The organism is Streptomyces verrucosisporus, assembly GCF_017114865.1.
GTDB lineage: Bacteria > Actinomycetota > Actinomycetes > Streptomycetales > Streptomycetaceae > Streptomyces > Streptomyces fenghuangensis.
This window is the reverse complement of the sequence record NZ_JADEYH010000016.1, coordinates 1-57380: the sequence shown is the minus strand read 5'-3', so window position 1 is coordinate 57380 and position 57380 is coordinate 1. Positions and strand designations below refer to the sequence as shown.

The following is a 57380-nucleotide window of genomic DNA, read 5'->3' as shown; positions in this document are numbered from 1 at the left end:
GAGCCGATGGCCCAGGGGCTGCCGACGTCGTGGGGGCCGGCGGTCAGGGAGTTGTTGGGCCCCTTGCGGAACGATTCGCCGATGGGGTGGACCGGGGGCAGGTAGACCACGTCGAAGCCCATGTCCGCGATCGCGGGCAGCCGCTCGGCGGCCGTGCGCAGGGTTCCGGGGACGGGCGGCTCGCCCTCCCCCACCACCGCGCCCTCGGAGCGGGGGAAGAACTCGTACCAGGAACCGAACAGCGCCCTCCTGCGCTCCACCAGCAGCGGCAGTGGCCGGGTGGCGGTGACCGGTTCGCGCAGCGGGTGGCGTTCCAGCGCGGAGACCACCTCGGGCGCCAGCGCGGCGGCCAGTCGCGCGGCGACCGGGCGGGAGGTGTCGCGCAGGGCCTCCACCGCCTCCAGTACGGCCGCGCGGCCGTCGTCCCCGGGCACCCCCGCGGCGGCCCGCTCGTGCAGCAGCGCGCCCTCGGTGAGGGTCAGCTCGGCGTCGATCCCCGCCGGGATCTTGATCCTCGCGTTGTGCCGCCAGGTGCCGACCGGATCGCCCCACGCCTCGACGGTGTAGGACCAGCGCCCCTCCGAGCCGGGGGTGACGTCGGCGCCCCAGCGGTCGGTGCCCGGCGCCAGTTCCCGCATCGGCGTCCACGGACCCGGGCTTCCGCTCGGGTCCCGCAGGACGACGTTCGCGCCGACCGCGTCGTGGCCTTCGCGGAAGACCGTGGCCGAGACCCGGAAGGTCTCGCCGGCCACGGCCTTCGCCGGGCGGCGCCCGCAGTCGACGAGCGGATGGACGTCCAGTACGGGAATGCGACCGATCATTGGATCACCTGGTGGCGTTACGGATGGTTTTGTTCTTTCTATCTGTTCCACAGACCGCTGACGGGCCGGGGGCATGGCCGCTCCTGTCCGCTTTCACTCGGCTGGCGTGACGGTTGTTCCGGGATGACCCGGGAAGGGCGGTAGGAGGAGAGACTGCCCGCCCGGACGGGACGGGCATCCGCCTCAATGTGAACTGCCGGTAAGCAAAAGTGCCCAATCCGACCGTTCCCGCCACGAGCCGGGAAACTCCTTCCCTCTTCGCGCCGGTGGCGGCACCGGATGCCAGGCGGAGGGCCGGCGGAAGGCGGACCAGGCGCCGCACGCGGGCGCACGACGAGTGCTCGCATATGCGCCTATGGGGCCGTTGGTGATGTGATGACGGGTTACCGGGCGAAATGAGGAGCGGATCCGGCTACCGTCGAAGTGTGAAGGCCATTCGTCGATTCTCTGTACGTCCCGTCCTTCCGGAGCCCCTACGACCGCTCAGCGACCTGGCGCACAACCTGCGCTGGTCCTGGCACCCCGAGACCAGAGAGCTCTTCCGCCGCGCCGACCCCGACGGCTGGCGGGCCTCCGGCGGCGACCCGGTGCGGACACTGGGCACCGTCTCCGCCCGGAGGCTGGAGGAGCTGGCCCACGACCGCGACTTCCTGGAGCGGCTGTCCGCCGCCGCGGGGGATCTGCGCGAGTACCTGACCGAGCCGCGCTGGTACCAGCGCGCGGAGGGCGAACCACCCGCCGCCATCGCCTACTTCTCCCCCGAGTTCGGCATCACCGCCGCCCTGCCCCAGTACTCCGGCGGGCTCGGCATCCTCGCCGGGGACCACCTCAAGGCCGCCAGCGACCTCGGCGTCCCGCTGATCGGGGTGGGCCTGCTCTACCGCCACGGCTACTTCCGCCAGAGCCTGTCGCGCGACGGCTGGCAGCAGGAGCACTACCCCGTCCTGGACCCCAACGAGCTGCCGCTGGAGGTGCTGCGCGAGCCGGGCGGCGCCCCGGTCCGCGTGGACCTGCGGCTGCCCGGCGCGCGCACCCTGCGCGCCCACGTCTGGCAGGCCCGCGTCGGCCGCGTCCCGCTGCTGCTGCTCGACTCCGACGTGGAGGACAACGCCCCGCGCGAACGCGACGTCACCGACCGGCTCTACGGCGGCGGCAGTGAACACCGGCTGCTCCAGGAGATGCTGCTGGGCATCGGCGGAGTGCGGGCGGTGCGCGCGTACTGCCGTGTCACCGGCCACCCGGAACCCGAGGTGTTCCACACCAACGAGGGGCACGCCGGCTTCCTCGGACTGGAGCGCATCCGGGAGATGAGCGGGGAGGGAGTGCCCTTCGACACCGCGCTGGAGGCCGTGCGCGCCGGGACGGTGTTCACCACCCACACCCCCGTCCCCGCCGGCATCGACCGCTTCGACCGCGAGCTGGTCGCCCGCCACCTCGGTGACGACGGCGAGCTGCCCGGGGTGGACGTGGAGCAGGTGCTGCGGCTGGGCACCGAGACCTATCCCGGCGGCGACCCGGGGCTGTTCAACATGGCCGTGATGGGGCTCAGGCTCGCCCGGCTCGCCAACGGCGTCTCCACACTGCACGGCGCGGTCAGCCGGGAGATGTTCGCCGGACTGTGGCCGGGCTTCGACGCCGCCGAGGTGCCCATCACCTCCATCACCAACGGCGTCCACGCCCCCACCTGGACCGCCGGCGAGATGCGGGCGCTGCCCGCCGACTCCGGCGGCGCCGGGCTGTGGGAGGCCCGCCGCACCCTGCGCGAGCACCTCGTGCACGAGGTGCGCCGGCGGCTGCGCGCCTCCTGGCGGCAGCGCGGTGCCTCGGACGCCGAACTCGGCTGGATCGACGGGGTCCTGGATCCGGAGGTGCTCACCATCGGCTTCGCCCGCCGCGTCCCGTCCTACAAGCGGCTGACGCTGATGCTGCGCGACCGCGAGCGGCTCACCGAGCTGCTGCTGCACCCCACCCGGCCCGTCCAGCTCGTGGTCGCGGGCAAGGCCCACCCGGCCGACGACGGCGGCAAGCGGCTTATCCAGGAACTGGTGCGGTTCGCCGACGACCCGCGGGTCCGCCACCGGATCGTCTTCCTGCCCGACTACGGCATGGCCATGGCGCAGGGGCTCTACACCGGCTGCGACGTCTGGCTGAACAACCCGCTGCGCCCGCTGGAGGCGTGCGGGACCTCCGGGATGAAGGCGGCGCTCAACGGCTGCCTCAACCTCTCGGTGCGGGACGGCTGGTGGGAGGAGTGGTACGAGCCGGACTTCGGCTGGGCCATCCCGACCGCCGACGGCGGCGGGCCCGGCGCGGCGCACGAGAGCGCGCAGGACCGCCAGCGGCGCGACGACATAGAGGCCGCGGCGCTCTACGAACTGCTCCGCGAGCATGTGGCGCCGTGCTTCTACGACCGCGGGCCGGGCGGCGACGGGCTGCCCGAGCGGTGGATCGAGATGGTCCGCCAGACCAGGCAGAGGCTCGGGCCGAAGGTGCTCGCCGACCGGATGGTGCGCGAGTACACCGAGCGGCTGTACGCCCCGGCCGCCCGTGCCCACCGGGCCCTGGACGCCGGCGCCGCCGGGCGGCTGGCGGCCTGGAAGGCGCGGGTGCGCGCGGGCTGGCCGCGGGTGGCGATCGACCATGTGGAGTCGGTCTGCGAGTCCGTGGAGCTGGGCGGTTCGCTGTCGCTGCGGGTGCGGGTCGCCCTGGGCGGCCTGGATCCGGACGACGTGGAGGTGCAGGCGGTCGCCGGGCGGGTGGACGAGTCGGACTCCATCGCGGGCGAGGAGGCGGTGCGCGTACCGCTCAAGCCCTCCGGCGGGCCGGATGAGGACGGGAGCCGGCTGTACGAGGGGCCGCTGGCGCTGGACCGCACCGGGCCGTTCGGCTACACCGTCCGCGTCCTGCCCTCCCATCCGCTGCTGGCGGACCCGGCCGAGATGGGGCTGGTGGCCCTGCCGCCGGACGGCCTCGGTGCCCGGGAGGCCGCCGGGGTGCTGCTGCGCTGAGGGGCGGGGACACGGAGCCGGGGGACGGAGGGAGGGGGCCGCGCCACCGGCGCGGCCCCCTCCCTTCCCTCATGCCGTTCCCGTCGTTCCGCGTTCACCGGCCGGTGAACGCGGGCCGGGACGCGGAGCGCGGCGTGGATCAGAACGTCAGCTTCCAGCTGTCGATGTAGCCGGAGTCGGTGCGGTAGACGTCCCTCACACGCAGCTTCCAGGTGCCGGAGGCTGCCTCGGAGGAGGCGTTGACCGTGTAGGACGCCCGGACGTCGTCGCCCGAGTCCCAGGAGCTGTTCTTGAGGCGGTAGGTGCTCCCGTCCGGTGCCACCAGGTCGATGACCAGGTCGCCGCGGTAGGTGTGGACGATGTCCACGTCCACCTTCAGCGTGCTGGGCGCGTTGCCGGACCTGTCCACCGTGATCGGCGACTCCACGGTGCCCGGGTCCGGGATGGCGTGGTCGTCGGTGTTCTCGAAGACGTTGTCGCCGGGCTCCCCGCCGCCGTCGTCGGGCCTGGAGCCGACGTTGACCGCGGCCCAGGCGTGGGCCACCGCCTTGTGCTGGACGCTGTCGGTGCCGAACAGGTCGGCCGCGGCGGAGAGGGTGGCGGTGCGGGCGCCCGCGTAAGTGGTCGTCGACGTCATCTTCTCGGTGAGCGCCTTGAACCAGATCTTCTCGGCGGCCGCGATGCCGATACCGGTCACCGGCTTGCCGTCGGAGGTCGGCGAGTCGTAGGAGACGCCGTTGATGGTCTTGGCGCCGCTGCCCTCGCTGAGCAGGTAGAAGAAGTGGTTGGCCGGGCCCGAGGAGTAGTGGACGTCGATGCCGCCGATGCCGGAGTACCAGTAGTCCTTGGAGCTGCCGTCCCGGCTGGGCTTGTCCATGTAGCGCAGCGGGGTGCCGTTGCCGCGGATGTCGATCTTCTCGCCGATGAGGTAGTCGCCGACGTCCGAGCTGTTGTTCGCCCTGAACTCCACGGCGGCGGCGAGGATGTCGGAGGTCGCCTCGTTCAGGCCGCCGGACTCGCCGCTGTAGCGCAGCCCCGCGGTGTTGGAGGTCAGACCGTGGGTCATCTCGTGGGCGGCGACGTCGATGGAGGTGAGCGGCTTGGAGTTGTTCGCGCCGTCGCCGTAGGTCATGCAGAAGCAGGAGTCGGACCAGAAGGCGTTGACGTAGGCGTTGCCGTAGTGCACCCGGCTGTAGGGGGCCTTCCCGTCATTGCGGATGCCGTTGCGACCGTGGACGTTCTTGTAGTAGTCCCAGGTCAGGGCCGCGCCGTAGTGGGCGTCCACGCCGGCGGTCTGACGGTTGGACGGCGAGCCGTTTCCCCAGAGGTCGTCGGCGTCGGAGAACAGGGTGCCGGTGCCGGAGGAGCCGCCGTTGAGGTCGTAGGTCCTGTGGTTGCCGCGGTTCACGTCGGTCATCGTGTAGGAGCCGCTGGACCCGCTGGTGCCCAGGGAGACCCGGCCGCTGTACATGCTCTCGCCGGTGCCGGTGTGCACGCCCTCCCACTCGGCCAGCTTCTCGCCGGTGGCCGCGTCGGTGACGATGTGCAGCTCGCTGGGGGTGCCGTCCTCCTGGGTGCCGCCGACCACGCGCTCCCAGGCGAGTACGGGCTCCCCGTCGGCGGCCCAGACCACCTTGCGGGGTGCGGTGCTGCCCTCGGCAGCGGCCCTGGAGGGCTTCTTCGAGGCCGGGGCGGCGGTGGAGGGGACGGCGATCTTCGCCGTGGTGGCCTTGGCGACCTCGGCCACCGCACCGCCGGGCGACTCCTCGACGACCAGGTCGCCGCCGAGCACGGGCAGCCCGTCGTAGGTGCGCTCGTAGCGGGTGTGGACGGTGCCGTCGGCGTTCTTGATCACATCGCGGACGACGAGCTTCTCCTTGGCGCCGAGGCCGAGGGCCCTGGCGGTGGCGGAGCTGCCGGCCTCCGCGTCGCGGAGCAGCTTGGCCTGCTGGGAGGGGGAGAGCTTGACGGAGAGGGCGCCGGGGTCGGGCTTCGCCTGGGGCGCGGCGGTGGAGACCTGCGACTGGAGGCCGACGGCCAGCAGCGCCGAGGCGGCGACGAGGGCGCCGGTGGCGGTGGCACGTCTGCGGGGGGTGGATCTGCCTATCACGCTGAACTCCTCGCTGGAGAGCGGTGTGGAGACGGAGATGGTGCGCCTGAGGGTGTGGGGGCCCATGGGGGGGGGAACGGCTGTGCACAGCGTGGAGAGAGTGGCACCGAAACGGCGAGGATGACAGGGTCAGGTCAAGGAAATGGCCGGAATCTGTCCGCTGTCGGAAAATCGCTGTCCGCTGACCGAACGCGATGGAAACGACGGAGAAACCGGGCCGTCACGGGCGTCCGTCAGGCTCGGGGGACCGGGTGCGGGAGTCCCGCCCGGCGGGGGCGGCCCGCCGGGCGGGACACCGGACGGAATTCCCTCCGGCGTCCCGCCCGGCCCGTGCGTCCGCTCGATGTGCTGGGCCTGTGCGCTGGGCCTGTGCGCCCGGTCAGGCCAGGCTGTCGCGCCAGGCGCGGTGGAGTCCGGCGAAACGGCCGTCGCCCGCGACGAGTTCGGTCGGCGAGCCGTCCTCGACGATGCGCCCCGCCTCCATGACCAGCACCCGGTCGGCGATCTCCACCGTCGACAGCCGGTGGGCGATCACCACGGCGGTGCGCCCGTGCAGCACCGTGTCCATGGCCCGCTGGACCGCGCGCTCACCGGGGATGTCCAGGGAGGAGGTCGCCTCGTCCAGGATGAGCACGGCCGGATCGGCCAGCAGCGCCCGGGCGAAGGCGACCAACTGGCGCTGCCCGGCGGAGATCCGGCCGCCGCGCTTGCGCACGTCGGTGTCGTACCCCTCGGGGAGGGCGGTGATGAAGTCGTGGGCGCCGATCGCCCGCGCCGCCCGCTCGATCTCCTCCCGGCTCGCCTCCGGGCGGCCGATCGCGATGTTGTCGGCGACCGTCCCGGAGAACAGGAACGCCTCCTGGGTCACCATGACCACCCCGCGCCGCAGCTCGGAGGTGGCCAGCTCCCGCAGGTCGGCGCCGTCCAGCAGCACCCGGCCCGCCGTGGGGTCGTAGAAGCGCGCCAGCAGCTTGGCGAGCGTGGACTTGCCCGCGCCGGTGGAGCCGACCACCGCGACCGTCTGCCCGGCCGGGACCTCCAGATCGAAGCGGGGCAGCACCTCGCCGCCCGTGCGGTACGCGAAGCGCACCCCCTCGAAGACCACCGTGCGGCCCGGCTGCCCGCCGGCCGGCGGCGGCAGCCGTCGGGGGTGCTCCGGCTCGGGGACACCGGGCGCCTGGGCGAGCAGCCCGGCGATCTTCTCCAGCGAGGCCGCCGCGCCCTGGTAGGAGTTGAGGAACATCCCCAGCCGGTCGATCGGGTCGTACAGCCGCCGCAGGTACATCGCAGCCGCCGCCAGCACACCCAGCTCCAGCGAGCCGGACGCCACCCGGTAGGCGCCCCACAGCACGATGGCGGCCAGCGCCGTGTTGGCCACCAGCCGGGAGGAGACCACATAGCGGGCCATCTCCAGGATGGCGTCCCCGTTGTACCGCAGGTGGCGGTCGTTGAGACGGCCGAACTCCGCCTCGCCCGCCCGCTCGCGGCGGAACGCCTGCACCGGGCGGATGCCGTTCATCGTCTCCACGAACTTCACGATCATCGCCGCGGTGGCCGTGGACTTCCTGCGGTAGACCCGCAACGAGCGGCGCTGGAAGTTCCGCACGATCAGCAGGAGCGGAACGAAGGAGAGCAGCGCCGCGCCGCCCAGACCCGGGTCGAGCCAGAGCAGCACCGAGCAGATGTAGACCACCGACAGGATCACGCCCAGCAGCTCCTGCAGACCCTCGTCGAGCAGTTCGCGCAGCGCCTCGACGTCGGTGGTGGCGCGGGAGATCAGCCGTCCGGAGGTGTAGCGGTCGTGGAAGTCCACACTGAGCACCTGGGCGTGCCGGTAGATCCGGCCGCGCAGCTCAAGCAGCACGCTCTGGTTGACCCGGGCGGCGGCGCGGACGAAGGCGTACTGCAGGCCGCCCGAGGACAGCGCGCACACCGCGTATCCCGCCGCGACGGCGGCCAGCGGGCCGCCGTCACCGCCGCGCAGCGCGGGCACCGCCCGGTCGATGGCGTACGCGACCAGCAGCGGACCGGCCTGTACCGCGGCCTGCTGGAGCAGCAGCAGGAGGGCGGCCGCCGCCACCCGCGGCCGCAGCGGGCGCAGCAGCGAGCCGAGCAGCCGGAGCGAGGCGCCCTTCGGCGCGGGCAGCACATCGCGGTCGAAGGCGTCGGGGGCCCGGTCCGGCCCGTCCGGCCCGTCCGGGCCGGACGGGCCGGGGGACGCGGCCGGTCCCGCGCCCGGTGCGGCCTTCGCACCCGGTGAGTCCCGCGCGTCCCCGTCCCCGGAGGACGGTTCGGTGACGGTGGCGGTCATAGCTCCTCCTCGTACTGCCCGTGCCGCTCGCCGGACATCAGATGGCGGTACTCCGCGCTGGAGCGCAGCAGCTCGGCGTGGGTGCCGACGGCGGCGATACGGCCCCGCGACAGCAGCGCGACCCGGTCGGCCAGCAGCACCGTGGAGGGCCGGTGCGCCACCACCAGGGCGGTGGTGCCGGCCAGCACCTCGCGCAGGGCGGCCTCCACCAGAGCCTCGGTGCGGACGTCGAGAGCGGAGAGCGGATCGTCCAGCACCAGGAAGCGGGGACGGCCCACGACGGCGCGCGCCAGCGCCAGCCGCTGGCGCTGCCCGCCGGACAGACTCAGTCCCTGCTCGCCGACCTGGGTGTCCAGCCCCTGCGGCAGCGCCGCGGTGAACTCCTCGGCCCGGGCCACCCGCAGGGCGCGCGCCAGTTCCCCCTGAGCCGAGCTCCCCGCCGAGTCCTCCGCCATGCTCTCCACCGTGCCCATCAGCACGTTCTCGCGCACGGAGGCGGAGAAGAGCGTGGCCTCCTCGAAGGCCACGGCGACCAGCGAGCGCAGCTCCCCGCGGGACATCGCGGCGATGTCCCGGCCGTCGAGGGTGATCCGGCCGGATGTCACCTCGTGCAGCCGGGGGACCAGGGCGGTGAGCGTGGTCTTGCCGCTGCCGGTGGCGCCGACCAGGGCCATGGTCTCGCCGGAGCGTATGTGCAGATCGACGCCGTCCAGGACGGGTGGGGAGTCCGGCGGGGTGTCGGGGTGGCGGAAGACCACACCCTCGAAGCGCAGGCCGTCCCGGACGGTCCTGGTCTCCCCGGCCTTCCCGCGCGGGGCGGGGGAGGGGCGCTCGGCGGCGAGGGTGTCCGGCGGCACCGGCTCGTCCAGCACCTCGAAGTAGCGGTCGGCCGCCGTCGCCGCCTCGTTGCTCATGGCGATCAGGAAGCCGATCGACTCCACCGGCCAGCGCAGTGCCAGGGCCGTGGTGAGGAAGGCGACCAGGGTGCCCGCCGACAGCTCGCCGTCGGCCACCTGGACCGTGCCCCACACCAGAGCGGCGCCGATGGCCAGTTCCGGCAGCGCCGTGATGACCGCCCAGATACCCGCCAGCAGCCGTGCCTTGCGCAGTTCGGTGCCCAGCAGCCGCCGCGAGAGCTCGCGGAAGGCGCGGGCCTGGCTGCGGTGGCGGCCGAAGCCCTTGATGATCCGGATGCCGAGGACGGCCTCCTCGACGACCGTGGTCAGATCGCCGATCTGGTCCTGGGCGCGGCGGGCCTGGAGGGAGAACCTCGTCTCGAAGAGGGAGCAGAACACCACCAGCGGCGCCACCGGGGCCAGCAGCACCAGCCCCAGCGTCCACTCCTGGGACAGCAGCACGGCGAAGCCGACGACGATGGTGGTGCCGTTCACCAGCAGGAAGGTGAGCGGGAACGCCAGGAAGATACGGACCAGGTGCAGGTCACCCGTGGCGCGCGACAGCAGCTGCCCGCTCGCCCAGCGGTCGTGGAAGGCGACCGGCAGCCGCTGCAGGTGCCGGAACAGGGCGGCGCGCATCGACGCCTCCACCCCGGCCAGCGGGCGGGCCACCAGCCAGCGCCGCAGCCCGAACAGCGCGGCCTCCAGCACACCGACGGCCAGCAGCAGCGCGCCGCCCAGCCACACCCCGCCCGTGTCGCGTCCGGCGATCGGCCCGTCGACGATCCACTTCAGGACCAGAGGGATGACCAGGCCCAGGCAGGAGGCGAGGATCGCGACGAAGGCCGCTGTGAACAGCCGGGCCCGCACCGGGCGGACGAAGGGCCACAGCCGCAGCAGCGAGCGCACGGCGGAACGGCCTCGCCGCCCGGCGGACGCGGCTGCTGGGCCCGGCCCCGGCCCCGGCCCGCCGGGGCCGCCGGGGCCGCCGGGTTCGTGGTGCGGGGGATCGGGACGCGGTGGGCTGGCGGCGGTGGCAGACATCACGAGCGAGACTACGTTTCATCACTGACAGGACACACTCGGTTTTCCGCCGTAGGACTGACGGCCGGGACCGTCCGGCCGAAGCCCCGCGCGGCCGGGCCCCGTGCCGCCCGCGCCGACGGGCCGCGGGCGGTGTGTCGGTGCGGGCACCTACGCTGCCCGGTATGAGTCAGGCAGAACTGAGAGAGCTGCGGGCCGCGCTGCACACCGCGTCCGACATCGTCTTCACCCTGGACGGCGAGCCCTCGGCGGAGCAGGCGGAGCAGCTGACCGACGCGCTGCGCCGGGCGCTGGACGCGGCCCGGTCGCTGGGCGAGGACCGCGGTGGCACGGGCTGCCGGGAGCATCCCCGCGGGGCGGTCGATCCGCTGTACGGGGACAAGGACGATCCGCTTCCGCCGGGCTGGGGGCGGTGCCTGCTGTGCAACGACCGGAGGCGCCGGGCGGGCGCGCGGCGGTACGCCGCACGCTGAGGTGTGCGGGAACCGAGGGGGGCGGGTGCGGACGCGGACGGTGGTCCGGCGCCGGTCAGGGCTCATCGTCCCGCAGTTCGAACCAGGTCGTCTTGCCCAGCGGCAGCAGGTCCACGCCCCAGCGGTCGGAGAGGTGGTCCACCAGGAACAGTCCGCGTCCGCTGATGTCGAACTCGTGGACGGGCAGCAGGCAGGGCAGTCCGCGCGAGGGATCGCGCACCTCCACGCGGATCCGGCCGCGCTGCCGCCGCAGCCGCAGCCCCAGGGACTGGGCCCCGGTGTGCCGTACGGCGTTGCCGACCAGTTCGGAGATGAGCAGCACGGTGTCCTCGGCCAGGGCCTCGGGCAGTCCCCAGCGGTTCAGCAGGACGGACTGGACCAGCCGGCGCGCGGTGCGCGCGGACTCGGGGCGGTTGGGCAGCCGCACCTCCGCGGTGGCCGGGTCGCCGAACTCGGCCGTCTCGGCGGGCTCGGCCTGATCGTCGAACGGGTCGGCCCCGGTGAACGGTCCGGCCCCGCCCGGCTCGTCGTCGGGGACCGCGAGAGGCGGTTCCTCCCCCGGTGCCGATGCCATGTGTGCCGTGTTCGCTCCCGCCATGGGCCAATCATGGCCGCGAAACGGCCGCCGTGCGGCCGTACAGCGTGAATTCCCGGCTGACGGCAGGCCGTTCGGGTCGCGTCGTGCCGTACGCGCACCGGCTGTGCGCGCCGGGGTGGAGCGCGGAACGGCTCGTGCGCCGTTCCGCGCCCCCTGCGCTCCGGCCGCTTCCGGCGGCCGGTCCGCCCGCCCACAGGTCCGCCCGCCCACCGGTCCGTCGACCGGCCGGCTCGAAGGCCGGGCGTCAGCGGAACTTCGCCTTGCCCGGCCCCTCCTCGACGAAGCTGCGCATGCCGGTCTCGCGGTCCTCGGTCGCGAACAGCCCGGCGAACCAGGTGCGCTCGATCGCCAGCCCGGTGTCGATGTCCGCCTCCAGCCCGGCGTCGACGCATTCCTTGGCGGCTCGCAGGGCGATCGCCGGACCGGCTGCCAGCCTCACCGCCCAGGCGTGCGCCTGCTCGTAGACCTCGGCCGCGGGCACGACCTTGTCCACCAGGCCGATGGTCAGGGCCTCGTCCGCCTTCACCTGGCGCCCGGTGAAGATCAGGTCCTTGGCCCTGGAGGGGCCGACCAGCCGGGACAGCCGCTGGGTCCCGCCGGCGCCGGGGATCAGCCCCAGCAGGATCTCGGGCTGCCCCAGCTTGGCGTTGTCGGCGGCGATCCGGATGTCGGCGCACAGCGCCAGCTCGCAGCCGCCGCCCAGCGCGTAGCCCGTCACCGCGGCCACCACCGGCTTGGGGATGCGGGCCACGGCGGTGAAGGAGTCCTGCAGACCGCGGGACCTGGCGACCATGGCCGCGTGGTCCATCTCGCGCATCTCCTTGATGTCCGCGCCCGCCGCGAACACCTTCTCCCCGCCGTAGATCACCACGGCCCGTACGTCGTCGCGGTGCGTCGCCTCCTCGGCCAGCTCGCGCAGCCGGTCCTGGGTGGCGATGTCCAGCGCGTTCATGGGGGGACGGTTCAGTCGGATGGTGCCGACGCCCTCGGCGACCTCAAGAGTCACAGTCATGGGGGCAGGTTAGCCCCCGTTAACGCCGCGCGGTCCGCCGCCTCCCGGCCGTACGGGCCCCGCTCGGTCCCGGCCCGGCTCTCACCCGGCCGGAGCAGCGAGGTGGAAAGAAGACGATCACAAGGGTGAGGCGGGCGGCCCGAGCGGGAACACTCCTGCCAGACCCGGGCACCGGACCCGTGCGGCAGGCGCGCCGCGCGGGCCCCGAACCCGCCCCCGCCGCGAGCCGCCGGAGGCCACAACGTGTCGGACGTGTCGAGCGCACCCGAACAGCACACGCGCCGGGAGCCCCGGTACGCAGGGGCCCCCGCGACCCCCGCGGCCGCCCCCACCGTCCGGCCCGGCAGCCCCCAGCCGCTGGGAGCCCGCCACCACATCGGCCCGGGCGGGGTGGCGGGCACCAACTTCGCCCTGTGGTCGGCCGGCGCCGAGGCCGTCGAGGTCTGCCTCTTCGACGACGACGGCAACGAGACCCGCTGCCCGCTGACGGAGCACACCCAGGAGATCTGGCACGGCTTCGTCCCCGGAGTCGGTCCCGGGCAGCTCTACGGCTACCGGGTGCACGGCCGCTGGGACCCGTGGACGGGCGCCCGCTGGAACCCGGCCAAGCTGCTGCTGGATCCGTACGCCCGCGCGGTGGACGGCGAGTACGCCCTGCCGCCGGAGGCCTACGGCCACGTCCGCGACTGGCCGCAGCGGCATCTGGCCGACACCGTTCGCGACGAGAGGGACTCGGCGCCGTACGTGCCCAAGGGCGTCGTCGTCGACTCGGCCCTCGGAGCCGGGCCGGGAGGCGGGGACGAGTGGGCCGACGACCGCCGCCCCAAGACCCCCTGGGCCGATTCGGTCATCTACGAGCTGCACGTGCGCGGCTTCACCATGCGCCACCCCGGCGTCCCGCCCGAACTGCGCGGCACCTACGCCGGACTGGCGCACCCGGCCGCGATCGAGCACCTGGTGGAGCTGGGCGTGACGGCGGTGGAACTGCTGCCGGTGCACCAGTTCGCGCACGAGGACCACCTGCTCCGCCGCGGCCTGCGCAACCACTGGGGCTACAACTCCATCGGCTACTTCGCGCCGCACGCCGCGTACGCCGCCGGTGGCACGCGCGGCCGGCAGGTGGGGGAGTTCCGGGAGATGGTCCGGGCGCTGCACGCCGCCGGGATCGAGGTCATCCTCGACGTGGTCTACAACCACACCGCCGAGGGCAGCGAGCTGGGGCCGACCCTCTCCCTGCGCGGTATCGACAACCGCGGCTACTACCGGCTGGCCGACGACCCGCGCCACTACGCCGACTACACCGGCTGCGGCAACACCTTGCACGTCGTCCAGCCCCAGGTGCTGCGGCTGATCACCGACTCGCTGCGCTACTGGGTGCAGGAGATGGGCGTGGACGGCTTCCGCTTCGACCTGGCCGCCGCGCTGGCCCGCTCCATGCATGACGTGGACATGCTCTCTCCCTTCCTCGCGGTCATCGCCCAGGATCCGGTGCTGCGCCGGGTGAAGCTGATCGCCGAGCCCTGGGACGTGGGCGCGGGCGGCTATCAGGTGGGCGCCTTCCCACCGCTGTGGACGGAGTGGAACGACCGCTACCGCGACACCGTCCGCGACTTCTGGCGCGGCGCCCTGCCGGACGTGCGGGACCTGGGCTACCGGCTGTCGGGCTCCAGCGACCTGTACGCCTGGGGCGGGCGGCGGCCGTACGCCTCGGTCAACTTCGTTACCGCCCACGACGGCTTCACCCTGCGCGACCTGGTGAGCTACGAGCGCAAGCACAACGAGGCCAATGGCGAGGACAACCGCGACGGCACCGACGACAACCGCTCCTGGAACTGCGGCACGGAGGGCGAGACCGGCGACGAGGCGGTCCTCGCCCTGCGGCGGCGCCAGCTGCGCAACCTGCTGTCCACCCTGCTGCTGTCCACCGGAGTGCCGATGCTGGTGGCGGGCGACGAGATGGGCCGCACCCAGGGCGGCAACAACAACGCCTACTGCCAGGACAACGAGACCGGCTGGGTGGACTGGTCGCTGCTGGCCGAGCCCGCCTGGCGCGAGCTGTACGCCCTGGCCTCGCGGCTGATCGCGCTGCGCCGCTCCCATCCGGTGCTGCGGCGCAAGGCCTTCTTCTCCGGGCGCGCGCACGGCCCGGAGGGGTTGCGTGACCTGGCCTGGTTCACCGGGAGCGGCCGGGAGATGACCGAGCCCGACTGGTACGCGCCCGGCGCCACGCTGGGCATGTACCTGTCCGGCCGGGACATTCCGCAGCGCGACGAGCGGGGCGGCCCGGTCGTCGACGACAGCTTCCTGGCCGTCCTCCACGCCGGGCACGAGGAGGGGCGCTTCAGGCTGCCGGGGCCGCCGTGGGGGCAGGGCTACGAACTGCTGGTGGACACCGCGCGGGAGGAGCAGCGGGAGGAGCCGGGCACGGTCCACCCGGCGGGCGAGGCGGTCGCGCTTCCGGCGCGCTCGGTGCTGGTGTGGCGTGTGCTGCCCTGAGATATGCCCGTTGTCACAGATGCGTGGGTGGCTCGTGTGGCGCGGGTGATGGCCCGTTAGGGTGTGCGCGTCACGACCGCACGAGGGAGGGGACGACAGGCGATGGCCGACATGGAGACCGCGCGCGAGGCGTTCGACCGCTTCGACCTGGACGGGGACGGACTGGTCACCGCGGCGGAGTTCCGCAAGGTGCTGGGCGAGCTGGGGGACTACACCCTCACCGTGGACATGGCCCAGACGCTGATCAACCAGCACGACGGCGACGGCGACGGACTGCTGTCCTTCGAGGAGTTCTGGCAGGCCCGCCAGAAGGCCGCCACCCGGTCGGCGTAGGGCGCGGCGCGGTCCTCGCGGTACGGCGGGGGCGCAACACGGCACGGCGGGGCGGCCACCACAGGGAGCAACCCAGGGTGACCGCCCCGCTTTTCTGTGTCATAAGTGGCTTTTGTCGGTTGACGTACCCGATGCGGCACCGTCGGTGCCGCGGCACCACCGCGCCCACCGCGCCCACCGCGCCCACCGAGCCCGCCGTGCCCCCGTTCCCCGGCCGGGGCCGGGCGCGCGGCACGACACGGAAGGACCACGATGCGCACCAGACGCCCAGCCCGCCACCGCTTCGCGCCCCGGATCCCCCGCACCACCCGTACCGCGCTGCCGGCCGTAGCCCTGCTCTGCCTCGGTCTCGGCCTCGCGCCGCCGGCCGCCCCGGCCCCCGCTCCCGCCGCGCGCGCGGCGCCCGGCCCCGTCCAGACCTGGGCGGCCGACCTGTCCCGGGTGGACGCCGACGACAGCGGCGTCCGCCACACCGGCGGGGAACTGCGCACGACCGGCGACTACGGTGTCCAGGTCCTGGACCCGCACCGGCTCGACCGGCAGGCCAACCGCGTCCGGGTCAGGCCCGACGCGCAGGTGCCCGGCGACGCGGGAATCGCCTTCGACGTCCGCGGCCGCACCGGGAGCGGCCCGTGGACCGAATGGCGCGAGGCGGGCGACGCCGACGGCGGCACCGCCGTCCTCCCGCGCGCCGTCACCACCGTCCAGGTCCGGCTGGCGATGTGGGACCCCGAGGGCGCGATCCGGCTGCGCGGCCTGGAGGTGAGCGCCGACACCGACCCGGACGCCCGGCAGGAGCCGCAGGCGGCCGCCGCCTACGGCTCCCGGGTCTTCGCCACCCGGATCGGCCTGGTCGGCCGCACCACCGCCAACGGGCACGTCATCCGGGAGAACGACCGCTTCGTGGCCCTGCCCTCCCGCCGGGGCCTGTCGCGCAAGGGCGGCAGGGAGTACTCGGTGCGGGTCTGCGGCCCGGCCCGCTGCGTGACCGCCCCCGTGTGGGACGTCGGGCCCTGGAACATCCGCGACGACTACTGGAACCCGTCCTCGGTGCGCCAGACCTTCCGCGACCTGCCGCGGGGGGTGCCCGAGGCGGAGGCCGCGTACTACACGGGCTACAACGGCGGACGCGACGGGAAGGGCCGCCGGGTACTCAACCCCGCCGGCATCGACCTGGCCGACGGCACCTTCCGCGACGTCGGGCTGCGCGACAACGGCTGGGTGACCGTCACCTACCTGTGGACGGGCCGCTGACCACCGCGTGTCCCACCGCCGGCCGCCCGGGTCAGCGCACGATGCCACTCTCCCGGGCGGCCCGCAGCCAGTCGGGGAACTCGCCGGTCAGCCGGTCGTACAGCTCCGCGTCGGGTATGGCGCGCGGGTCGGGGCCGGCGGCGAGGAACCCGGCGTTGTCCACCGCCCGCTTCCCCGGCACGGGCAGGTCGTCCAGCTTCCGCAGGAAGCGGAACTCGTCCTCCCCGAACCCGACGAACTGCCAGAACAGCGGCAGGCGCGAGGCCTCGCACAGCACGCGCTCGGCGGCGGCCTTCGAGGTGGGACCGCCGTCGGTCTGGAAGATGACCAGCGCCGGATCGGTGGAACCGCTCGCCCGGTAGTGCTCGATCACCGCCTCCATCGCGAGGTGGTAGTTGGTGCGGCCCATGTGCCCCAGGGAGGAGTGGAGGGCCTCCACACGCCCGGCGTAGTCCTCCAGAGCCACCTCGGCGGTCCCGTCCACACCGGTGCTGAAGAAGACCACCGGCACCCGCCCGTCGTCGTCCAGGTGCGCGGCCAGCCCGAGGACCTGCTCGGCCAGGTGCTGGACGGTGCCGTCGCGGTAGTACGGCCGCATCGATCCGGAGCGGTCCAGCACCAGGTAGACCGCGGCCCGCTGCCCCGACAGCCGGTGCTTGTCCAGGCTGACCGCGGCCTGCTTGTACAGGCTCACCAGCCCGGGAGCGGCGGCCTCCACCTTCTCCAGACTGATCGCCGCTTTGGATCCGGACCCGGACCCCGGCCTCTTCACGTGCTCGACGGCCATGACGCCCCCTTCGTGCTCGGTGCTGCGGACGCCGAGGTTAACCGAGGCGCGGGCGGCGGCAGGACCCCTGTGGACAACCGTCCGCCGTCGGTGGTTTTCCTCCCGTTCTGTCGGGGACTCGCCCGTAACGGCCCATACGGACGCAAGGGAGGAGGTCCCATGTCGGGCAAGAAGATGGAAGGCGACGAGGACCAGAAGCGGGCCGCGGCCCGCGAGGCCGAGCGGGCCGGACAGCAGCCCGGCGAGCGGAGCGGGACCACCGGCGCCTCCAAGCAGCGCACCCACCTCGCCGGCCGGTCCTCGATCACGCACGAGGAGCGGCTGGAGACCCGGGACCAGGGCAAGCAGGGCCGGCGCACCGCGGAAACCGGCTCACCTCCGACGGGGCAGGCCGGCCGCACGTTCACCGGCCGCGGTGAACCGCCGTACGGGGAGGAGCACGAGAAGGTCTTCCGCGCCCTCGCGGCCGAGGAGGGCAGGCGCCCCGGCGAGCCCGTCCACCTCCAGGACGTGTCCCGGGCCGCGGAACTGCCCGAGGAGCGGACCCGGGTGCTGCTGCACGACCTGGTGGCCGTCCACAAGCTGGCCACCGAGGTCCAGGAGGAGGCGGGCCCAGGCATCGGCCCCCGCTACGAGACCAAGCCCCGCCGCTGAGGGGGCCGGGAAGAGGCCGCTCCAGAGCCCGGGCGGCCGTCTCGTGAGCGCCGTTGCGCGGCGGCCGGGTGCCGCCGCGCAACGGGTGAGGTGCTCAGGCTTTCCGGAGGGCTAACCGGCGCTACAGGACACCGTTGGCCAGGTCCAGTTGCCGTTGTGCTTGATGGTGACCCCGAAGTTGTTGCCGTTGCCGTTGGGCCTGGCGGTCATCACCTGACTGCTTGGCCAGGAGGCGGTGGTGTTCCAGGTCGACAGGATCGTTGCCGGGGAGGGGACGTTCATCGTCACGGTCCAGTTGCTGGAGCCGGACACCGAGACGTTGAGGTTGTAGCGGTCGTCCCACCTCTCGCCGGCGGACAGGGTGGCGGTGCAGCCACCGCCACCACCGCCGCCACCGCCACCGCCGCCGGAGGTGCCGCCCACGGTGATGTTGGAGCTGCCGCTGCTCTGGTAGCCCTCGGTCGCCATGATCATGTAGTCGTGGCTGCCCAGCCGCATGCCGGCCCGGGCCCAGGCGTCGAAGTGGTTGCCGGTGGTGATGGTGCCGCCGGTCCGCTTCTGCTGCCGGACGCTCCAGTACTGGTCGAAGGTCCTGGTGCCCTCGATGGAGGGGGCGTTGTACCGGGTCGTCTTGTAGATGTCGTACGTGCCGCCGTCGGTGGTGACCGTGCCCATGAAGGTCCCGGTGGGCCGGTAGGTGCCCCAGTTGTCGACGATGTAGTACTCCACCAGCGGGTTCCTGGACCACCCGTAGAGCGTCAGGTAGGCGTTGCCGGACGGGTTGAAGCTGCCGGAGTAGGTCACGGTCCGGCGGCCGCCGGTGCTCCAGCCCTTGCCGATGACGAAGTTGCCGGTGTTGCGCCACGAGGTGCTGTAGTTGCCACCGTTCCCCATGGTGGCGGAGACCGTGCCCGGGGCGTCGGTCCAGAACGAGTAGAAGTACCCGCCGTGGTTGCCCGTCTGGTTCGAGGTGACGGTCTGGGCGTGGGCGGCGCCGGGCGGGAGCGCCAGGGTCGCGAGCAGTGCGGCGCAGGCACTGGCGATGAGCAGCTTCAGCCGGGCGAACCGGCTGCTCCTCGGCAGCAGTCCGGTGCGGCCGGGTCTGCGTCTCATCCGCTGTGCGGGTGCGTCGTGCATGTGCGTGCCTCCTCGTAGGGGTTGGCGGCGATGCCGGGCGCGCGTACGGACCTGCGGGCTCTGCGGCGGTCTGCTCCGGTCGGGGCCGGCCGCCGTGCTCCGGTGCCGTACGACGACGACGGCGGGGGTCGATCGGTCGGCCGCCGTACGGCGGCCGACCGAGGGGCCGGGCCACGGCAGGCGTGGCCCGGGTCGACAACGGTCGGGGCCTGTCGACGCCGACAGTGTTGATTCGCCCTGATGGGTTGTCAACAGTTTCCGCAAGTATTACGGAAGTAATCTGACACCCTGAAGCCTTCCAAGATTGCTAATAGCCTGTTCAGAGGCCACTGAAGATGGAAGATCCCCAGGAGCTTTCACTGGGCGTCTCGATTGTGCGGGTGGGATGCAGGTGGTTGTCGGCGTATATTCCGGATCTTTTCCGGAAGGAATGCCGTCCGATGCGAGGGGGTGACTTGAGGCCGTCCGTGCCGGACGGGCCCAAGTGGTCGAGCCGGGCTTCTGTCATGCGCGGTGCTTCCGGCCTGACCTGCGCAGCGGTTCGGGAACACCTGCTCCACTCGGATCAACCCGTCGAGCCACTCGGTGCGGCTCGATATGGCATAACGGGGCATGTGGTGGTATTTGCCATCGGTTTCGTTCATCGGTGATCTCGGGGTCGCGAAGGCTGAGGCAGGCCGCCTGCGCGGCTGGACGTCCGGCGACGGACGTCACCCGGGGTCAGGGTCTGTGCCGTCAGGCCGGCGGTGTGAGGCCGGCGGCCGAAGGGGCATGCCGATCGCGGCGAAGCCCTGGCGATGGCGGGTGACCCCGGCGGTGACGTCCACGGCAGACGGCACCCCGGCGCGGGCCGACCACGATGTGGAAGGAGATTCCTCGTCATGAGAACCACCGCGAAACGTGTCGACCCGGGAGGATTCCCTCCCACGCGCAGCCACCGGCCCCGGCGCTCCACGGTGGTGCGGTCCGCGTTCGCGGCCCTGTCAGCGGTTCTCGTCGCACTGATACTCACGCCCACCGCGGCGGCCTCTCCGCCGACGGTGACGGTTTCGCAGGGCCGTCTCGAGGGCGTCCAGCGGCAAGGAGTGGCCGAGTTCCACGGCATCCGCTACGCGGCCCCGCCGACCGGTCCACTGCGATGGCGGCCCCCGCAGCCCGCTTCACCGTGGTCGGGCACGCTGCGTGCCACGACGCCCGGCCCACGGTGCCCCGAGATCCCGCAGCCCGTCTCGGTTCCCGGCTCTCCGCCCGGTTCCACGGACGAGGACTGCCTGTTCCTCAACGTCTACACACCCACGGTCCGCGCGGCGGACCTGCCGGTGATGGTGTGGATCCACGGTGGCTACTTCATCGCCGGCTCGGGCGAGGACTACGACGCCGAAGTACTGGCCGGGAAGGCGACGTCGTCGTGGTGACGATCAACTACCGCCTCGGCGCACCGGGCTCCCTGGCCCTGCCGTCCCTGTCGGAGGAAGCGCCCGACCACGCCTCCGGTGCGTACGGCCTGATGGACCAGCAGGCCGCACTGCGGTGGGTGCGCGCCAACATCGCCCCCTTCCCCGCCGATTCTTTCGCCCTCGACCACAAGTGCCGCTTCTGGCTGCCCCTGCTCCACGCCGGTTCGGTGAGATTGCGCTTCTAGGCCCTGGTCCCGGTCCTCTGAAGCGGTCCGCACCGGGGCCGGGCAGGCGGGGAACCCGGGTCTCGCACCGGGAGGCTCGGGCTGCCGTACGGCCGTCTGCGGGGGCTTCGGAGCCGGTCGGGCGCTGTGCGGGTGCTCGGCTCAGCCCCTTCCCAGCCCCTTCCCAGAAACTTCCCGCCGTGTGGACGAGAGAGGGGCCGACGGCTCCGAAAGGACAGGAACCGCAGGTCAGGGCGGCCTTCTCAGCACTCGATGACGTTGACCGCGAGCCCGCCGCGGGCGGTCTCCTTGTACTTGACCTTCATATCCGCGCCCGTCTCCTTCATCGTCTTGATGGCCTTGTCCAGGGAGACGTGGTGGCGGCCGTCGCCGCGCAGGGACATCCGGGCCGCGGTGACCGCCTTGACCGCGGCCATGCCGTTGCGCTCGATGCAGGGGATCTGGACCAGGCCGCCCACCGGGTCGCAGGTCAGGCCCAGGTTGTGCTCGATGCCGATCTCGGCGGCGTTCTCGACCTGCTCGGGCGAGCCGCCCAGGACCTCGGCGAGGCCGCCGGCGGCCATGGAGCAGGCCGAGCCCACCTCTCCCTGGCAGCCGACCTCGGCACCGGAGATGGAGGCGTTCTCCTTGAACAGCAGGCCGATGGCGCCCGCGGTCAGCAGGAAGCGCACGACGGTGTCGTCGTCCGCTCCGGGCACGAACTCCATCGCGTAGTGCAGCACGGCCGGGATGATGCCCGCCGCGCCGTTGGTGGGAGCGGTGACGACGCGCCCGCCGGCGGCGTTCTCCTCGTTGACCGCCATCGCGTAGAGCGTCAGCCACTCCATGGCACGTGCCGCGGCGTCCCCCTCGGCGCGCAGTCGCCGTGCCGAGGCGGCCGCGCGCCGGCGGACCTTCAGGCCGCCGGGCAGGATGCCCTCCCGCGACAGGCCGCGGGCCACGCACTCGCGCATCACCCGCCAGATCTCCAGCAGGCCCGCGCGGATCTCCTCCTCGCTGCGCCAGGCCCGCTCGTTCTCCATCATCAGAGCCGAGACGGACAGGCCCGTCTCGCGGGTGGTGCGCAGCAGTTCGTCGCCGGTGCGGAAGGGGTACTTCAGCACCGTGTCGTCGAGTTTGATGCGGCCGGCTCCGGCCGCCTCCTCGTCCACCACGAAGCCGCCGCCCACCGAGTAGTAGGTCTTCTCCAGCAGCGGCGCGCCGTCGGCGTCGTACGCGGCCAGGGTCATGCCGTTGGCGTGGTACGGCAGCGAGCGGCGGCGGTGCAGCACCAGGTCGCGGTCGACGTCGAAGGCGATCTCACGGCCGCCGTGGTCCTCAAGGGCCCCACGGTCCCCGGAGCCGCCCTCGCCGCCGTCCTCCCCGCCGGCGGCGAGCAGGCCCAGCCGGCCCGACTGCCGCACCCGCTCGACCTCCGCCTCCGCGGACTCGACGTCGACGGTGCGCGGCGAGTGGCCCGCCAGGCCCAGCAGCACGGCCTTGGGCGTGCCGTGGCCGTGGCCGGTGGCGCCCAGGGAGCCGAACAGCTCGGCCCGCAGTGAGGCGGTGCGGGGCAGCACGCCCTCCTTCCGGAGGCGGCGTGCGAACATCCCGGCCGCCCGCATGGGTCCGACGGTGTGGGAGCTGGAGGGGCCGATGCCGATGGAGAAGAGGTCGAAGACGGAGATGGCCACGGTGGCGGACTCCCTTGTCTGCTCGTGGTTCGCGGCCCGCCGGGTGCGGCGGGCGTGGGGCCCTGCGGGTGTGCGGGGCGGGGGACACGGTGTCGGTGGGCCGGTGGGCCGGGCGGCCGGGCGGTCGGGACGGGCTGGGCGGACCGGGTGCGCCGCCGGTGAAGGCGGCGCACCCGGTGCCGTGCCCGGGGCCTTACAGGCCCGGGTACAGCGGGTGCCTGTCGGCCAGCGCGGACACGCGGCCGGCCAGCTCCTTGGCCTTCGCCTCGTCGAACGAGGGCTTCAGCGCCTCGGCGATGACGTCCGCGACCTCGCGGAAGTCGTCGGCGGTGAAACCGCGCGTGGCCAGCGCCGGGGTGCCGATGCGCAGGCCGGAGGTGACCATCGGCGGACGCGGGTCGTTCGGGATGGCGTTGCGGTTGACGGTGATGCCGATCGCGTGCAGGCGGTCCTCGGCCTGCCGGCCGTCCAGCTCGCTGTCGCGCAGGTCGACCAGGACCAGGTGGACGTCGGTGCCGCCCGACAGCACGGCGACGCCCGCCTCGGCCGCGTCCGGCCGCGTCAGCCGCTCGGCCAGCAGCTTCGCGCCCTCCAGGGTACGGCGCTGGCGGTCCTTGAACTCCTCCGTCGCCGCGATCTTGAAGGAGACTGCCTTCGCCGCGATGACGTGCTCCAGCGGGCCGCCCTGCTGGCCGGGGAAGACCGCGGAGTTGATCTTCTTGGCGTGCTCCTGCTTCGACAGGATCACCCCGCCGCGCGGACCGCCCAGCGTCTTGTGGGTCGTGGTGGTGACCACGTCCGCGTAGGGCACCGGGTTGGGGTGGAGGCCCGCGGCCACCAGGCCGGCGAAGTGCGCCATGTCCACCATCAGCAGTGCGCCGACCTCGTCGGCGATGCGGCGGAAGGCGGCGAAGTCGAGCTGCCTGGGGTACGCCGACCAGCCGGCGATGACCAGCTTCGGGCGGCGCTCCCGCGCCAGCCGCTCGACCTCCTCCATGTCGACCAGGCCGGTATCGGCGTCGACGTGGTAGGCGACCACGTCGTACAGCTTGCCGGAGAAGTTGATCTTCATGCCGTGGGTCAGGTGGCCGCCGTGCGCCAGGTCCAGACCCAGGATGGTGTCTCCCGGCTGCAGCAGGGCGAACATCGCCGCGGCGTTGGCCGAGGCGCCCGAGTGCGGCTGGACGTTGGCGGCCTCGGCGCCGAAGAGGGCCTTCACCCGCTCGCGGGCGATGTCCTCGATCACGTCGACGTGCTCGCAGCCGCCGTAGTAGCGGCGGCCTGGGTAGCCCTCGGCGTACTTGTTGGTGAGGACCGAGCCCTGGGCCTGGAGGGCTGCGACCGGAGCGAAGTTCTCCGAGGCGATCATCTCCAGGGTGCTCTGCTGGCGGCGCAGCTCGGCGTCGACGGCTGCGGCGACGTCGGGATCTACCTCGTGCAGGGAACTGTTCAGAAGCGACATCCGGGTCTTTCCGATCGTGGTGGGATGGCGGCGGACGGCGGATCCGGGCGCGGAAGGGGCGGGCGGGCCGCCGCTCACTGGCCGGTGAAGGCGGCGTACTCGTCGGCGGACAGCAGGTCCGCCGGCTCGTCCGTCACCCGGACCTTGAACAGCCAACCGCCCTCGTAGGGGGCGGAGTTCACCAGCGCCGGATCGTCCACCACGTCCTGGTTGACCTCGGTGACCTCACCGGTGACCGGCGCGTACAGGTCGCTGACCGACTTGGTCGACTCCAGCTCGCCGCAGGTCTCGCCCGCGGCGACCGTGTCGCCGACCTCCGGGAGCTGCACGAAGACGACGTCGCCGAGGGCGTTCGCCGCGTGCTCGGTGATGCCGATCGTCGAGACGCCGTCCTCGGCGGCCGACAGCCACTCGTGCTCCTTGCTGTAGCGCAGCTGCTGGGGGTTGCTCATGGCGTGATTCTCCTGATCAGGGGTGTGGTGTGAGAAACGGGTCTTGCCAGGTGGGACGGTGTCCCGGACCGGTGGTGCGGCAAGCGGTCGGTCGGGCGGTACGGCTGGCGGTACGGAGCGGCCGGGGCCGTCAGCGCTCGCGCCGGTAGAACGGCAGCGCGACGACCTCGTAGGGCTCATGCGTACCGCGGATGTCCACCGCCACACCCCCGGTGCCCGGGGCGGCGTGGGCGGCGTCCACGTACGCCATGGCGACCGGCCTGCCCAGCGTGGGGGAGGGGGCGCCGGAGGTGACCTCGCCGATCACCGAGCCGTCCGCGCCGACCACCGCGTACCCGGCGCGCGGTACCCGGCGGCCGGCGGCGACCAGGCCGACCAGCTTGCGCGGCGGGTTCTCGGAGGCCCGCGCGGCGGCGGCCTCCAGCGCGGCGCGGCCGGTGAAGTCGCAGGGCTTGTCGAACTTCACCACGCGGCCGAACCCGGCGTCGAAGGGGGTGGTGGAGCGGCTCAGCTCGTGCCCGTACAGCGGCATGCCCGCCTCCAGCCGCAGCGTGTCGCGGCAGGACAGCCCGCACGGCACCAGGCCCTCGTCCGCGCCGGCCCCGGTCAGCGCCCGCCACAGGGTCTCGGCGTCGCCGGGGGCGACGAACAGCTCGAAGCCGTCCTCGCCGGTGTAGCCGGTGCGGGCGATCAGAGCCTCCACGCCCGCCACCGTGCCGGGCAGCCCGGCGTAGTACTTCAGGCCGTCGAGGTCGGCGTCGGTGGCCTTCGCCAGGACGGCGGCCGCCCGCGGGCCCTGGACGGCCAGGAGGGCGTAGGCGTCGCGGTCGTCGCGCACGGCGGCGCCGGTGAGACCGGAGGCGGCGAGCCGCTCGGTTAGGGCGTCCAGCACCACCTGGGCGTTGGAGGCGTTGGCGACGACCAGGTACTCCTCGGTGCCCAGCCGGTAGACGATCAGGTCGTCGAGGATGCCGCCGGACTCGTCGCAGATCATGGTGTAGCGCGCCCGGCCCACGGCGACGGCGGACAGGTGGCCGACCAGGGCGCGGTCCAGCAGCTCGCCGGCCTGCGGGCCGGTGACGGCGATCTCACCCATGTGGCTCAGGTCGAACAGGCCGGCGCGGGTGCGCACGGCGTTGTGCTCGTCGCGCTCGCTGCCGTAGCGCAGCGGCATGTCCCAGCCGGCGAAGTCCGTCATGGTCGCGCCCAGGGCGCGGTGCACGGCGTCGAGGGCGGTACGGCGGGGGGAATCACTCATGGTCGGCAGGCTCCCGGGCGAGGTGGCGATGTCGTACGAGGACGGCGGTAAGGACACGTCCTCCCCATCTGTCATCGGAACCTGAGAGGTTCGCCACGAGTCCGCACGGGCGGGCCACGGCTTGCACCTTGGGTGGGGCGGCTCCGCTCGGGGGCCGCCCGCTTTTCAGATCTGCCTCGTCCACACGGTATCGGGGCCTGAGAGATTCAAGGGAGGACTTGCTCCTTCGGCGCCCCGGAAACCGTCGTGACCAGCGTTTTCCGGGAACTCTCCCGTGCGGACTCGATCGGCCGGTATGCAGTTGACCCGCTCATCATCGCACGTCCGGCGCGCCCCGCCCCCGGGCGGGCGCGAAGCCGTGCCGCAGCGTCCGGGACGAGAGGAGTGACGTGACGGGCACGGCACCGTGACACACCTGATGAGCTGCCGTCTTGTCCACCGTCGTCCTTCTTGACACGCTCAGGGTGACGCCGCGAGCACGCGGCGCGAAAGCGGGGAGGGCGTATCCGGTGAGCAGCCTGGAGAGTGCTTGTACGGCACAGGGCGGAGCACCGCCCCGGCACAGGGCGGCGCCGGAGAAGGCGGTGCCCGCGGCGGTACCGCGGGGAGCGGGAGGAGCCGGCGGACGCGATCTGCGCGGCACCGCGGCGGTGCGGATCCTGCACTTCCCCGCGGGTGACCGGGTGGTCGTCTCGGGGCTGCCGGGCAGCGGCAAGTCCACCCTGATCCGCCGCGTGGTCGCAGAGGGCGACGCGGTGGCGCGGATCGACTCCCAGGACATGCGGGAGCGCTGGGAGCGGCGGATGCCCGCCCGGCTGCCGTACGCCGTCTACCGCCCGCTGGTGAGGATCGCGCACTACCTCGCGCTGTGGCGGGCCCTGGCCTCGGGCGCCGGTGTGGTGGTGCACGACTGCGGGGCCCAGGGCTGGGTGCGCCGCTGGCTGGCGCGGGACGCGCGGCGGCGCGGGCGGGCCGTGCACCTGCTGCTGCTGGACGTGCCGCCCGAAGTGGCACTGGCCGGGCAGGCGGAGCGGGGGCGCGGAGTGTCGGCGTACGCCTTCGCCCGGCACCGGCGGGCGGTGCGCCGGCTGGTGGCGGACGCCGAGGCCGGGCGGCTGCCCGGGGGCTGCGTCGCGTCGGTGCTGCTGGACCGGGGAGCGGCGGGGGCACTGCGCGGGGTGGTGTTCGACTGACGCCCGCGCCCGGCGCACGCGCGCCCTGCCCGGTGCCCCCGCCGACCCCGTGAAAGCGAGCGCTGCCGGCGGAGGGGCGCACCCGCCCGGTGCCGATAGGGTTTTCCCATGACCATCCCGCAGCAGTACGGACCGGGGCACGGCGGCGGCTGGCCCGGCAACGAGCTGGAGGAGACCCTCGCCGCCTCCCTCGGCGCCCCGGGAGCGGGCGCCCGGCTGCTGGAGGTGCTCGGCCGCAGCAGTCTGTGGGTGCCGCTGCCCGAGGGCGGCTCACCGGCCGCCCCCAGCCTCGACCTGCCCACGATCCAGCTCGACGGGGCGCCATACGTCCCCGTCTTCAGCTCCGAGCAGCAGTTCCGGCAGGGCGCCGGCTCGCATCTGCCCTTCGCCGTCGCGCCCGCGCGGGAGTTCGCCCGCGGTCTGCCGCCGCAGGTGGGCATCGCGGTCAACCCCGACGGCACCGTCGGCGTCCCCCTGCCTCCGGACGCCGTGGCCGAACTGTGCCGCGAGGGCGGGGCCGAGGGGATCCCGGGAATGGCGAGCGGCGCCCGGGTCCGGCTCTTCGAGCCCGACTGGCAGGAGGAGCCGGTGGACTTCCTGGCCGCCGCCGCCGGGGAGTTCGCGGTGCTGCCGCAGGTCCGCACCGCGCGCCGAGGCCTGGCCAGCGTCGAGGGCGACCCGCCCGCGCTGTTCGTCGGAGTGGAGCTGGACCTGCTGGACCCGCAGGCCCGTGCGGCGGCGCACGACGCGCTCGGCCGCGCGCTGGGCCGGGAGCCGGTGCGGTGGCCGGTGCAGATGGTGCTGCTGGACGCGGCCCAGGACCCGGTCGTGGACTGGATGCGCCAGTGCGTGCGGCCCTTCTACGACCGCCAGGGCCGGCCGTACTGACCCCGGCCGCCCGGCGTCCCGCACGGTCGCGGCCGGGTGCCCCCGCCCGGAAACGGCTGAGCGGTCCGGACCCTGTCGGGTGCGGACCGTAAGCTGGTTGGATGTCGGGACGGGACGCGCGCGCGGCCCGGTGAGCGAGGACGACGCGAGAAGGGGCGGCCCACGTGAGCGCGGGTGGAAGCGTTGAGCAGCTGCTGCGGCAGGTGGCGCCCGGGCGGTACGACACCTATGAAGCGCTGTTGGGCGCCCTCGCCTCCGGCCGGGTGTGGATGCTGCTCTGGCACGGTCAGGCCGGCTCCCCCGACGCCCAGTACGGGAACATGGAGGTCGCCGGGCACGGCTACGCGCCCTGTGTGACCTCCGCGCACGAGCTGACGGCCTCCGGCTGGACCAGGGCCCACGAGGTGGTCGGCGGACGCGACATCGCCGCCGCCCTCTTCCCCGACCGCTGGGGGCTGTGGCTCAACCCGCACGCGCCCGGCGGCGGCGTCGGCATCCCCTGGCTGGACCTGCGCCGGATCGCGGGCGGGCTGGAGAGGCTGCCGGCCGGGCCGCTGCGCATCGGCGAACCGACCGTGGACGTACCGCACTTCTATGCCCAGCTGGTGCACAACGCCCACCGCACACCCGCCGTGCGAACCCTGCGCCGGGCCTGGGTGCAGCCCGCCCTGGGCGCGCCGCGGCTGGTGATCGGACTCGACCTGTACGACTCCGCGCCACAGGCGGTGGAGTCGGTGCGCTCGATGATGCGGCAGTCGGTGGCCGCGGTGCCGGACGGACTGGCGGTCTCCACGGTGTCGATGTCGGACGAGTACGATCCGGTCGCCATGTGGCTGCGGGCCAACTCCCGCCCGTTCTTCGACCGCGACGCCCACGCCGCCGCCCCGGCGGCGGCCCCCGGACACGGCTACGGCTACCCCCGCCCCTACTGACAAGGCGCCCCGCGGCGCCGGGCCCCGCCCCGTCGGCGACCGGTGGTTTCGTCCGGTATCAATGCTTTGACCTGCACTGTCGCTGTTTCGGGCGCCAGGGTCTCAGGTCTATATCACCGACATGCGGACAGTTCACACCGATGGTTGGGCGCAGTACTGTTCGGGCGACCAGCAGTCAAACCGTCACCGACCCCTGAGGTGGAACATGCGAATAACCGGTTCCAGGGTCGTCCAGACGATCGCGGCGACCCTCGCGGTTGGTGTGATCGCCACTGGATGTGCCAGTGAACGAGGCGAGAAGGACGAAGGCAAGGGCGGGGAGACCTTCGTCTTCGGCGCCGCCGGAGACCCGGGCTCTCTGGACCCGGCGCTGGCCAGTGACGGTGAGACGTTCCGGGTCACCCGCCAGGCCTTCGAGGCGCTGATCGAGCACGAGCCGGGCGGCACCGAGCTGGTCGGTGGCCTGGCCGAGTCGTGGGACGCCGACGAGACCGGCACCGAGTGGACCTTCAACCTCCGCAAGGGCGTGGAGTTCCACGACGGCGAGAAGCTCACCGCCGAGGCGGTGTGCAAGAACTACGACCACTGGTTCAACTGGACCGGTACGTACCAGGAGAGCGCTGTCTCCTACTACTGGCAGAAGATCTTCGGCGGCTTCGCCGAGAACGAGAGCAAGGACACGCCCGAGGCCAACTACAAGGGCTGCGAGGCGAAGGACGAGCACACCGCCGTCATCAGCGTGCACGAGTCCACCGCCAACCTCCCCGGCGGCTTCTCGCTCCAGGCGCTGGCCATCCACTCCCCGAAGGCCATCGACGCCTACAAGAAGCAGGAGCTGAGCGGCGAGGGCGACGCCATCTCCTACCCCGACTACAGCCAGGAGGCCGGTACCGTCGCGGGCACCGGTCCCTTCCGGATCACCGAGTGGGACAAGGGCAACAAGGAAGTCACCCTCGAGCGGTTCGACGACTACTGGGGTGAGAAGGCCGGCGTCGAGAAGCTGGTCTTCCGCACCATCGCCGAGGAGTCCGCGCGCCGCCAGGCGCTGCAGGCCGGCAACATCCACGGCTACGACCTGGTCGCGCCCTCGGACGTGAAGACCCTGGAGAAGGATGGCTTCCAGGTCCCGGTCCGCGGCGTGTTCAACATCTTCTACATGGGCATGTCGCAGGAGGCGAACAAGGCCCTGAAGAAGAAGGACGTCCGTCAGGCGATCACCCACGCCATCGACCGCGAGAACATCGTCAAGACGCAGCTGCCCGAGGGCGGCGTGGTGGCCACCCAGTTCATGCCGGACACCGTCGACGGCCACTCGGACAAGGTCGCCACTTACGAGTTCGACACGGACAAGGCCAAGGACCTGCTGGAGAAGGCCGGCGAGGAGAAGCTGAAGGTCACCTTCTGCTACCCGACCGAGGTCACCCGCCCGTACATGCCCGCCCCGGCCGACATGTTCGAGCTGATGAAGGCCGACCTGGAGAAGGCCGGCGTCACCGTCGAGCCCAAGCCCATGAAGTGGGCCCCGGACTACATCGACGCCACCGAGGCCGGCACCTGCGACCTGCACCTGCTGGGCTGGACCGGTGACTTCAACGACGCCTACAACTTCATCGGCACCTGGTTCGCCGGCTACGACAAGCAGTGGGGCTTCCGCGACGACAAGGTCTTCGACGCGGTGAAGGGATCCAGCGCCGAGCCGGACGTCGCCAAGCGGGTGGAGCTGTACAAGAAGGCCAACGAGGCCATCATGGAGTACATCCCGGGCGTCCCGGTCTCCTCCTCCCCGCCGTCCATCGCGTTCGCCAAGGACGTCAACCCCCCGAAGGTCTCCCCGCTGACGCAGGAGAACTTCGCCGAGGTCTCCTTCAAGTAAACGCATGACCGCGCGCAGGTCCGCCCGGCCACGGCATCCGAAGTGGCCGGGCGGACCTGCCCATGAGGACCAAGAAAGGGGCATCGCGGGGTGTTGCGTCTCGTCGTACGAAGACTGCTCCAACTGATACCCACCCTGCTGGGCCTGTCCGTTCTGCTGTTCATCTGGCTGAACCGGCTGCCCGGCGGACCCGCTGCGGCCATGCTCGGCGAGCGTGCGACCGAGGCGGACAGGGCCCGCATCGAGGCGGCCCTCGGGCTCGACCAGCCCGTGTGGGTCCAGTACGGCCGCTTCCTCAAGCGGCTGTCCGAGCTGGACCTGGGAGTCTCCACCCAGACCGGTCAGCCGGTGTGGGACGAGTTCACCCGGGCGTTCCCGGCCACGGTGGAGCTCGGCATCTCGGCCATGATCATCGCCATCGCCGTCGGTATCCCGCTGGGCTACTTCGCCGCCCGCCGGCGCGGCAGCTGGCTGGACGTCACCGCGGTCTCCGGCTCCCTGGTGGGCATCTGCATTCCGGTGTTCTTCCTGGCCTTCCTGCTCAAGGCGGTCTTCGCCGTCCAGCTCGGCTGGTTCCCCAGCTTCGGCCGCCAGACCACCGGCATCGACGCAACCGAGGTCACCGGCTTCTACGTCCTGGACGGCATCCTCACCGGCGAGTTCGACGCGGCCTGGGACGCGGCGAGGCACTTGGTGCTCCCCGCCCTGGCGCTCTCCTCGATCCCGCTGGCCATCATCACCCGTATGACCCGGGCCAGTGTCCTGGAGGTGCTCGGCGAGGACTACGTGCGCACCGCCGAGTCCAAGGGTCTGAGCCGCCAGGTGGTGCGCGGCCGCCATGTGCTGCGCAACGCGCTGCTGCCGATCGTCACCGCCATCGGCCTGCTCACCGGCGGTCTGCTGTCGGGTGCGGTGCTCACCGAGTCGGTCTTCGCCTTCGGCGGCATCGGCTCGTTCATCAAGACCGCCATCGACGAGCGGGACTACCCGGTCCTGGTGGGCTTCATCATGTTCATCGCGGCCGCGTACGTCGTCGTCAACCTGCTGGTCGACCTCGCCTACAGCCTTATCGACCCGAGAGTGCGGGTGCACTGATGAGCACCAAGACCGACAAGATCGACCGGCTTGCCGAGCTGACCGCCTCCACCGAGACCTCCACGGGCGCCAGTCTGTGGGTCGAGGCCTGGCGCAGGCTGAAGGCCAGCAAGATGGCCATGATCGGCGCGTGCATCATCGGCGTGTTCGTGGTGGTCGCGATCGTGGGCCCGTGGGTCGCCCCGTACAGCCCCACCGCGCAGCTGTGGCGGGGCGAGGTCCTCACCAACCAGAACGTCTTCGTCGGCCCCCGCGCCGAGAACTGGCTCGGCCTGGACCATCTGGCCCGTGACGAGTTCTCCCGGATGCTGGTGGGAGCCCGCCAGACCCTGCTGGTCGGCATCGTCGCCACGCTCCTGGGCTTCACCGTCGGCGCGCTGGTCGGCGGCGCCTCGGGCGCAGCCCTGGTGCTGGGCGGCAAGACCGGCCGCCGGATCGACACCGCCGTGATGCGCGTCATCGACATCATGCTGGCGCTGCCCTCGCTGCTGCTGGCCGTCTCCGTCGCGGCGGTCCTGGGCCAGTCCCTGACCACCGTGATGATCGCGGTGGGCGTGGTGCAGATCCCCATCTTCGCCCGGCTGCTGCGCGGTGCCATGCTGGCGCAGGGCGGCTCGGACTACGTGCTGGCCGCCCAGGCCCTCGGGGTGCGCAAGCGGCGCATCGCGCTCGGTCATGTGCTGCCCAACTCGCTGAGCCCGGTGATCGTCCAGGCCACTCTGAGCCTGGCCACCGCCATCATCGAGGCGGCGGCGCTGTCCTACCTCGGCCTGGGAAACCCCGACGCAGCCGAACCGGAGTGGGGAGTCATGCTGGCCCAGGCGCAGAGCTACTTCGACAGCGCACCGATGCTCGCGGTCTACCCCGCGCTGGGGATCATCATCACCGCGCTCGGCTTCACCCTGCTGGGCGAGGCGATGCGGGAAGCTCTCGACCCGAAACTGCGGAGTTGATCACATGGCCCTGCTTTCCGTGGACGAACTGACCGTCACCTTCACCCAGCGCGGCCGGCGCGACGTGAAGGCCGTGTCGGGGGTCTCCTTCGACGTCGACCAGGGCCAGGTCGTCGGCCTGGTCGGCGAGTCGGGCTGCGGCAAGTCCGTCACCTCGCTGGCCCTGATGGGGCTGCTGCCCTCCAGGGGCGTGAGGACCGGCGGCCGTGCCGACTTCGACGGCACCGACCTGCTGACCCTGAGCCCGAAGGGGATGCGCGACCTGCGCGGCTCCCAGCTGGCGATGATCTTCCAGGACCCGCTGTCCTCGCTGAACCCGGTGGTGCCCATCGGGGTCCAGGTCACCGAGATCCTGGCCCGGCACCGGGGGATGAAGGGCGAGGCCGCACGCAGGGAGGCCGCCTCCCTGCTGGACCGGGTCGGCATCCCCGACCCCACCCGGCGGCTGAAGGAGTACCCGCACCAGCTCTCCGGCGGCATGCGCCAGCGCGCCCTGATCGCCATGGCGGTGGCCTGCGCGCCGCGGCTGCTGATCGCCGACGAGCCGACCACCGCGCTGGATGTGACGATCCAGGCCCAGATCCTGGAGCTGCTCAGGGAACTGGTCGACGAAGAGGGCACCGCCCTGCTGATGATCACTCACGATCTGGGCGTGGTCGCCGGCCTGTGCGACCAGGTCAACGTGCTCTACGCGGGCAAGGTGGTGGAGTCCGCCGAGCGGCGCGAGCTGTTCGACGCGCCGACCCACCCGTACGCCAACGGGCTGCTGGGTTCCATCCCCCGGCTCGACGCGCCGCGCGGCGAGCCGCTGAGGCCGGTGCGCGGTTCCATCAACGACACGATCGCCTGGGAGGACGGCTGCGCCTTCGCTCCCCGGTGCGACCACTACACGCTGGAGTGCCTGAAGGGCACCCCGGCGCTGGAGGAGCCGCGCAAGCCCGGACACCAGGTGCGGTGCGTCAACCCGGTGCTCTCCGACGGCGCCGCCGGTCTGCGCGAGTCCGCGCTGCCCGGGCCGGACGAGGTGCCCGGCACCGAGGCCGACGGCGAGGGCGGGCCCGCGGTGGACGAGCCGGTGGAGAAGACCGAACCGGCGGAGAAGGACGCGGCGGTCGGCACGGCCGGCACGGCCGAGAAGGAGGCCGGAGCATGAGCCTGCTCCAACTGAACGGTGTGAAGGTCCACTTCCCGGTGAAGAAGGGCATCCTCTTCGACCGCACGGTCGGCCACGTCTACGCCGTCGACGGCGTGTCGCTCTCCGTCGAGCCCGGCCAGACGTACGGCCTGGTGGGCGAGTCGGGCTGCGGCAAGACCACGCTGGGCCGGGCGGTCCTGCGGCTGGTGGACATCACCGACGGCGAGGTCGTCTTCGACGGCACCGATCTGGCGAAGCTGCCGGACGAGGAGATGCGCCGCTTCCGCCGCCGGCTCCAGATGGTCTTCCAGGACCCGCTGGGCAGCCTCAATCCCCGGCAGAACATCGAGTCGATCCTCTCCGAGGGCATGGAGGCCCACGGCATCGGCGCCGACCAGGAGGAGCGCCGCGAGAGGATCCGGAAGATCCTGGCGAGGGTCGGGCTGCCGGCGGGCGCGCTCTCCCGCTACCCGCACGAGTTCTCCGGCGGGCAGCGCCAGCGCATCGGCATCGCCCGTGCGCTGGTCCTGGAACCGGACGTGATCATCTGCGACGAGCCGGTCTCCGCGCTGGACGTCTCCATCCAGGCGCAGGTGATCAACCTGCTGGAGGAGCTCCAGCAGGAGATGGGGCTGACGTACGTGGTCATCGCCCACGACCTGGCCGTGGTGCGGCACATCTCCGACGTCGTCGGGGTGATGTACCTGGGCTCGCTGGTGGAGGAGGCGCCCAGCGACATGCTGTACGCCGAGCCCCGGCACCCGTACACCCGGGCGCTGATGTCGGCCGTGCCGGTGCCCGACCCGGAGGTCGAGGACAACCGCGAGCGCATCCTGCTCACCGGCGACCTGCCCTCCCCGGCGAACCCGCCGGCGGGCTGCCGCTTCCACACCCGCTGCCCGTGGAAGCAGGACACGCTCTGCACCACCGACCGGCCCGAACTGCGTGATCTGGGCGGCGGCCACAGGGTGGCCTGCCACTGGGCCGAGGAGATAGCCGACGGCCGGATCAGCCCCACGCACAACGCGGCCCAGGTCGTCCCGGCCGGCCACGAGGAGCACGGCGGGCACGCCGGGCACGCCGGGCCGGCTGAGGCCGGGGCCGTGAAGACGGAGAAGGCCGCGACCGCGGCCGAGTGAGCCGCGCGCCGCACCCTCCGGCTCCCCGGACGCCGCGTAGCGCCCCCGCACCGCCCGCCTCCCGCCGATGGGCGCGGAGGCGGGCGATGCGGCGCTTGGGGGACCTGTTACAACCGGGGGGTGGATCTGTTCACCCCTTCCGTCCAGCACTGGCTCGACCTGGCCGGGATCTTCGTCTTCGCCGTCTCCGGCGCGCTGCTCGCCGTCCGCAAGAACTTCGACGTCGTCGGCATGGCGCTGCTCGCCTCGGTCACCGGGCTGGGCGGCGGGCTCTTCAGGGACCTGGTGATCGGGGCGGTGCCCCCGGCCGCCTTCACCGACCTCGGCTATCTGCTGACCCCGCTGGCCGCCACGGTGCTGGTCTTCTTCCTCCACCCGCAGGTGGAGCGGATCAACCGGGCGGTGATGGTCTTCGACGCGGCCGGGCTCGGCCTGTTCTGCGTCACCGGTACGGTCAAGGCGCACGCCTACGGGCTCGGCCTGACCGCCTCGGTCGTCATGGGGCTGGCCACGGCCGCCGGCGGCGGCGTGCTGCGCGACGTCCTGGCCAACGAGGTGCCCTCGCTGCTGCGCTGGGACCGGGAGGTCTACGCCGTGCCGGCCGTCGTCGGGGCGACGGCCGTGGCGCTGCTGATCAGGGCCGGGGAGCTGAACGGGGTGACCAGCGGAGCGGCGGCCGCCCTCGCCTTCGTCCTGCGGCTGCTGGCCCTGCGCTACAACTGGCGCGCACCGAGGGCCTGGTACCGCCGCAGCCGGCGGACCGAGGAGAGCGAGGGGGAGGCGTGAGAGGCGTGCCGAGACTTGGCTACTAGCCGGTAATAAAAGCCTGTACCGTGTACTGCCATGACCGAGGCAACCATCGGTACCAGCGCGTTCGATCGCGACACGGCCGTCACAGCACAGGGGGAGGGCGTCTACGGCGCCGACCTCTCCGCCCAGTGGACCATCGGGCACGCCGTCAACGGCGGCTACCTGCTGGCCCTGCTCGGCCGGGCCCTCGGCGACGCACTGCCGCACCCCGACCCCTTCACCATCACCGCGCACTACCTCACCGCCTCCCGGCCCGGCCCGGCGACCGTACGCACCACCGCCGTGCGCGCCGGCCGCACCCTGTCCACCGGCGCCGCCTCCCTGCTCCAGCGGGACGAGGAAGGGCGGGAGGTCGAGCGCATCCGTGTGCTGGCGGGCTACGGGGACCTGGCCGCGCTGCCCGACGACGTCCGCACCAGCGCCAAGCCGCCGCAGATCCCGCCCTACGAGAGCTGCCTCGGGGCCAGGGACGGCATGGACCCGTCCGCCGTCCCGCCCATCACCCACCAGATCGACCTGCGCCTGGACCCGGCCACCGTCGGCTGGGCGGTCGGCGCCCCCAGCGGGCGCGGCGAGATGCGCGGCTGGTTCGGGCTGGCCGACGGCCGCGACCACGACCCGCTCTCCCTGCTGCTGGCGGTGGACGCTCTGCCGCCCACCGCCTTCGAGCTGGGCCTGTCCGGCTGGGTGCCGACGGTGGAGCTGACCGTCCACGTCCGCCGCCGTCCGGCCCCCGGGCCGGTGCGGGTGGCGGTCACCACCCGCAATCTGGCCGGCGGCTTCCTGGAGGAGGACGCCGACGTCTGGGACAGCGAGGACCGGCTGGTCGCCCAGTCCCGGCAGCTCGCCCGCGCCCTGCCGGCCTGAGCGCGGACCGGACCGCCTCCGTCGCGCGATCCGCGGCCCCGCCCCCTTCACGGAGGGGTGCGGGGCCGCTTCCGCATGCGGCGGGCGGCGCGGGGCACACGTGATGATGTCGCCCCCGATGCCCCGGCACCCGCCGTGACCGGCGCGAACGCTGTGCGCGACCGGATCGGCGGGGCCGGCGGCGCGGGAGTGGCGGAGCCCTTCACGGGTAGCCTGAAAAGGGACGAACAATACGAAAATCGCCATGCGCGACAAAGCTCCCCAGTGAGAGAAGTGAAGGTGGTCAACGGATGTACGCCGTGAAGAGCACACTGCCCGACCAGGACCTCAAGGTCGTCGGAGAGGCGCTGCAGGGCGCACTGGTGGACCTGGTCGATCTGTCGCTGGTGGCCAAGCAGGTCCACTGGACCGTGATCGGCCCGCGGTTCCGCTCCATCCACCTCCAGCTCGACGAGGTCGTGGACACCGCGCGCACCTACTCCGACACCGTCGCCGAGCGCGCCGCGGCCCTGGGCCTGGCCCCCGACGGCCGTGCCTCCGCACTCGCCTCCGGCAGCGGCATCACCGGGGTGGACAGCGGCTGGCACCAGGACGACAAGGCCGTCGAGGTCATGGTCGGCGCGCTGGCCTCCGTGGTGAACCGGATGCGCGAGCGCATGGACGCCACGGAGAAGCCCGACCCGGTGACCCAGGACATCCTCATCGCGATCATCGCCGACCTCGAGAAGCACCACTGGATGTTCCAGGCCGAGCACAAGGTCGACTGAGGACGGCCGCCCGCCTCACGGCTTTCCGGGGCGGGAGAGCGAGGACCGGTCCACTGGCCGGTCCTCGCTCTCGTCCCGGCGCGGGCGGCTCGTAGAATCGGTTGACCATGGCCTACCTTGACCACGCCGCCACCACCCCCATGCTCCCGGAGGCGGTGCAGGCGATGACCGCCCAGCTCGGCCCCGTCGGCAACGCCTCCTCCCTCCACGCGGCAGGAAGGCGGGCCCGCCGCACGGTGGAGGAGGGGCGCGAGGCCCTCGCCGCGGCGCTGGGCGCCCGGCCGAGCGAGGTGGTTCTCACCTCCGGCGGCACCGAGGCCGACAACCTCGCGGTCAAGGGCCTGTACTGGGCCCGGCGCGCGGCCGATCCCGCCCGCACCCGCGTCCTGGCCAGCCCCGTGGAGCACCACGCGGTCCTCGACGCCGTCCACTGGCTCGCCGACCACGAGGGTGCCCGGGTGCAGTGGCTGCCGGTCGACTCCCTGGGGCGGGTCCACCCCGAGGCGCTGCGCGAGGCGGTGGAGGAGAAGCCCGGGGACATCGCCCTGATCACCGTGATGTGGGCCAACAACGAGATCGGCACCCTCCAGCCCACGGCCGAACTGGCCGCGATCGCCGCTGAGTTCGGCATCCCGATGCACGCGGACGCCGTCCAGGCCGTAGGCCAGGTGCCGGTGGACTTCGCCGCCTCCAATCTGGCCGCGATGACGGTCAGCGGCCACAAGATCGGCGGCCCGTACGGCATCGGCGCGCTGCTGCTGGGCAGGCAGTGGGCCCCCACGCCGCTGCTGCACGGCGGCGGCCAGGAGCGCGACGTGCGCTCCGGCACCCTGGACGTACCCGCCGTCGCCGCCTTCGCGGTCGCCGCGCGGCTGGCGGCCGGGCGGCGCGAGGAGTTCGCCCGCGAGATCGGCGCGCTGCGGGACGCGCTGGTGGCGGCCGTGCGCGAGGCCGTGCCGGACGCCGTCCTGGGCGGCGACCCCGATCCGGCCGGCCGGCTGCCCGCCAACGCTCACTTCTCCTTCCCCGGCTGCGAGGGAGACTCGCTGCTGCTCCTGCTGGACGCCCAGGGCATCGAGTGCTCCACCGGGTCGGCCTGCACCGCCGGCGTCGCCCAGCCCAGCCACGTCCTGCTGGCCACGGGCACCGACCCGGAGCTGGCCCGGGGCACCCTGCGCTTCTCGCTGGGCCACACCTCCACCAGGGCGGACGTGGACGCCGTGGCAGCCGCCATCGGCCCGGCCGTGGAGCGCGCCCGCGGCGCCGGGCTGTCGTAGACCCGCCCTGCCCGCTTCCCGTCCTCTGCGGGTCAGTCCTTGAGGACCGGCACGTCCCGGACCATCCGCATGTACCGCTCCCAGTCCCAGTGCGGCCCGGGATCGGTGTGGTCGGTGCCGGGTACCTCGACGTGGCCGACGATGTGCTCGCGGTCCCGGGGCAGGCCGTACCGGTCGCATATCCCGGCCGTCAGCGCCGCCGAGGCCCGGTAGGTGGCGTCGGTGATCGTCTCCGGGCGGTCCACGAAGCCCTCGTGCTCGATGCCGACGCTGCGCTCGTTGTACTCGCGGTTGCCCGCGTGGTACGCCACGTCCAGCTCCCGCACCATCTGCGTCACCTTCCCGTCGGAGGTGCGCACCACGTAGTGGGTCGCTGCGCGGTGGGAAGGGTCCTGGAAGACCTTCAGGGCCACCGCGTAGGGGCCCTGGATGACGTGCACCACCACCCGGTCGACGGTGTAGTCGTAGGGCCGGTCGGCCCGCCGCCAGTTCGCCTCGGACGCCGGCAGCCAGTCCGCCCCGGGGTGGTCCACCTCGCCCTCGGTGCGCGGCCGGTTCACGCCCGGCACCCTCCACCACGTCCGGGCCAGATCGTCGCGGGCCGCGTACCCGAGGGCGCCCAGTCCCGCCGCCGCGCCGCCGACCAGCAGGGCGCGGCGGCCCACCGGCCGTCCCTTTCCGTCCGTCCGGCGGTGTCCGGGGGCATCTTTCTCGCTCACGGCGAGCACAACGCTCAAGAACACCCGTACGGTTCCGCCTGAGCGCACCCGGACCCGTACCCTGGAGGCGCTATGACTGACACGACCGGTGCGCCCAGCCCCGCCCCCCGCCTTCGCGTCCTCGCCGCCATGTCCGGCGGGGTGGACTCCGCCGTCGCCGCCGCCCGCGCGGTGGAGGCCGGCCACGACGTCACCGGCGTCCACCTCGCCCTCTCGGCGAACCCGCAGTCCTTCCGCACCGGCGCCCGCGGCTGCTGCACGATCGAGGACTCCCGCGACGCCCGCCGCGCCGCCGACGTCATCGGCATCCCCTTCTACGTGTGGGACCTGGCCGAGCGCTTCCGCCAGGACGTGGTGGAGGACTTCGTCGCCGAGTACGAGGCCGGCCGCACCCCCAACCCCTGCCTGCGCTGCAACGAGAAGATCAAGTTCGCCGCGCTGCTGGACAAGGCCCTGGCGCTGGGCTTCGACGCGGTGTGCACCGGCCACTACGCCACCGTCGTCCTGCGCGAGGACGGCACCCGCGAGCTGCACCGCGCCACCGACATGGCCAAGGACCAGAGCTATGTGCTGGGCGTGCTGGACGAGCGGCAGCTCGCCCACGCCATGTTCCCCCTCGGCGACACCGCCACCACCAAGGAGGAGATCCGCGCCGAGGCCGAGCGCCGGGGCCTGGCGGTGGCGAAGAAGCCCGACAGCCACGACATCTGCTTCATCGCCGACGGCGACACCCAGGGCTTCCTCGCCAGGCACCTGGGCACCGCCGAGGGCGACATCCTCGACGAGGACGGCAACAAGCTCGGCACCCACGACGGCGCGTACGGCTTCACCGTCGGCCAGCGCAAGGGCCTGCGCATCGGCCACCCCGCCCCCGACGGCAAGCCGCGCTACGTGCTGGACATCTCCCCGGTGGACAACACCGTCACCGTCGGCCCGGCCTCCGCCCTGGACGTGGTCGCCCTGCGGGCCATCCGCCCCCGCTGGTGCGGCACCCCGCCCACCGGGCCGGGCACGTACACCGCCCAGCTGCGCGCCCACGGCGGCGAGACGCCGGTGACGGCCGAGCCGGCCGGCGGTCCGGACGGCGACGAGCTGAAGGTGGCCTTCACCGAGCCGGTGCGCGGCGTCGCCCCGGGCCAGGCGATCGTCCTCTACGACGGCACCCGCGTGGTCGGCTCGGCCACCATCGCCGCCACCGAGCGCCGCGCCGCGGCTGCCGCCGTCAGCCGGGGTTGACGCCTTCCTGGCGATGCCCGGAGTCTCGCCTTAAGCTTTTTGGTGCGGGTTACCCGCGCCAAAGAGCCTGAGATGTCTGTCGGGGCATTCGATAGGGAGGGCGGCCGTGCTGCTGAGTTTCCGGGTGGCCAACCACCGGTCGATCCGTGATGAGCAGGAGCTGTCGCTGGTTGCCACCGAGTTCAACGAGGGCACCGGCCGTGACACCGGTGTCCGCATCGACGGGAAACCCGTCCAGGTGCTGCCGGTGATCGGCCTCTTCGGCGCCAATGCCTCCGGCAAGTCGAACGGACTGCACGCCATGAGCTTCATGCGCAGGGCGGTGCTGGATTCCTTCGCGGACTGGGCGAAGGAGCCGGGGATCCCGAGGGAGCCCTTCGCGCTTGCTCCCGAAGCGCAGGAGGAGACCAGTCTCTTCGAGGTGGACCTGCTGCTCGGCGACGACCCGGTCCGTTACACCTACGGCTTCGAGGTGTCCGACGACCGCGTGGAGGCGGAGTGGCTGCACGCCTATCCTTCGGGCCGGCGCCAGGTCTGGTTCGACCGGGAGGCCGGACGCCCTGGTGCGGAAGGGGGGGAGTTCAGATTCCCCGGAACCGGGCTGAAGGGACACAAGGACGAATACACGGCCCTCACCCGGCCCAACGCGCTCTTCCTCACCGTCGCAGCCACCCTCAACCATCCCCAGCTGTCCCCACTGCACCGCTGGTTCATGGACAGCCTGTGGGCGGCCGACCCGCAGGCCGGCGAGGCGGACCGGACGCGGTGGATCCGTGACAGGCTCACCGAGGGGAGATCGGACCGCCGCTTCCGCGACCGTTTCGTCCGGCTGCTGGTCAAGGCCGATCTGGGCATCGCCGGTATCACCACCGATCCGGAGACGGGAGAGGTCCAGCTCCTGCACCGCACGCCCGGCGGAGGCACCAGCCCCCTCGACTTCATGGAGCAGGAGTCCCTGGGCACCCACGCCTGGTTCGCGTTTCTCGGGCCGCTGTTGCACGTCCTGGACCGGGGCGGCACGCTCCTGGTCGACGAACTGGACTCCAGCCTGCATCCGCGCCTGGCCGCGGAGGCCGTTCGGCTGTTCCACGACCGGGACGCCAATCCCCACACCGCTCAGCTCGTCTTCACCACCCACGACGCCACACTGCTCGGTCCGTCCGTGGCGGAACGCCCGCTGGACCGCGACCAGGTGTGGATCGCGTTGAAGAACGCCACCGGGGAGAGCACGCTGTACCCGCTCACCGCGGCCCGGAAGGCCCGCAGGGACGAGAACCTGGAACGCCGCTACCTGCACGGCCACTACGGCGGGATCCCCCGGCTCACCGCGGGCGAGCTGGCACGGGAGATCGCCGTTCTCGAGGAGGAACCGAAGGCGACGGCATGAGCAGGGGAAAGAAGGAACAGGGACGCCGCCGCAGGCGGGAGCGGACCCCGGGCGGCCCGCCACGCCGACCGGTCGCCTCGTACGGTGACCGGTCGCACCGGGTGCTCTACATCGCCTGTGAGGGGGCGAGAACCGAGCCCGCCTACCTCGACCTGCTCAACGAGGCCTACGGCAGGCAGCGCTCCGGGGAGCGGGGATTCCACCTGCACTACTGCGATCCCGGACACGCCGACGGCCTGCGTCCGGAGGAGGCCGTGGACCAGGTGCTCTCCGTGGCCGGGCCGGAAGACGAGAAGTGGGTCCTGTTCGACCGCGACACCGAGGACAACCGGGACAGGGAGATTCCGAGGGCCCTGCGCAAGGCTCACCGGGGCGGTGTCCAGGTCGTGCTCTCCCACCCCTCCTTCGAGCTGTGGCTGCTACTGCACTTCAAGAACTGGACCAGCCGGGAGAACGGCCGCAGCGGCACGGTGGTGAACGAACTGCGCCGGCACAGGGACGCGGACGGCTTCGCGGACTACGACAAGGGGTCCGGAGACCGGGGCAAGGGGCTGGGCGGCAAGCGCGGCGCCTCCCTGCTGGGCAGGGAGACCAACGCGATCCGCAACGCCCGGGGCCTGGTCACCCAGTGCTCGCACGGCGCCTGCTCGGCCAAGGCGGCCGACAGAGCGGCGAAGACCGTCTCCACTGAGCTGGACCGGACTCCGGACTGCGCGGAATGGGCGGCGCTCACCGGCCACGCGCCCGACTGCGATCCTCTCGGCCGCGACCCCTCCACCGACGTGTGGCGACTGCTCACCGCACTGGGAATCGGCACGGACCGCGCCTGAAACCCGCGAGTTCCCCGGCCCGGTCCCGTCCGGCCCTGTGGAGGTTCCTCCGGGACGCCGCCCTTCGTCCTCTCTTCGGAGCGCCGTCCATCCCGCGGTCCGGCAAGCCTGTTGATCCGGGCGCCCTTTTCCCGGTGTCGGCAAGGGGGCTGATTGCTCTGGGTTACTCAGTCACCCGTTCGGGTGATTTCTGGAAACCGGTGCCCTCAGCTGGGGAGCTGGCGCGACCATGCCATGGTCGTCTGACGCGTCGGGCAAGCGGAGGGAACTGCTGTGCGCTGGAAGAGAAAACTGGCTGTGCTGCTGATGGGCGTGTGCCTGGCGGCGGGCCCACAGGCCGGACCGGCCGCGGCCATCGTCGGGGGATGGGAGGCGGATCCCCGCCACCACCGGTTCATGGCCGGCCTGATCGACACCGAGCGGGTGCGCCTGTTCTGCGGGGCGACACTGATCTCCCCCAGGTATGTGCTGACCGCCGCGCACTGCGTTGCGGGGAGGCACGAGTCTTCGACGGCGGTCCTGCTGGGCGATCACGACCACAGCACGGGAAGTGAAACCAAGGCCACGCGGTTGGTCCGGGCCGAGGACATCGTGGTTCACGAGAACTACGCCCCCGACACCGTGGCGAACAACATCGCCTTGGTGCGACTCATGGAGCCAGTGCAGACGAGCTGGGAGATCGATGTGGCTTACCTGCCCTGGGAACACGCGCCCGACAGCTTCGACAACGTCGCCGTGACGGCTATGGGCTGGGGCACCCTCAGTTTCGGCGGCCCGGTGAGCAGCGTCCTGCAGAGTACCGAACTCGACACGATGACCAACGCCGAGTGCGTCGACCGGGACGGGCCGTATGTCACTTCCGGCAGCATCTGCACCTACGCACCGGGCCGGGGCCCCTGTACGTACGACGACGGCGGCCCTGTCATCCACTACGTCGAGCGCAACGCCGATTACCCCGTCCTGGTCGGCGTCATCTCCCACGGCAGGGGCTGCGCCGGCAGCAGCCCCGACGTGAACACCCGCGTCTCCTCCTACCTGGAATGGATTCTCCGGAACACCCCCGGCGCCGTCTACGCGACGAGGCCGAGTTAGGCCGGCTCCTGGCGATGCATCGCTGTCCGCCACCCGTCACGGGACCGCCGCATCCGGAAGCCCCGGGTAGCGGCCCGCGGCTCAACCCGGCCGGAACGTCCCGTGATCCTGGCCATGGCCCGGTCCGGCATCTCCCGACGGGGCGGGCAGGGTCCACACCGTGGTCCGCGGCCACCGCACGGTTTCTCATGGGTCCGCACGACCCCCGGAGACCGTGCGGTGGCCGTACGCGTTTCCGGCCGGGTCCACCAGCGAGATCGCGCAACCGGACTGGAGTACCGACCCGGGCGGCCCTACTGGGCGAGAAGGTCGAACGCCCCGGCCTTCGCGCCCCGGACGAGGGCGCGGAAGGCGGCGCGGTCGGTGGTGAGGACGCGGCCGGGGTCGGTGCTCTCGCGGACGGCTATGCCGTCACCGTCGTCGGCGGCCACCTCCACGCAGTTGTTGCCGCCGCCGCCGGAGAATGAGGACTTCTGCCAGGAGGGTTCGGACACCGCTGTTCCTCTCACACGTCACGGGCGATCGAGTGGATGAAATCCCGTGACTCGGCCGGAGGCAAGGAGCGCTGCTCGATCAGTCGCAACAGCGTCCGGTAGTTGACCAGCGGTGTCGGGGAGTCGATGAAGACGGGACCGAACTCGGAGTCGAGTTGCACGGTGTCCAGTCGTGGGACCGCGCCCTCCACGTACAGGACGGACTGGTCCGCTCCGGGGAAGCCTCCGGCGTGGAAGGGGATCACCGTGAGGGTGACGTTATCCCGTTCGCCGGCCTCGATCAGGTGCCTGAGCTGGGCGATGACGGTCTTCCGGGAGCCGAACCGCATGCGCAGTGCGGTCTCGTGGACGACGGCGGAGTAGGGGGTCGGGTCGGCTCCGCCCAGAACGGCCTGGCGGCCCAGTCTGTGGGCCACGCGCAACTCGACCTCCAGGCGGGACAGTTCGGGTACGACGACTTCGAAGAGCGCCCTGGCGTGGTCCTCGGTCTGCAGCAGACCTGGTAGGTGGACCGTCTGCACGGTGCGGATCCGGGCCGCATGGTGCTCGATCTCCGAGACGTCGAGGAATCCGTCCGGCAGTTTTCCTCGGTACTCCTCCCACCAGCAGTGACTCCGACGGCCTCCGGCCATGGCGGCCAGGGCATCGACGAGTGCCGGGTCCGGGCAGCGGTAGAGGGATGCGATCTGGCGGACCCGCTCTCCGCTGAGTCCGGTCCGTCCGGCCTCGATGTTGGAGACCATCGTCCGGTCGGAGCCGAGAAGGGCGGCTGCCTGCGTGGTGGAGAGACCGGCCTGCTCGCGCAGTCTGCGCATCTCCGTCGCCAGGCGGCGCTGACGTGCGGTAGGGGTGTTCCGGGCTGCCATCTGTCCTCTCTCGCCGTGAGCGTGGACAGTTTTCCAGCGGTGCGCGGAGCGCTCCAGTGAGTCAACCAATGTTTCACTCTTTCGTGGTTCTTTGGCTCACCTGTGAGTCGTTCTGCCCTAACTTGTGGGTCACAGCACCGCGCCGCACCGCCGAGCGCGCAGCGGAAGCGCACCGTGCGCCCTGCCCGGGAGGGCGCACGGCAGGCCACCGCCCCGTGTACCGGCCGCCCGGCGGCGCGACCAGCCCTCACATCCCACCGGAGGACCGCGTGAGCACGCCACCGTTCCCGAAGCCGATCCCGTTCGCCGAACCCTGGGAGTACGAACTGCGCTTCCCCCGCGACCCGCGCGGCCCGGGGATCGCCAGAAGGACCCTGCGGGCCGTCCTGACCGCGCACGGGCTGCCCGAACTGGCCGGCCGGGCGGAACTGCTGACCTCGGAGCTGGCCACCAACTCCGTCAGGTACGGCGAGCACGCCGCCGCCGTGACGCTGCGGTGGCTCCATCCCGTCCTGCGGGTCAGCGTGTGGGACGCCGGGCCCGGCGGGGTGCCCGTGCCGTCCTCGTCCCCGCCGTCTCCCGACCGGGAGGGCGGGCGCGGGCTGCTCATCCTCGACGTGCTCGCCGACCGCTGGGGCGACCGCCCGGCCGAGGGCGGCTCCGCCGGACCGGGAGGGCCGGCCGGCAAGACCGTCTGGTTCGAACTGCTCTGGGGCGGGCCTCCGCCTCCGTCCGACCTGGTGCCCGCCGCCTGACGGAGCGGCGGGCGCGGTGCACCGGGTGTTCCCTCGGCCGGTGTCCGCACGTTCTCCGGCCGGGGCCCGCCCGGTGCGGTATCGGTTGTGATCAGGCGGAGTGCGGGGAACACTGACCATTCGGATCAACCGGACGGATCGGATGCACGGTGCGCGTCCGTTCCGTCACTCAGCGATACGGAGGTGCTCATGGGAGCCAGGAATCCGTCCGACTCCAAGCTCTCCCGGAACCGCGCCGCCCTCACGCACAAGGCGCGCTACGCACTCGCCCACCCCGGACGCGTCCCCGCCCATCTGCGGCGGACCGCCCGGGACGCCTGGCTGCGGGCGAGGTACCGCGGCGACCACATCGGCTACTACCGGGCGGTGATGGCCTCCGACGCCGCCCGCAGCCCCGAGGCGGCGGTCGGCGGCCGGCCGTCGCACGACCGCTGGCTGGCCCTCGGGCAGATGCAGTTCGACTATCTGATGGAGCACGGGCTGAGGCCGGAGGACCGGATGCTGGAGATCGGCTGCGGCAACCTGCGGGCGGGCCGGCTGTTCATCGACCACCTGGAGCCGGGCCACTACTACGGCATCGACATCTCGCCCGACATCCTCGTCGAGGCCAAGCGGACCGTGGTGCGCTACGGGCTCCAGGACAAGCTGCCCCATCTGGCGATCGCCGACGACCTGACCTTCGACTTCCTGCCCGAGAACCACTTCACGGTCGTCCACGCCCACAGCGTCTTCTCCCACTCGCCGCTGGATGTCATCGACCAGTGCCTGGAGAACGTGGGGAGGGTCCTCGCGCCGGGCGGCTTCTTCGACTTCACCTTCGACCGCACCGAGGGCCGCGAACACCACGTGCTGCGCGAGGACTTCTACTACCGCACCGAGACGCTGGTCGACCTCGCGGCCAGCCACGACCTGACGGCGTGTCTCATGGACGACTGGGAGCGGCTCCCGCACGGCCAGTCCAAGATCCGCGTCACCCTTCCGGCCCCGGACCGGGCGGCGGCGGGCGGACCGGAACCGGAGCGCAGCCCGGTGTAGCGCGCGCCGGGGCGGGCGGCGGCGTGGTTCACGGTGCGGGGGCCGGGCTCCCCGCCCCCGCGCCGCCGGCGCCGTTCGCGCCACCGGTGTCCGCTCCGAGCGGGTCCTCGCCCGAGAGCAGGACGCCCAGGCCCTCGCGGGTGGCGGCCACCACCACGCGGTCGCCCGCCGTCAGCACGTAGCCGTCGTGCAGCCGCCAGGCGAGGTCGCCGGTGAGGGTGTAGGTGCGGGCGCCGGAGGTGAGGGAGCCCAGATCGGCGCGGCGGCGGTCGGGCGGGGCGGTGTCCAGGGCCAGGATCCGCCAGGAACCGGGGCGGAACGCCTCGCCGACGGTGCGGCCCTCCAGCAGCCGGTTGCCCTCCACCGAGACCGCGGCGAAGACCAGCACCCGGCGGCCCACGGGGATGGCGCCCAGCACCTGGCGGCCCATCATGGCGCCGGCGAAGGCCGGTGCCGCCAGCGCCGAGACGCTGCGGCTGCGGGTCTGCGCGCCGGGGTAGGTGTCGCGCAGCGTGCGGTAGACGGTGGCGGCGAACTCGTCGTCGAACAGGCGCATCACCACCCGCAGGTCGGGGTTGACCTGGCGGGCGTAGAGCGTGGCCTCCAGGTTGGTGCCGCTGTCGCTGGTCAGCGCCAGCAGGGCGCGGCTGCGCGCTATCCCCGCCTCCTCCAGCACCCCGTCCTCGGTGACGTCCGCGATCAGGGTCGGCACCCGGCGCGCGCGGGCGGTGGCGATGCCGCGGGCCTCGTCGTCGCGCTCGATGCACACCACGGGGATGCCCAGTTCCAGCAGCTGGTCCAGCACACGGGTGCCGACCTTGCCCAGGCCCAGCAGGACGACGTGCCTCTCGATGCCGCGCGGCGGGGGCGGCAGGGTGGCGGCCCGGCGGAAGGTGCCGTAGCTCTCCAGCACGACGGCGAACATCAGCGGCAGCAGCGCGGTGCCCGCCAGCCCGCCCAGCAGCTGCAGGACCTGCTCCCCGGTGCTGCCCTCCAGCTCGGGCTCGTTGATGGACATCACGTTGAGCAGGGTGATGTAGGCGGCGTGCAGCGGTGTCTCGCGGGTGACGTACCAGTTCGCGGCGGCGAGCAGGACGACCACCGCGGTGAGCCCGAGCAGGGCGGCCCGCAGCTTCCGGGAGAAGAAGCTGCCCACCGGCAGTCTCGGCACCCGGGGAGCCGGGGCACCGGCCCGGTCGGGACGGCGGGTGATCGCCTCCAGGACGACGGTGCCGCGCCCGTCGGGCAGACCCTCCAGCTCGCGCGGGTCGGGCAGCAGCACGGGGCCGTCGTGGTCCTCGGGGTCGGGGTAGACGTCGCCCTCGTCGGAGTCCGGGGCGTCGGGCAGCAGGGCCAGGGTGCACAGCGGGTCGCGGCGGCCGGCGGTGCCGACGGTGCGCTCCTTGGCCCGCAGCAGCAGCCCGCCGGCGTGGATCACCTTGCTGGTGCCGACCACGGCCGCCGCCACCATGGAGGGGGCGGCGGTGTCCGCGTCGGACAGGACGGTGGTGGAGGCGTCCACGGCTCTCTGGTCCAGGCCGGGGACGCGGGCGGCGATGGTCCGGTCGAGAAGGTCCTCCAGGTAGTGGCCCAGGGTCCGGTTGAACATCCGGATGACCAGGCGCAGTTCGGGGTTGATGCGGCGGGCGCGCAGCGCGGTGTGGATGTTGAGCTGGTCGTCGCCGGAGGTCAGCGCCAGCGCGGCGGCGTGCTCGATGCCCGCCTCCCGCAGCGCCTCGTCGTCGGGTATCTGGGCCTCCACCGCCCGTACGTCCAGATGCCGGTCGCCGACCAGCGCGGCGATCTGCGGGCCCTGGTCGCCGCCGCGCAGCGAGGGCAGGACGACGGTGACCCTCTGGCCGTAGACGGAGGCGAGTTCGCGCACCAGCCGCTGCGACAGCGAGTTGTCGCCGCACACGACCATGTGGCCCGAGCGCCCGTCGCCCCGCCGCGGGCCGCCCTGCGGAGGGACGGCGGGAACGGGAGCGGCGGGGACGGGGACGGCGGCGTGGGCGGGCGCGGAGGGCTCCGGCCGAGGGGGCTGCGGTACGGGAGCGGCCATGAGGCCTCATTCGACCACGCCCGCCGCGGTGGACGGCACCATTCCCGCCACCGGGGACGGCGGATGGGACGATGTCGCGCATGGGAACGCATGTGATCACCGGGGCGGGCTCCGGCATCGGGGCCGAGATCGCCGAGCGCCTGCGGGAGCGGGGCGAGGAGCTGTGGCTGCCGGCGCGGAACGCGGGCCGCGCCAGGGAACTGGCCGAGCGCTTCCCCGGCGCCCGCACCCTCGTCGCGGACCTGGCCGAGCCCGAGCGGCTGTCGTGGGCGCTGTCCCACCAGGAACTGCCGGAGAGGGTGGACTCGCTGCTGCACGTCGCCGGGGTGGTGGACCTGGGGAAGGTCGGGGAGCTGACCCCGAAGGTCTGGAACGCGACTCTGGCGGTCAACCTCGTCGGCCCCGCCGAGCTGACCCGGCTGCTGCTGCCGCAGCTCCGCCCGGCGCACGGCCACGTGGTCTTCGTCAACTCCGGCGCGGGCCTGAACGCCAACGCCGACTGGGGCGCGTACGCGGCCAGCAAGCACGGGCTGAAGGCGCTCGCCGACTCGCTGCGCGCGGAGGAGGGCGCCGCCGGGGTGCGGGTGACCTCCGTCTACCCGGGCCGCACCGCCACGCCCATGCAGGCCAAGGTGCACCGGCAGGAGGGCAGGGAGTACGACCCGGCGCGCTGGATCCCCCCGTCCGCGGTGGCGACCGCCGTCCTGACCGCCCTCGATCTGCCCGCGGGCTCGGAGATCACCGATCTGAGGGTGAGGCCGTCGGCGTGAGGGAGCACGTGTGGGGCGAGGGGGCCGCGACCGGCGTCGGGTCGATGCCCGGCACCGACGCCCGGGAGGCGGCCAGGACCGTCACCGGCAGCCTGGAGTACTTCCCGTACCTGCCGGAGCTGCCCGCGCGCGGGCCCGGCGCCGACATGATCGGGCGCACGGCCGGGATGCTGGTGGAGCTGTACGCCCGCCTGGAGCCCAGCGGCTGGCGGGTCGGCGACGCGCCCGGGCGCGACACCCGGCGGGCCCGGTCCTGGCTGGGGGAGGACCTGGACGCGCTGGAGGAGTTCACCCAGGGGTACACCGGGGCGCTGAAGGTGTCCGCAGTCGGGCCGTGGACGCTGGCGGCGTCGCTGGAGCGCCGCGGTGGCGAGGCGATGCTCGGCGACGCGGGCGCCTGCCGCTATCTGGCCGAGTCCCTGGCCGAGGGGCTGCGCGCCCACCTGGCCGAGGTACGGCGCAGGGTGCCGGGGGCCCGGGTCGTCCTCCAGCTCGACGAGCCGTCGCTGACGGCCGTGCTGCTGGGCAGGGTGCCCACCGCCAGCGGCTACCGCACCCATCCGGCCGTGGACCGCGGGGTGGCCGAGGGCGCGCTGCGACAGGTGGTGGGGGCGGCCCGGGAGGCGGTGGAGGGGACTTCCGTGGTGGTGCACTCCTGCGCTCCGGGAGTGCCCTTCGGGCTGCTGCGCCGGGCGGGCGCGGACGGGATCTCCTTCGACCTCTCGATACTCACCGAGCGTGACGACGAGGCGGTCGGGGAGGCGGTCGAGGCGGGCACCGCGCTGTTCGCCGGGGCGGTCCCGGCGGTGGAGCCGGACTCGAGCGCACTGTCAGACCCTGCCGGTAGCGTCATGGGTGTCAGGACGCTGTGGCGCAGGCTCGGGCTGTCTCCGAAGCTGCTGGCGCGATCGGTGGTCGTCACGCCCGCCTGCGGTCTGGCCGGCGCCTCGCCGGCCTACGCGCGGGCCGCGCTCGCGCACTGTGTCCGGGCCGCACGCTCGCTCGTAAACGACCCTGAGTAACGGGAGGCTTGGATACATGGAGACGGTGAGCCCGGACAGCGAGGCGCGCGAGCGGCACGCGCGGCTGGCCCAGGAGGTCGACGAGCACCGCTTCCGGTACTACGTGACGACGCCGGTCGTCAGCGACGCCGAGTTCGACGCCCTGATGCGCGAGCTCCAGGAGCTGGAGGCGAGGTACCCGGAGCTGGCCACGCCGGACTCGCCGACGCAGAAGGTGGCCGGCTCCTACGAGACGGAGTTCACCGCCGTACAGCACCGCGAGCGGATGCTGTCGCTGGACAACGCCTTCGACGACGAGGAGCTGTCGTCCTGGGCCGACCGGATCGCGCGCGAACTGGGCGGCGTGCCCTACCACTTCCTGTGCGAGCTGAAGGTGGACGGGCTCGCGGTCAACCTGACGTACGAGCACGGCAGGCTGACGCGCGCCGCGACCCGCGGCGACGGGCGCACCGGGGAGGACATCACGCCCAACGTCCGCACCATCGCGCAGATCCCCGAGCGACTGAAGGGGGACCGTATCCCGGATCTGGTGGAGATCCGCGGCGAGGTGTTCATCCCCATGGAGCGCTTCGAGGATCTGAACGCGCGGCTGGTCGGGGCGGGCAAGCCGGCGTTCGCCAACCCCCGCAACGCGGCGGCCGGTTCGCTGCGGCAGAAGGACCCCAAGGTCACCGCGGAGCGCCCGCTGCGCATGGTGGTGCACGGCATCGGCGCCCGCGAGGGCTTCGACATCGACCGGCTGTCGCACGCCTACGAGCTGCTGCACGAGTGGGGTCTGCCGACCGCCGCGCACGCCAGGGTGGTCGGCTCCGTCGGGGAGGTGCGGGAGTACATCGCCCACTACGGCGCCAACCGCCACTCGGTGGAGCACGAGATCGACGGGGTCGTCGTCAAGCTGGACGAGATCCCCCTCCAGGGGCGGCTGGGCTCCACCTCGCGGGCGCCGCGCTGGGCGATCGCCTGGAAGTACCCGCCGGAGGAGGTCAACACCAGGCTGCTGGACATCAAGGTGAGCATCGGCCGCACCGGGCGGGCCACGCCGTTCGCCGTGGTGGAGCCGGTGACGGTGGCCGGCTCGGAGGTGGAGTTCGCCACCCTGCACAACCAGGACGTGGTCAGGGCCAAGGGCGTGCTGATCGGGGACACCGTGGCGCTGCGCAAGGCGGGCGACGTCATCCCCGAGATCCTGGGCCCCGTCGCCGATCTGCGGGACGGCAGCGAGCGGGAGTTCGTGATGCCCGCCGCGTGCCCCGAGTGCGGCACCGGGCTGAAACCGGCCAAGGAGGGGGACGTCGATCTGCGCTGCCCCAACGCCCGCTCCTGCCCGGGCCAGTTGCGCGAGCGGCTCTACTACCTGGCGGGGCGCAAGTGCCTGGACATCGAGCACTTCGGGTACGTGGCGGCCACCGCGCTGACGCAGCCGCTGGAGCCGGCCACACCGCCGCTGCGGGACGAGGGGGATCTGTTCGACCTCACCGTCGAGCAGTTGCTGCCCATCAAGTCCCTGGTGCTGGATCAGGACAGCGGTCTGCCCAAGCGGGATCCGAAGACGGGGGAGGAGAAGGTCGTCACCTTCTTCGCCAACCTCAGGGGCGAGCCGAAGAAGAACGCGCTGGCGATGCTGGAGAACATCCGGGCGGCCAAGGAGCGCCCGCTGGCCAGGATCATCACGGGGCTGTCGATCCGCCACGTCGGCCCGGTGGCGGCCGAGGCGCTGGCCAGGGAGTTCCGCTCGCTGGAGCGGATCGCCGAGGCGTCCGAGGAGGAGCTGGCGGCGACCGAGGGGGTCGGCCCGACGATCGCGGCCTCGCTCAAGGCCTGGTTCGCCGAGGAGTGGCACCGCGAGATCGTCGAGAAGTGGCGGGCGGCCGGAGTCCGGATGGAGGAGGAGGGCGGCGCCGAGGAGGGGCCGCGTCCGCTGGAGGGGGTCACCGTGGTGGTCACCGGGACCCTGCGGTCGTACACGCGGGATGGAGCAAAAGAGGCGCTGCAGAGCCTGGGAGCGAAAGTGACCGGTTCTGTTTCAAAGAAGACCGGTTTTGTTGTGGCGGGCGACAGTCCTGGATCGAAATATGACAAGGCCGTGCAGTTGAAGGTCCCGATCCTGGACGACGACGGTTTCGCCGTCCTGCTGGAGCAGGGGCCCGACGCCGCCCGGGAGGCCGCCGTCGTCCCCGTCGAGCCCGCCGCGGAGCAGCCCGCCGAGTGACGGGGCGTTGGCGGCGGTGGTGGCACCGCCGCCAAATCCTTTTTCGGCCAATGCCGTTGACCGAGTGATGAGGAGAGGCTGCACGGCGCTTATCAGACGGACGCGATCGACCGGTCGGCATTCGGGCAACCCCGATCGATCACTGCCCGGCCGGCCGCCCGCGTCCTACTGTTGACGGGGTGCGCCTGCCGTGGCGTGGGCACCGACGGCTGTGAGAGGGACGCGCATGCAGCACAAACCCCGGGACCGGGGACGGCAGTGGCTCCGCCACGGGCGGCCCCGACCGACCACCGCCCCGCCGGGCGACGGCCCCGACGGCGCGCCGAAGCCGCAGCGCGCCGTCCCACCGGAGGTGCCCGGGCTCTCCCGCGCGGTCGTCGCGGTCGCCGCCGTCGCGCTGGCCGCCGGGATCCACCAGGTGGTCTCCGAAGGACACGCCCTCTTCCCCAGCGGCACGGTGGGCTGGTCCTTCGCCGTCCTGACCGGCCTCATCGTCGGCCACCTGGTCGCCCTCGGCCGCGACCGCTGGTGGGGCGGCACCGGCTCCGGCGCCGCCCTCACCCTGGCCATCCTGCTGCTGTACGGCTGGATCCCGGCCACCCTGGTCAGCCTCGCTGTGGTGGTCCTGGTCGGCGCGGCCCGGCGGCACCGGTGGCGCCAGGCGCTGCGGAACGGCGCGGTCGACATCCTCGGCATCGGCGCCGCGGCGCTGTGCCTGGCGGGCTTCGGCGTGCACCCCTCGGTGGAGCAGCCCTGGCGCCCGGCCGCCTGGAGCCTGTACGCGCTCCCCGAGGTCCTCCTGGCTGCCGCCGCCTACCTGCTCGTCACCCGGACGCTGCTGTGGTACATCCTGGCCCCGCGCCAGGGAGGTCTGCCCACCGTCGCCCGCACCGCCCTGGCGCGGCAGGGACTGGTCGCACTCGCGCTGCTGGCCATCTCCCCGCTGATCGTCGTGGTCGCCGTCCACATGCCGCTGCTGCTGCCGCTGTTCTCCGTGCCGCTGGTCTCGCTGGACTCCGCCCTGTGGATCGCCCGCGCCCGCGCCGAGGAGCAGTTGCGCGACCCCCTCACCGGGCTCGCCAACCGCCAGTGGCTTCTGGAGCGCACCTGGTCCGCCCTGGACGAGGCGGACCGGCTGGGCGCCCGCTCCGCCCTCGTCCTCATCGACCTCGACCGCTTCCGGTCGGTCAACGACACCCTCGGCCACCTGGCGGGCGACCGGCTGCTGCTGCAGATCGCCGACCGGCTGCGGACGGCACTGCCCCGCGGCGCCGAGGTGGCCCGGCTGGGCGGCGACGAGTTCGCCGTACTGCTCCCGTTCGCCGACTCGCCCACCAGCGCCCAGCGCATCGCCCGCGCGCTCGTCGGCGTCCTCGGTTCGCCGCTGGACCTGGACGGACTGACCCTGGAGCTGGAGGCCAGCGCCGGGGTCGCGGTCTTCCCCGACCACGCCGGCGAGGCGGAGGGCCTGCTGCGCCGCGCCGACGTCGCCATGTACCAGGCCAAGCGCGACCGCAGCGGCGTGGAGGTCTACGAGGCAGCCCGCGACGGCAACACACCCGACCGGCTGGGCCTGCTGGGCGACCTGCGCCGCGCCCTGGACGCGGGCGAGGTCGAACTGCACTACCAGCCCAAGGTCGCCTTCGACGGCTCCGTCTGCGGCCTGGAGGCACTGGTGCGCTGGGTGCACCCCGAGCGGGGCAGGGTCCCCCCGGACGAGTTCATCGCCATCGCCGAGACCTCCGGCCTGATGCCGCGCCTGACCGACTACGTGCTGGAGACCGCCCTCGCCCAGGTCGCACGCTGGCGCTCCCGGGGCCTGACCGTGCCGGTCGCCGTCAACGTCTCGCCCCGCGACGTCCACAGCCCCGGCTTCGCCGGATCGGTGGCAGCCCGGCTGGCCCGCCACGGCGTCCCGGCCGGGGCGCTCCAGCTGGAGATCACCGAGCACGTCCTGCTGGAGGACCCGCAGCGGGCCGCCGGCACCCTCGCCGCGCTCACCGGCCACGGGGTGCGGATGTCGCTGGACGACTTCGGCACCGGCTACTCCTCGCTGGTGCACCTGCGCAGACTGCCGGTGAGCGAGCTGAAGATCGACCGCTCCTTCGTGGCACGCCTGGCGGTGGACGCCGAGGACGCCGAGATCGTGCGCTGCACGGTGGACCTCGCGCACTCCCTGGGCCTGCTCGTCGTAGCCGAGGGCGTGGAGGACGACGAGACCTGGGAGCGCCTGCGCGACCTGGGCTGCGACGCCGTGCAGGGCTGGCTGGTGTCGGCCGCGATGCCCCCGGCCGAGGCCACCGCCTGGCTGCGGGCACGCGACGGTGCGCCGCCGCCGGTCGAGGCGGCGCACCCCGCGCTGCCGGGACCGGCGGGGAAGACCGCCCCGGGCCGCCGGGGGCAGCCCGCGCGCTAGGTACACGGCACTCCGTCCGGGCGCTCGGACGGGGGCACGGACGGGGGCACGGACCGCTTCCGCCCCCGTCCCGGCACCGCCGTGCGCCGCGGCCAAACTGTTAGCATGCTGTTCTGCCCTCCGGGCAGCGGTCAGGACTTGGCCGCGCCCCGGCCGGAAGGCCGGGGGGAAAGCCGTCCCGCTCAGGAGACGGAGGAGTCACAGGATCGGGGCGGACGGCGGGAAGAGCCCGCCAAGCCCCGAAGGATCCACCACTCACCCCGAGGAATCGCTGCATGCCTGGCATCACGCGCGAGGAGGTCGCCCACCTCGCCCGGCTGGCACGTCTGGAGCTGAAGGACGAAGAGCTCGACCACTTCGCCGGACAGCTCGACGACATCATCGGCGCGGTCGCCCGCGTCTCCGACGTCGCCGACGAGGACGTACCGCCGACCTCCCACCCGCTGCCGCTGACCAACGTCATGCGCCCGGACGAGGTCCGTCCGTCGCTGACCCCCGAGCAGGCGCTCTCCGGCGCCCCGGCCCAGGAGCAGCAGCGTTTCAAGGTGCCGCAGATCCTGGGGGAGGAGTGAACGCCATGACGCATTCGAGCGATCTGACCAGGCTCACCGCGGCCGAGACCGCCGCGCGCATCGCCTCCGGCCAGGCGAGCGCCGTCGAGGTGACCGAGGCCCACCTCGCCCGCATCGAGGCCGTGGACGAGAAGGTGCACGCCTTCCTCCACGTGGACCGCGAGGGCGCGCTGGCCCGTGCCCGCACCGTGGACGCCAAGCGCTCCCGCGGCGAGAGGCTCGGCCCGCTGGCCGGCGTCCCGCTCGCGCTCAAGGACATCTTCACCACCGAGGGCGTGCCCACCACCGTCGGCTCCAGGATCCTCGAAGGCTGGATCCCGCCGTACGACGCCACGCTCACCAGGCGGCTCAAGGACGCCGACGTGGTGATCCTGGGCAAGACCAACATGGACGAGTTCGCCATGGGCTCCTCCACGGAGAACAGCGCCTACGGCCCGACCGGCAACCCGTGGGACCTCACCCGCATCCCGGGCGGCTCCGGCGGAGGCTCCTCCGCGGCGCTCGCCTCCCACCAGGCCCCGCTGGCCATCGGCACCGACACCGGCGGCTCCATCCGCCAGCCGGCCGCCGTCACCGGCACCGTCGGAGTGAAGCCCACCTACGGCGCCGTCTCCCGCTACGGCATGGTCGCCTTCTCCTCCTCCCTCGACCAGGGCGGGCCCTGCGCCCGCACCGTCCTGGACGCGGCACTGCTGCACGAGGCGATCGCCGGGCACGACCCGCTGGACTCCACCTCCATCGACGCCCCCGTCCCGCCGGTGGTCGAGGCCGCCCGCAACGGGAACGTCGAGGGTCTGCGCGTCGGCGTGGTCAGGGAGTTCGCCGGCGAGGGCTACCAGGCCGGGGTCATGCAGCGCTTCGACGAGTCGGTGGAGCTGCTGCGCGAACTGGGCGCCGAGGTCGTCGAGATCTCCTGCCCGTCCTTCGACAAGGCGCTGGCGGCCTACTACCTGATCGCGCCGTCGGAGTGCTCCTCCAACCTGGCCCGCTTCGACGCCATGCGCTACGGCCTGCGCGCCGGCGACGACGGCACCCGCTCGGCGGAGGAGGTCACCTCCCTCACCCGTGAGGCCGGCTTCGGCCCCGAGGTCAAGCGCCGCATCATGCTGGGCACCTACGCGCTGTCCTCCGGCTACTACGACGCCTACTACGGCTCCGCCCAGAAGGTGCGTACCCTGATCAAGCGCGACTTCGACGCCGCCTTCGGGAAGGTGGACGTGCTGGTCTCGCCGACCACGCCGACCACCGCGTTCCCCATCGGGGAGCGGGCGGACGACCCGATGGCCATGTACCTGGCGGACCTGTGCACCATCCCGTCCAACCTGGCGGGCAACGCGGCCATGTCGCTGCCTTGCGGTCTGGCGCCCGAGGACGGGCTCCCGGTGGGCCTGCAGATCATCGCTCCCGCCATGGCCGACGACCGCCTCTACCGTGTCGGAGCGGCGGTCGAGGCCGCCTACCACGCACGCTGGGGGCACCCGCTGCTGGAGGAGGCGCCCTCGCTGTGAGCGTCGCACGCGCGGCCGCCGGGCCGCAGACGACATATGGAGCCGTGCTTCTGTGCC

The 57380-nt window shown here is 72.7% G+C and carries 46 protein-coding genes, 1 pseudogene and 1 riboswitch (1 of these 48 running past the window's edge); of the genes and pseudogenes, 31 read left to right on the top strand and 16 right to left on the bottom strand.

The genetic code is table 11. From position 1 onward, the window contains the following. Nucleotides 1-821, bottom strand: the 5' portion of a protein-coding gene (locus tag IQ279_RS17970) for an alpha-1,4-glucan--maltose-1-phosphate maltosyltransferase (RefSeq protein WP_206349584.1). Its footprint begins 1207 nt before the window's first position; the window shows 821 of its 2028 coding nt (coding positions 1-821); its start codon is at nt 819-821; the stop codon falls past the left edge of the window. A 425-nt stretch (nt 822-1246) separates the two neighbouring features. Between IQ279_RS17970 and glgP the strand changes: the two genes are divergently transcribed. Further along, nucleotides 1247-3829, top strand: a complete 2583-nt coding sequence (gene glgP, locus IQ279_RS17965) for an alpha-glucan family phosphorylase (protein ID WP_206349583.1) — start codon at nt 1247-1249, stop codon at nt 3827-3829. A gap of 139 nt (nt 3830-3968) precedes the next feature. On the opposite strand, the gene IQ279_RS17960 is transcribed toward glgP, so the two are convergent. From IQ279_RS17960 to IQ279_RS17950, 3 genes are all read right to left on the bottom strand, one after another. After that, nucleotides 3969-6005, bottom strand: a complete 2037-nt coding sequence (locus IQ279_RS17960) for a M4 family metallopeptidase (RefSeq protein WP_206349582.1) — start codon at nt 6003-6005, stop codon at nt 3969-3971. A 313-nt stretch (nt 6006-6318) separates the two neighbouring features. After that, nucleotides 6319-8250 carry an ABC transporter ATP-binding protein gene (locus tag IQ279_RS17955; protein WP_206349581.1) on the bottom strand — a complete coding sequence of 644 codons (1932 nt, stop codon included), beginning with the start codon at nt 8248-8250 and terminating at the stop codon, nt 6319-6321. Continuing rightward, nucleotides 8247-10190: an ABC transporter ATP-binding protein gene (locus IQ279_RS17950; protein ID WP_206349580.1), complete on the bottom strand. Its 1944-nt coding sequence runs from the start codon at nt 10188-10190 to the stop codon at nt 8247-8249. The genes IQ279_RS17955 and IQ279_RS17950 overlap by 4 nt, the downstream gene beginning before the upstream one ends. Before the next feature lie 164 nt (nt 10191-10354). Between IQ279_RS17950 and IQ279_RS17945 the strand changes: the two genes are divergently transcribed. Further along, nucleotides 10355-10663, top strand: a complete 309-nt coding sequence (locus IQ279_RS17945) for a hypothetical protein (RefSeq protein ID WP_206349579.1) — start codon at nt 10355-10357, stop codon at nt 10661-10663. A 55-nt stretch (nt 10664-10718) separates the two neighbouring features. Here IQ279_RS17945 and IQ279_RS17940 read toward each other — a convergent pair whose 3' ends face one another. After that, the gene (locus IQ279_RS17940) at nt 10719-11237 is read right to left on the bottom strand and encodes an ATP-binding protein (RefSeq protein WP_206349578.1); all 519 of its coding nucleotides are present in this window, start codon (nt 11235-11237) and stop codon (nt 10719-10721) included. A 268-nt stretch (nt 11238-11505) separates the two neighbouring features. Further along, a complete protein-coding gene (locus tag IQ279_RS17935) occupies nt 11506-12273 on the bottom strand; it encodes an enoyl-CoA hydratase/isomerase family protein (protein ID WP_206349577.1) in 768 nt (255 codons plus the stop codon). 252 nt (nt 12274-12525) lie between these two features. On the opposite strand from IQ279_RS17935, the gene glgX reads away from it, so the two are divergent. From glgX to IQ279_RS17920, 3 genes are all read left to right on the top strand, one after another. Then, complete coding sequence (glgX, locus tag IQ279_RS17930) at nt 12526-14769, top strand: glycogen debranching protein GlgX (protein ID WP_307792416.1); 2244 nt, start codon at nt 12526-12528, stop codon at nt 14767-14769. Between the two features lie 102 nt (nt 14770-14871). Beyond that, complete coding sequence (locus IQ279_RS17925) at nt 14872-15102, top strand: EF-hand domain-containing protein (RefSeq protein WP_206349575.1); 231 nt, start codon at nt 14872-14874, stop codon at nt 15100-15102. A gap of 252 nt (nt 15103-15354) precedes the next feature. Then, nucleotides 15355-16356 (top strand): DUF8814 domain-containing protein, encoded by a 1002-nt coding sequence (locus IQ279_RS17920; RefSeq protein WP_206349574.1) that lies wholly within the window; start codon nt 15355-15357, stop codon nt 16354-16356. 31 nt (nt 16357-16387) lie between these two features. Here the strand turns inward: IQ279_RS17920 and IQ279_RS17915 are convergent, their stop codons facing one another. Next, on the bottom strand, nt 16388-17143 hold the full coding sequence (locus tag IQ279_RS17915) for a vWA domain-containing protein (RefSeq protein ID WP_206349573.1): 756 nt from the start codon (nt 17141-17143) through the stop codon (nt 16388-16390). Between the two features lie 159 nt (nt 17144-17302). Between IQ279_RS17915 and IQ279_RS17910 the strand changes: the two genes are divergently transcribed. Beyond that, entirely contained in the window at nt 17303-17797 is a 495-nt protein-coding gene (locus tag IQ279_RS17910) for a hypothetical protein (protein ID WP_206349572.1), read from the top strand. 111 nt (nt 17798-17908) lie between these two features. Here IQ279_RS17910 and xynA read toward each other — a convergent pair whose 3' ends face one another. Continuing rightward, nucleotides 17909-18910: an endo-1,4-beta-xylanase XynA gene (xynA, locus tag IQ279_RS17905; RefSeq protein ID WP_206349662.1), complete on the bottom strand. Its 1002-nt coding sequence runs from the start codon at nt 18908-18910 to the stop codon at nt 17909-17911. Nucleotides 18911-19731: 821 nt separating this feature from the next. Here xynA and IQ279_RS28825 point away from each other — a divergent pair. Then, nucleotides 19732-20576, top strand: a pseudogene (locus IQ279_RS28825) (carboxylesterase family protein). A 242-nt stretch (nt 20577-20818) separates the two neighbouring features. On the opposite strand, the gene IQ279_RS17895 reads toward IQ279_RS28825, so the two are convergent. The 4 genes from IQ279_RS17895 to gcvT form a co-directional block, all read right to left on the bottom strand. After that, the gene (locus tag IQ279_RS17895) at nt 20819-22249 is read right to left on the bottom strand and encodes an L-serine ammonia-lyase (protein ID WP_206349571.1); all 1431 of its coding nucleotides are present in this window, start codon (nt 22247-22249) and stop codon (nt 20819-20821) included. Nucleotides 22250-22442: 193 nt separating this feature from the next. Continuing rightward, on the bottom strand, nt 22443-23711 hold the full coding sequence (gene glyA, locus IQ279_RS17890) for a serine hydroxymethyltransferase (protein ID WP_206349570.1): 1269 nt from the start codon (nt 23709-23711) through the stop codon (nt 22443-22445). Between the two features lie 74 nt (nt 23712-23785). Beyond that, nucleotides 23786-24163, bottom strand: a complete 378-nt coding sequence (gene gcvH, locus IQ279_RS17885; protein WP_206349569.1) for a glycine cleavage system protein GcvH — start codon at nt 24161-24163, stop codon at nt 23786-23788. Nucleotides 24164-24293: 130 nt separating this feature from the next. Continuing rightward, nucleotides 24294-25421 carry a glycine cleavage system aminomethyltransferase GcvT gene (gene gcvT, locus IQ279_RS17880; RefSeq protein ID WP_206349568.1) on the bottom strand — a complete coding sequence of 376 codons (1128 nt, stop codon included), beginning with the start codon at nt 25419-25421 and terminating at the stop codon, nt 24294-24296. 175 nt (nt 25422-25596) lie between these two features. Beyond that, nucleotides 25597-25706, bottom strand: a riboswitch (glycine riboswitch). A gap of 224 nt (nt 25707-25930) precedes the next feature. Here gcvT and IQ279_RS17875 point away from each other — a divergent pair. The 12 genes from IQ279_RS17875 to IQ279_RS17820 all read left to right on the top strand — a co-directional run bounded on the left by IQ279_RS17875 (nt 25931) and on the right by IQ279_RS17820 (nt 38350). Next, the gene (locus IQ279_RS17875; protein ID WP_372445172.1) at nt 25931-26614 is read left to right on the top strand and encodes an AAA family ATPase; all 684 of its coding nucleotides are present in this window, start codon (nt 25931-25933) and stop codon (nt 26612-26614) included. A 108-nt stretch (nt 26615-26722) separates the two neighbouring features. Beyond that, nucleotides 26723-27502 (top strand): enhanced serine sensitivity protein SseB, encoded by a 780-nt coding sequence (locus IQ279_RS17870; RefSeq protein ID WP_206349567.1) that lies wholly within the window; start codon nt 26723-26725, stop codon nt 27500-27502. Nucleotides 27503-27666: 164 nt separating this feature from the next. After that, entirely contained in the window at nt 27667-28434 is a 768-nt protein-coding gene (locus IQ279_RS17865; protein ID WP_206349566.1) for an enhanced serine sensitivity protein SseB C-terminal domain-containing protein, read from the top strand. A 205-nt stretch (nt 28435-28639) separates the two neighbouring features. Then, on the top strand, nt 28640-30307 hold the full coding sequence (locus IQ279_RS17860) for an ABC transporter substrate-binding protein (protein WP_206349565.1): 1668 nt from the start codon (nt 28640-28642) through the stop codon (nt 30305-30307). A gap of 90 nt (nt 30308-30397) precedes the next feature. Continuing rightward, complete coding sequence (locus IQ279_RS17855; RefSeq protein WP_206349564.1) at nt 30398-31402, top strand: ABC transporter permease; 1005 nt, start codon at nt 30398-30400, stop codon at nt 31400-31402. Further along, complete coding sequence (locus tag IQ279_RS17850) at nt 31402-32355, top strand: ABC transporter permease (RefSeq protein WP_206349563.1); 954 nt, start codon at nt 31402-31404, stop codon at nt 32353-32355. Before IQ279_RS17855 ends, IQ279_RS17850 begins: the two co-directional genes overlap by 1 nt. A gap of 4 nt (nt 32356-32359) precedes the next feature. Further along, nucleotides 32360-33508 (top strand): ABC transporter ATP-binding protein, encoded by a 1149-nt coding sequence (locus IQ279_RS17845; protein ID WP_241028318.1) that lies wholly within the window; start codon nt 32360-32362, stop codon nt 33506-33508. Beyond that, nucleotides 33505-34629, top strand: coding sequence for an ABC transporter ATP-binding protein (locus tag IQ279_RS17840; protein WP_206349562.1), 1125 nt, complete (start codon nt 33505-33507; stop codon nt 34627-34629). Before IQ279_RS17845 ends, IQ279_RS17840 begins: the two co-directional genes overlap by 4 nt. Nucleotides 34630-34749: 120 nt before the next feature. Beyond that, nucleotides 34750-35415, top strand: coding sequence for a trimeric intracellular cation channel family protein (locus IQ279_RS17835; RefSeq protein ID WP_307792414.1), 666 nt, complete (start codon nt 34750-34752; stop codon nt 35413-35415). Between the two features lie 57 nt (nt 35416-35472). Further along, a complete protein-coding gene (locus IQ279_RS17830; protein ID WP_206349561.1) occupies nt 35473-36306 on the top strand; it encodes a thioesterase family protein in 834 nt (277 codons plus the stop codon). 290 nt (nt 36307-36596) lie between these two features. Next, nucleotides 36597-37073, top strand: a complete 477-nt coding sequence (locus IQ279_RS17825) for a Dps family protein (protein WP_206349560.1) — start codon at nt 36597-36599, stop codon at nt 37071-37073. A 107-nt stretch (nt 37074-37180) separates the two neighbouring features. Continuing rightward, nucleotides 37181-38350 (top strand): cysteine desulfurase family protein, encoded by a 1170-nt coding sequence (locus IQ279_RS17820; RefSeq protein WP_206349559.1) that lies wholly within the window; start codon nt 37181-37183, stop codon nt 38348-38350. Nucleotides 38351-38382: 32 nt separating this feature from the next. Here the strand turns inward: IQ279_RS17820 and IQ279_RS17815 are convergent, their stop codons facing one another. Then, a complete protein-coding gene (locus IQ279_RS17815) occupies nt 38383-39069 on the bottom strand; it encodes an N-acetylmuramoyl-L-alanine amidase (RefSeq protein ID WP_206349558.1) in 687 nt (228 codons plus the stop codon). Between the two features lie 72 nt (nt 39070-39141). Between IQ279_RS17815 and mnmA the strand changes: the two genes are divergently transcribed. The 4 genes from mnmA (at nt 39142) to IQ279_RS17795 (ending at nt 43614) form a co-directional block, all read left to right on the top strand. Then, nucleotides 39142-40305: a tRNA 2-thiouridine(34) synthase MnmA gene (gene mnmA / locus IQ279_RS17810; protein WP_206349557.1), complete on the top strand. Its 1164-nt coding sequence runs from the start codon at nt 39142-39144 to the stop codon at nt 40303-40305. Nucleotides 40306-40411: 106 nt separating this feature from the next. Beyond that, on the top strand, nt 40412-41692 hold the full coding sequence (locus IQ279_RS17805; protein ID WP_206349556.1) for an AAA family ATPase: 1281 nt from the start codon (nt 40412-40414) through the stop codon (nt 41690-41692). Then, on the top strand, nt 41689-42522 hold the full coding sequence (locus IQ279_RS17800; RefSeq protein WP_206349555.1) for an RloB family protein: 834 nt from the start codon (nt 41689-41691) through the stop codon (nt 42520-42522). The genes IQ279_RS17805 and IQ279_RS17800 overlap by 4 nt, the downstream gene beginning before the upstream one ends. A 273-nt stretch (nt 42523-42795) precedes the next feature. Next, a complete protein-coding gene (locus IQ279_RS17795; RefSeq protein ID WP_206349554.1) occupies nt 42796-43614 on the top strand; it encodes a serine protease in 819 nt (272 codons plus the stop codon). Nucleotides 43615-43907: 293 nt separating this feature from the next. On the opposite strand, the gene IQ279_RS17790 is transcribed toward IQ279_RS17795, so the two are convergent. Beyond that, complete coding sequence (locus IQ279_RS17790; protein ID WP_206349553.1) at nt 43908-44108, bottom strand: DUF397 domain-containing protein; 201 nt, start codon at nt 44106-44108, stop codon at nt 43908-43910. A gap of 11 nt (nt 44109-44119) precedes the next feature. Further along, a complete protein-coding gene (locus IQ279_RS17785; protein WP_206349552.1) occupies nt 44120-44974 on the bottom strand; it encodes a helix-turn-helix domain-containing protein in 855 nt (284 codons plus the stop codon). Nucleotides 44975-45243: 269 nt separating this feature from the next. On the opposite strand from IQ279_RS17785, the gene IQ279_RS28095 reads away from it, so the two are divergent. Continuing rightward, nucleotides 45244-45729, top strand: coding sequence for an ATP-binding protein (locus tag IQ279_RS28095; protein WP_307792413.1), 486 nt, complete (start codon nt 45244-45246; stop codon nt 45727-45729). Nucleotides 45730-45918: 189 nt separating this feature from the next. Continuing rightward, complete coding sequence (locus tag IQ279_RS17775) at nt 45919-46764, top strand: class I SAM-dependent methyltransferase (RefSeq protein ID WP_206349550.1); 846 nt, start codon at nt 45919-45921, stop codon at nt 46762-46764. 28 nt (nt 46765-46792) lie between these two features. On the opposite strand, the gene IQ279_RS17770 is transcribed toward IQ279_RS17775, so the two are convergent. Then, nucleotides 46793-48688: an NAD-binding protein gene (locus IQ279_RS17770; RefSeq protein ID WP_206349659.1), complete on the bottom strand. Its 1896-nt coding sequence runs from the start codon at nt 48686-48688 to the stop codon at nt 46793-46795. Nucleotides 48689-48906: 218 nt separating this feature from the next. Between IQ279_RS17770 and IQ279_RS17765 the strand changes: the two genes are divergently transcribed. From IQ279_RS17765 to gatA, 6 genes are all read left to right on the top strand, one after another. Then, entirely contained in the window at nt 48907-49596 is a 690-nt protein-coding gene (locus IQ279_RS17765) for an SDR family oxidoreductase (protein ID WP_206349549.1), read from the top strand. Beyond that, complete coding sequence (locus IQ279_RS17760) at nt 49593-50618, top strand: methionine synthase (RefSeq protein ID WP_206349548.1); 1026 nt, start codon at nt 49593-49595, stop codon at nt 50616-50618. Before IQ279_RS17765 ends, IQ279_RS17760 begins: the two co-directional genes overlap by 4 nt. A gap of 16 nt (nt 50619-50634) precedes the next feature. Continuing rightward, nucleotides 50635-52827, top strand: coding sequence for an NAD-dependent DNA ligase LigA (gene ligA, locus IQ279_RS17755; RefSeq protein WP_206349547.1), 2193 nt, complete (start codon nt 50635-50637; stop codon nt 52825-52827). Nucleotides 52828-53053: 226 nt separating this feature from the next. Continuing rightward, entirely contained in the window at nt 53054-55243 is a 2190-nt protein-coding gene (locus tag IQ279_RS17750) for a putative bifunctional diguanylate cyclase/phosphodiesterase (RefSeq protein WP_206349546.1), read from the top strand. A 275-nt stretch (nt 55244-55518) separates the two neighbouring features. Beyond that, complete coding sequence (gatC, locus tag IQ279_RS17745; RefSeq protein ID WP_031505700.1) at nt 55519-55815, top strand: Asp-tRNA(Asn)/Glu-tRNA(Gln) amidotransferase subunit GatC; 297 nt, start codon at nt 55519-55521, stop codon at nt 55813-55815. A gap of 5 nt (nt 55816-55820) precedes the next feature. Further along, nucleotides 55821-57323, top strand: a complete 1503-nt coding sequence (gene gatA, locus IQ279_RS17740; protein WP_206349545.1) for an Asp-tRNA(Asn)/Glu-tRNA(Gln) amidotransferase subunit GatA — start codon at nt 55821-55823, stop codon at nt 57321-57323. Nucleotides 57324-57380: the final 57 nt, after the last annotated feature.

Bases quoted from the DNA above. Each gene is read 5' to 3' on its own strand.
- IQ279_RS17800 (WP_206349555.1), top strand. From the start codon at position 41,689: ATGAGCAGGGGAAAGAAGGAACAGGGACGCCGCCGCAGGCGGGAGCGG.
- IQ279_RS17750 (WP_206349546.1), top strand. From the start codon at position 53,054: ATGCAGCACAAACCCCGGGACCGGGGACGGCAGTGGCTCCGCCACGGG.
- IQ279_RS17910 (WP_206349572.1), top strand. From the start codon at position 17,303: ATGTCGGGCAAGAAGATGGAAGGCGACGAGGACCAGAAGCGGGCCGCG.
- IQ279_RS17830 (WP_206349561.1), top strand. From the start codon at position 35,473: ATGACCGAGGCAACCATCGGTACCAGCGCGTTCGATCGCGACACGGCC.
- gcvT (WP_206349568.1), bottom strand. From the start codon at position 25,421: ATGAGTGATTCCCCCCGCCGTACCGCCCTCGACGCCGTGCACCGCGCC.
- gcvH (WP_206349569.1), bottom strand. From the start codon at position 24,163: ATGAGCAACCCCCAGCAGCTGCGCTACAGCAAGGAGCACGAGTGGCTG.
- IQ279_RS17785 (WP_206349552.1), bottom strand. From the start codon at position 44,974: ATGGCAGCCCGGAACACCCCTACCGCACGTCAGCGCCGCCTGGCGACG.
- xynA (WP_206349662.1), bottom strand. From the start codon at position 18,910: ATGAGACGCAGACCCGGCCGCACCGGACTGCTGCCGAGGAGCAGCCGG.
- ligA (WP_206349547.1), top strand. From the start codon at position 50,635: ATGGAGACGGTGAGCCCGGACAGCGAGGCGCGCGAGCGGCACGCGCGG.
- IQ279_RS17945 (WP_206349579.1), top strand. From the start codon at position 10,355: ATGAGTCAGGCAGAACTGAGAGAGCTGCGGGCCGCGCTGCACACCGCG.
- IQ279_RS17940 (WP_206349578.1), bottom strand. From the start codon at position 11,237: ATGGCATCGGCACCGGGGGAGGAACCGCCTCTCGCGGTCCCCGACGAC.
- gatC (WP_031505700.1), top strand. From the start codon at position 55,519: ATGCCTGGCATCACGCGCGAGGAGGTCGCCCACCTCGCCCGGCTGGCA.
- IQ279_RS17920 (WP_206349574.1), top strand. From the start codon at position 15,355: ATGCGCACCAGACGCCCAGCCCGCCACCGCTTCGCGCCCCGGATCCCC.
- IQ279_RS17765 (WP_206349549.1), top strand. From the start codon at position 48,907: ATGGGAACGCATGTGATCACCGGGGCGGGCTCCGGCATCGGGGCCGAG.
- IQ279_RS17820 (WP_206349559.1), top strand. From the start codon at position 37,181: ATGGCCTACCTTGACCACGCCGCCACCACCCCCATGCTCCCGGAGGCG.
- mnmA (WP_206349557.1), top strand. From the start codon at position 39,142: ATGACTGACACGACCGGTGCGCCCAGCCCCGCCCCCCGCCTTCGCGTC.
- IQ279_RS17870 (WP_206349567.1), top strand. From the start codon at position 26,723: ATGACCATCCCGCAGCAGTACGGACCGGGGCACGGCGGCGGCTGGCCC.
- IQ279_RS17770 (WP_206349659.1), bottom strand. From the start codon at position 48,688: ATGGTCGTGTGCGGCGACAACTCGCTGTCGCAGCGGCTGGTGCGCGAA.
- IQ279_RS17955 (WP_206349581.1), bottom strand. From the start codon at position 8,250: ATGACCGCCACCGTCACCGAACCGTCCTCCGGGGACGGGGACGCGCGG.
- IQ279_RS17825 (WP_206349560.1), top strand. From the start codon at position 36,597: ATGTACGCCGTGAAGAGCACACTGCCCGACCAGGACCTCAAGGTCGTC.
- IQ279_RS17775 (WP_206349550.1), top strand. From the start codon at position 45,919: ATGGGAGCCAGGAATCCGTCCGACTCCAAGCTCTCCCGGAACCGCGCC.
- IQ279_RS17950 (WP_206349580.1), bottom strand. From the start codon at position 10,190: ATGTCTGCCACCGCCGCCAGCCCACCGCGTCCCGATCCCCCGCACCAC.
- IQ279_RS17960 (WP_206349582.1), bottom strand. From the start codon at position 6,005: ATGGGCCCCCACACCCTCAGGCGCACCATCTCCGTCTCCACACCGCTC.
- IQ279_RS17850 (WP_206349563.1), top strand. From the start codon at position 31,402: ATGAGCACCAAGACCGACAAGATCGACCGGCTTGCCGAGCTGACCGCC.
- IQ279_RS17840 (WP_206349562.1), top strand. From the start codon at position 33,505: ATGAGCCTGCTCCAACTGAACGGTGTGAAGGTCCACTTCCCGGTGAAG.
- IQ279_RS17915 (WP_206349573.1), bottom strand. From the start codon at position 17,143: ATGGCCGTCGAGCACGTGAAGAGGCCGGGGTCCGGGTCCGGATCCAAA.
- gatA (WP_206349545.1), top strand. From the start codon at position 55,821: ATGACGCATTCGAGCGATCTGACCAGGCTCACCGCGGCCGAGACCGCC.
- IQ279_RS17925 (WP_206349575.1), top strand. From the start codon at position 14,872: ATGGCCGACATGGAGACCGCGCGCGAGGCGTTCGACCGCTTCGACCTG.
- IQ279_RS17935 (WP_206349577.1), bottom strand. From the start codon at position 12,273: ATGACTGTGACTCTTGAGGTCGCCGAGGGCGTCGGCACCATCCGACTG.
- glyA (WP_206349570.1), bottom strand. From the start codon at position 23,711: ATGTCGCTTCTGAACAGTTCCCTGCACGAGGTAGATCCCGACGTCGCC.
- IQ279_RS17860 (WP_206349565.1), top strand. From the start codon at position 28,640: ATGCGAATAACCGGTTCCAGGGTCGTCCAGACGATCGCGGCGACCCTC.
- IQ279_RS17845 (WP_241028318.1), top strand. From the start codon at position 32,360: ATGGCCCTGCTTTCCGTGGACGAACTGACCGTCACCTTCACCCAGCGC.